The organism is Marinobacter maroccanus (assembly GCF_002933275.1).
In the GTDB taxonomy this organism is placed as follows: Bacteria; Pseudomonadota; Gammaproteobacteria; order Pseudomonadales; family Oleiphilaceae; genus Marinobacter; species Marinobacter maroccanus.
Genome location: NZ_PSSX01000011.1, coordinates 1 through 55,057, shown reverse-complemented (window position 1 = coordinate 55,057; position 55,057 = coordinate 1). Strand labels below are relative to the sequence as shown.

Sequence of the window (55,057 nt, the reverse complement as noted above, 5' to 3'; positions counted from 1 at the left end):
TTTCGCGCATCTCGGCGTTTTTCGGTGTGGGGAGGATGGAAAGCAGCAGGGGAACACCGATCAGAACCGTGAACACCACAGTGATTGCCCAAAGGGAGGCGTAAATGCCGAGATGGGTGTTCAGAGGAATCGAGCCGATAGCGATCAATGACAAACCAATGGCATCAGAAACCACGCCCAGTGAGCCGGGGCGGAACAGGCTGTCGAAGGTGGCCTTGGCTGCCTTTGACCCTTCGCCAAGTTCGCGGATTTCGGCGTAGTACCGCTCCACCAGTTGAACACCGTGGCTCATGGCCCTCGCTGCAATCAAAAAGGGGATCACCAGGCCGAGCGGATCCAGGTTGTACCCGAGCAGGCTGATGATCCCAAGGCCCCAGATCGTGGAGATCAGGACACCGCCAAGGGGAATGAGCACGCCGTACGCCTTTCGGAAGTGGAATACCAGCAGCGCGAGCATGGCGAGTACGGTGAAGATGAAAATCTGCAGGATCTGGTCCATGTAGGTGTAGGCCCAGCCAACAAGTACTGGCTGGCCTGTGGCGTAGATGGTGACGCCGTCAACGGCCTCCTGCTCGCGGAGCTGCTGCAGTTGCGCGAAGGTCTTCTCGTAGTCGAGTTTGCCTTCGATCAACTGAGCCTTGACCAGGGCCATCCTGAAATCCGGGGAGACCAGAGGGCCATATACCCGGGGGTTTGCAGCCACCGCCGCTTTCATTTCAGCCAGTGCCTGTTCTGAGTACTCGCCCCGAGTGGAGTCGTAATAGGGCTCGGAATTGATGCTGCCCACCTCGGTCAGCCAGATCTCCCGGGAATTGCGATGGGTAACGCTGGCAACCAGGTTGTGGTTGACGCCGGGAAGGTTATCTACTGCCTGGGTTACCCGGTCGATGGTTGCCAGGTTCTCGTTAGAGAAGATATCGCCCTCGGCAAATTCAACACCGACTACCAGAACATTGGCGCCGCCAAAGTCATCCTTGATGCTGTTATGTAGTTCAATGTAAGGGTGTTGCTGGGGCAGCAGGTCGGCAAAGTCGGTATAGATTTTCAGGCCCGGAATCCGCAGTGCAAAGAACAGTGTCAGCATTGCGATCAGTGCCAGTACTTTCCGCGGGTTCCTGAAAATCCAGAGTTCCAGCAAGTGCAGGAAGTGCGTGAATTTGTGCAGTCCGGCCATGATCAATTACCTCGGTTTTTGCTGGCCACCTTGGCCACGGGAATGTCAACTTGAAGGAGCAGGCCGCGGCCACCGGCCACGAGCAACTGGCTGTTGTTGAGGGCAACGCCATCGCGGAGGTAAAGCGGCTGGTTGGGCGTTTCCAGGCTTGTCCACTGGTTCTCTTGAAGCGCCATAACAGTGGCGTTGTCGCCCAGGGCAAACAGGGAGTCGCCGGCGGTGATGAATCCGAAAACCGGCATGCTGGTGTCTGTTTCCTGACGATTCCAGGTCTCGCCACCGTCCGTGGTGTGGTAGATGAAACCGTTCAGTCCACCCACCCAGCCTTCGGTTGCCGAACTGAAGTGAGCGGAATGGGGATAGAATTCTTCCGGCAGGTAACCGGCGTAGTCCCAGCTCTGGCCACCATCGAGGGTTTTGAGCAAGAGGCCGTACTCACCGGTTGCCATTGCCGTTTCCGAATCAAGGAACTGAAGGTTTGTGAGAATGGCGTCTTCGTTAAGTGTGGTTTCCTGCCAGGAGGCGCCCTGGTCTGTTGAACTTTGAATCGTTGTGAAGCTTCCGCCTGCCCACCAGCTGCCATCAGGTGAACAAGCGGCGGTCATCATCTGTTCCTGGCTTGGAAGCTCATGGGCAGTCCATTGGGTACCAGCCGAGTTGCCATGCCAGAACTGGTTGTCAAAGGTCAGTGCAATGAAGCTGCCATCCGGGCAGGCATCGAGGGAGAGAAAGCTCTCGTTGGTGGATACGGGCACCCGTTGCCAGCTCTGGCCGCCGTCATCGCTTACCAGCATAGTTCCGGTATTGCCAGCAATGGCGATAACGCGATCGTTCTGCGCAACGGCCTGGAAAAAATCGGTTCGTTGAACGGCCTGCTGTGATTGTTGTCGCACCGCCTCCAGATTCAGCGGGGCCTCACAACCGCTCAGTAACAATGTGGACAGGCCGACAAAGGCGAGCGTAGGTGGAAATGTGCCTCGTGGGCATTCCAAAGCGTATGGCATGTTAGGTCACCGTCTTTGTTTTTGTGAAAAAGCGACTGACGGTGGTTCAGCAACGGTTGTGCCAGAACGGGTTTAAAAAATCTAAGGCTTTGAAATAACTTTGAAAATTACTTTCTTTCTTGGCAGGTTTGCGTTTTCGATAACGTGGATCACAGCGTTGATTTTTATCAAATGATCAAGCGTTGGGCGGGGTTGTCCATTTCGTCACAGCCGGTGTGAAGCAGGCGCAACTTCCATGTCGCAGATACCTTTTTCAGAATCAGTTTTCAGCGAGAATGCCAGTTTTCTTGAGTCGATAGGCGAGAGCGGGACGGGTCAGCCCCAGAATTCGAGCAGCCCCTGAGACATTCTGATTTGCCTGTTCCATGGCCTGCCGCATCAGTGTTTCTTCCACTTCTTCCAGGCTGATTCCGCTGTTGATGATATGATCAGACCAGCTCTCCTCCTTGCCGGCAGCCTGGCCGATGCAGACATTACCGTCTGCATCGATTCGTTCTATGGGCATTGGCTCAGATGGAGGAGGCGAGACGAACAGGGCATCCTGACTGATGGATTCGTTGTTGTCGGTTAGGATGACACCGCGCTCAATGACATTCTCAAGCTCCCGTATATTGCCCGGCCACTGATAGTTCATGCACAGGGCCAGGGCTTTGTCCGATAACCCCAGAGTGCGTTTTTCATACTGGGCGTGGAACTTTTCCAGGAAGTGGCCGGCCAGCAAAGGCAGATCTTCAAGTCGTTCCCGCAACGGTGGGATTCTCACCGGGAAAACGTTTAGGCGATAAAACAGGTCGGCTCTGAAGCGGCCGTCCTCGACTGCCTGTTCAAGGCTCTCGTTGGTGGCGGCTATCACTCGAACATTGACCTTTCGGGTGCGATTGTCGCCCACTCTTTCAAGTTCACTTTCCTGTAATACTCTGAGCAGGGTGGCCTGGGCTCTGGGAGTGAGCTCCACAACCTCGTCCAGAAAGATGGTTCCACCGTTGGCGCGCTCGAAACGCCCTTCTCTCGACTGGTTCGCACCCGTATAGGCGCCTTTTTCGACGCCGAAAAGTTCCGCCTCAATCAGATCCGGCGGAATGGCCGCGCAATTCACGGCGATGAAGGGCCCATCAGCCCTTGCGCTTCGCAAATGGACACTGCGGGCTATTACTTCCTTGCCGACGCCGGTCTCGCCCAGAAGAAGTACCGATACTTTGCCCTGTGCGGCCTTGTCGATCATCCGGCAAACCTTGTTATAGGATGCCGACTGGCCAATACCGTAATATTGGCCTTCTTGCCGCTGAAAGGAGCTTCGCAAGGAGTTTAGTTGCTCCTGGAGATCGTAAAGCTCTTCGATGATCGGATCGGCTTTGAAATAGCGGGAAAACTCTTTTCCATCCTTCCATTGCTCGGCGGGTTTCCCCTCAATCACGCATTTTTCATCCCCACAGCCCCGGCAGCTGACTTCCCTGAAGATGATCTCCCGGCCCATGAAGGATGAGGTATAAGCGCACGCATACCCCAGCAGTACCCAGCAGGCAGGCTCTTTCATAAGACCCAGCTCGGTCTTGCAGATCTCGACCTCCCAGGAGTCGATCCATTCGAACCGTCCGTAGAAATCTCCAGTTTCCTGGTCCAGATCTATCTCCAGGGGAACGACTTTCACCATGCCCTTTAGCGAGTGCAGTTGTGGGCCGGCCAGAAAAATGTCCAGCTCACCGCAATGAGGCCTTAGCTTGCGGGCCAGCTCGGCATCCTTCAGGCCAGAGAGATAGCCAAGCCTCAGGAAGAACCCCTTGGCTCTCTCAATGCCCATGCTATTAACGATCTCGCGACGGAATGCTGCCAATGAACTGAGATTCATCAACAGCATACGCTGTTCGCCAAACCAGATTTTGCCCTCCGTGGATTGAAACTGGATCTGGTCCTTGAGATCCCTGAAGTCTGAATAACTCAGCTGTGGCTTGTAGCTTACAGCCATGGTGGTTACCCCTTTTGTTGTTGTCGGCGGGGACTGCTCTTTTCGGAGAGCGTGTTGGCATTTCGCTTAAATAGTTAATACCTGATGGATGCCACAAATCAACCAAATGATAAAAAAAACTGATTGCAGCAGGGCTGGATCATACCGTCTCAGCATTTGGTTATCCGGACTGTGAAAATTGATCATTTAGTAAAAAATAGCCCCGGAAGTAGCGGTCACCCTCCCGGTTTTATTCACGCTGATTCATTTCGAATAGCTGATAACTGTATGAAAAACAGTTGGATGTAAGTTTGCGCTCGCCTTTTTGAAGGGTTTGGCACACCCGTTGCTCCTCACCTTCTCAGACAAAAAGCAAACAAAGCGGTGCAAATCATGAACAGCGACCTTCACACCAAAACCTTTGACGAGATGACCCGTTATATCCGGGTTCGCAGCGAGCCGGGCGACAAGTTCGTGGAATTCGATTTTGCCATCGGTCACCCGGAGCTGTTCGTCGAACTGGTTTTACCCAGAGAGGCTTTCGAAATTTTCTGCAAGCACAACAACGTTGTCCACATGGACTCCGACATGATCCGTCAGATCGATGAGGACATGATCAAGTGGCGCTTCGGTGAACGCGGAGAGCGTTACTGAACGGCAGCGCAAAACCCACATCACTCTGATCCACAAAAACAAAACGGAAAGGTTGATATGAGTATTGAAATCAAAACCACTTCGGTGGAGCCCATTCGTCACACCTACAGCCACATTGCTCGCCGTTTCGGTGACAAGCCGGCGACGCGCTATCAGGAAGCAAGCTACGACTTGGAGGCGAAAACCAACTTTCATTACCGCCCCCAGTGGGATTCCCGATACGAGCTCAATGATGATCGCCGCACCGCCATCCGCATGGAAGACTGGTACGCGGTGTCTGATCCCCGCCAGTTCTACTACGGCGCCTACGTGGGTAACCGGGCAAAAATGCAGGAAGCAGCCGAGACCAGCTTCGGTTTTTGCGACAAGCGCAACCTGCTGACCCGGCTTCCGGAAGAAACCCAGAAGCAACTGCTGCGCCTGCTGGTGCCCCTGCGCCATGTTGAATTGGGCGCCAACATGAACAACAGCAAGATTGCGGGTGAGGCGGTAGCCACCACCGTTTCACAGATGCACATCTACACCGCGATGGATCGTCTGGGTATTGGCCAGTATCTGTCTCGCATTGCTCTGATGATCGACGGCAGTACCGGTAAGGCACTGGACGAGTCCAAAGGCTATTGGATGGAGGACGAGCTGTGGCAGCCCATGCGCAAACTGGTGGAAGACACCCTGGTGGTTGACGACTGGTTTGAGCTGACTCTGGTACAGAACATTTTGCTCGACGGGCTCATGTATACCCTGATTTACGACAAGATGGACGCCTGGTTCGAGAGCCAGGGCGCGGAAGACGTGTCCATGCTCACCGAGTTCATGCGGGACTGGTACAAAGAGTCACTGCGCTGGACCAACGCCATGATCAAGGCCGTGTCGGGTGAGAGTGAAGCCAACCGCGAACTGCTCCAGACGTGGATCGATCAGTGGGAGCCGCAGGCCTACAACGCCCTCAAGCCACTGGCCGAAGCCTCCGTCGGTATTGACGCCCTCGATGAATCCCGGGCAGAGCTTTCTACCCGCCTGAAGAAATTCGGTCTGCAGAGCCAGGGAGTCTCAGCATGAGCCAGCTGGTATTCATTGTATTTCAAGACAACGACGACTCTCGCTATCTCGCCGAAGCGGTTATGGACGATAACCCTCATGCGGAAATGCAGCACCAGCCGGCGATGATTCGGATCCAGGCCGAGAAGCGCCTGGTGATGAACCGGGAAACCATGGAAGAAAAGCTCGGACGCGATTGGGACGTTCAGGAAATGCTCATAAATGTCATCAGCATCGGCGGCAATGTCGATGAAGACGATGACCACTTCATTCTTGAGTGGAAATAATCGGGAGAACCATCATGGCTGTTCAAAACAAGAAATTGAATCTCAAAGATAAATACCAGTATCTGACCCGCGACATGGGTTGGGAACCGACCTACCAGAAAAAGAAAGACATTTTTCCGGACGAGGACTTTGAAGGAATCAAGATCACCGACTGGTCCCAGTGGGAAGACCCGTTCCGTCTGACCATGGATTCTTACTGGAAGTACCAGGCGGAAAAAGAGAAGAAGCTGTACGCCATTTTTGATGCGTTTGCCCAGAATAATGGCCACCAGAACATTTCAGACGCTCGCTACGTCAACGCTCTGAAACTGTTCCTCAGTGGTGTCTCTCCGCTGGAACACGCGGCCTTCCAGGGTTATGCCAAAACAGGTCGTCAGTTCAGTGGTACCGGTGCGCGGGTGGCCTGCCAGATGCAGGCGATTGACGAGCTGCGTCATTCTCAGACCCAGCAACACGCGATGAGCCACTACAACAAGCACTTTAACGGCCTGCATGATGCCGCGCACATGCACGACCGGGTATGGTTCCTGTCGGTGCCCAAGTCATTCTTTGACGATGCCCGCACCGCCGGTCCGTTCGAATTCCTGACTGCGATTTCTTTCTCATTCGAATATGTGCTGACTAACCTCTTGTTCGTACCGTTCATGTCGGGTGCGGCCTACAACGGCGACATGGCCACCGTCACCTTCGGCTTCTCTGCACAGTCAGACGAAGCACGCCACATGACCCTGGGCCTTGAGGTGATCAAGTTCATCCTAGAGCAGCACGAAGACAACGTGCCCATCGTTCAGCGCTGGATCGACAAGTGGTTCTGGCGTGGTTTCCGCCTGCTCAGCCTGGTCAGCATGATGATGGACTACATGCTGCCGAACAAAGTCATGTCCTGGTCTGAGGCCTGGGAAGTGTACTACGAGCAGAACGGTGGCGCCCTGTTCAAGGATCTTGAGCGTTACGGCATTCGTCCGCCCAAATACCAGGAAGTCGCCAACGATGCCAAGCATCATCTGAGCCACCAACTGTGGACAACCTTCTACCAGTACAGCCAGGCCACCAACTTCCATACCTGGATTCCAGAGAAGGAAGAGATGGACTGGATGTCCGAGAAGTACCCGGACACTTTCGACAAGTACTACCGCCCACGTTACGAGCATTTGGCGAAGGAAGCTGCTGCTGGCCGTCGGTTCTACAACAACACCTTGCCGCAACTCTGCCAGGTGTGTCAGGTGCCGACGCTGTTCACCGAGATGGGTGCGCCCACCAAGCTCAGTCACCGTCAGTTGAAGTACGAAGGCGAGCGCTATCACTTCTGCTCTGAAGCCTGCTGTGAAATTTTCGAGCATGAACCGGAGAAGTACATTCAGGCTTGGCTGCCGGTGCACCAGATCTATCAGGGCAACTGTGAAGGCGCAGACGTCGAGACCGTGGTGCAGAAGTATTACCACATCAACATCGGCGAGGACAATTTCGAGTACCTGGGCTCTCCAGACCACAAGCGCTGGCTGTCCATCAAGGGCCTCAAGCCGGCGGACGAGAAAAAGGATGCAGCCTGAAATTGATTCGGGAGTCGTCTGGCCGACAACCGCGCCAGGCGATTCACCCACAAAAACAACAAGGTGACCACTATGAGTGTTAACGCTTTATACGACTACAAGTTTGAAGCCAAAGATAAGGTTGAGAACTTCAACGGCATGCAGCTGCTGTACGTCTACTGGCCCAACCACCTGATGTTCTGTGCACCCTTTGCACTTTTGGTGCAGCCGGACATGTCCTTCCGTGCACTGGTGGACGAGATCATCAAACCGGCCACCGCGTCGCACCCGGATTCTGCCAAGGCGGACTTTTTGAAGGCGCAATGGCTGCTGAACGACGAGCCTTTTACACCGAATGCCGATGCCAGCCTGATAGACAACGGTATTGATCACAAAAGCATGCTGACAGTGACCACTCCCGGCCTGGACGGTATGGCAAACGTCGGATACTGAGGGTAGCGCTATGAGCCATACAGTAACTATAGAACCCATTGGCGAGCAGATCGAAGTGGAGGATGGCCAGACCATCCTCGCGGCGGCGCTCCGTCAGGGCGTCTGGTTGCCGTTTGCCTGCGGTCACGGCACCTGCGCTACCTGCAAGGTGCAGGTGCTTGAGGGCGACGTTGAGATCGGTGACGCCTCACCGTTTGCCTTGATGGATGTGGAGAGGGATGAAGGCAAGGTGCTGGCCTGCTGCGCGACCGTCGAGAGCGATGTCACTATCGAAGCCGACATTGATGTTGATCCTGACTTTGAAGGCCATCCTGTTGAGGATTACGCCGCAACTGTCACCGACATCGTGGACTTGTCGCCGACCATCAAGGGGCTGCACCTGAAGCTGGACCGGCCCATGACCTTCCAGGCTGGCCAGTACATCAACATTGAACTACCTGGCGTTGATGGCGCCCGGGCCTTCTCCCTGGCCAACCAGCCCAGCAAGGCTGATGAAGTGGAGCTGCATGTTCGCCTGGTCGAAGGCGGTGCTGCCACATCATATATCCACGAGCAACTGAAAGCGGGCGATCAACTCCAGTTGTCGGGCCCTTACGGCCAGTTCTTCGTGCGCAGCTCTCAGCCCGGCGACCTGATTTTCATCGCCGGTGGCTCCGGCCTGTCGAGCCCGCAATCGATGATTCTGGACCTACTGGAGCAGAACGATGAACGCAAAATCGTGTTGTTCCAGGGTGCCCGCAACCAGGCCGAGCTTTACAACCGCGAGTTGTTTGAAGCCCTCGATCGTGACCACGACAACTTCACCTACGTGCCTGCGTTGAGTCAGGCCGAGGATGATGCCGACTGGAGCGGATACCAGGGCTACGTGCACGAAGCCGCCAAGGCACATTTTGATGGCCGATTCGCCGGCAACAAAGCCTACCTGTGTGGACCGCCACCGATGATTGATGCGGCGATCACCGCCTTGATGCAGGGCCGGTTGTTCGAGCGGGACATTTTCATGGAGAAATTCCTGACAGCGGCTGACGGTGCGGAAGAAACCCAGCGTTCAGCTCTGTTCAAGAAGATCTGACCGGGAGGTGGCCATGGCCGGATTCCAGGTAAACAACCGGACAACCGGCGATCACTTCCTTTGCCAGGAGGGCCAGAGCGTCCTTAAGGCAATGGAGCAGGCAGGCAAGAAATGTGTGCCGGTCGGGTGCCGTGGCGGTGGCTGCGGTTTCTGCAAGATTCGGATTGTAGAAGGTGATTTCGAGTGCGGAAAGATGAGCAAGGCTCACGTGCCGCCGGAAGCCATCGATAAGGGTGAGGTGCTGGCTTGCAGAATCTACCCGTTGACGGATTTGACCATAGAGTGTGTGCCTCTGCCGGAGGCAGCATTCGAAAAACAGAAAACAACAAAAGTATAGAGGTAATTGTCATGAAAAAAGGTGTGATGCGTCCCGGCCACGTTCAGATTCGCGTTCTTGATCTGGAAGAAGCCGTCAAACACTACACAGACCTGATGGGTCTGATCGAAACCGACCGAGACGACCAGGGCCGTGTGTACCTGAAGGCCTGGACCGAAGTGGACAAATTTTCTGTGGTTCTGCGCGAAACCGACGAGCCGGGCTGCGACTTCATGGGCTTCAAGGTGGTGGATGAAGCCGCCCTGAACCAGCTTGAAAAAGACCTTGTGGACTACGGTGTTGAGGTTGAGCAGGTACCAGCGGAAGAGTTGAAAGACTGCGGTCGCCGCGTTCGCTTTACCGTGCCCTCCGGTCATGCCTTTGAGCTTTATGCTGACAAGAAATACACCGGGAAATGGGGCGTATCCGCTGTTAACCCCGAAGCCTGGCCCCGTGGACTGCAAGGCATGAAGGCCGTGCGCTTTGACCACGCCTTGTTCTACGGCCCGGAATTGGCCGCCGTGTACGACATTTTCGTGAACGTGCTGGGATTTCATTTGGCGGAACAGGTGCTGGACCCCGAAGGCACCCGCGTAGCGCAGTTCCTGACTGTCTCCATGAAGGAGCACGACGTGGCCTTCATTCACCACGAAGAGAAAGGCAAGTTCCATCACGCCTCTTTCTTTCTGGATACTTGGGAAGCAGTGCTGCGGGCGGCGGATCTGATCTCCATGACCGATACCTCCATCGATATCGGCCCGACCCGCCATGGCCTAACCCACGGCCAGACCATCTATTTCTTTGACCCATCCGGCAACCGAAACGAAGTGTTCTGCGGTGGCGATTATCACTACCCGGACCATAAACCCGTTACCTGGAAGGCAGAAGACCTCGGTAAGGCGATTTTTTACCATGATCGCGTACTGAACGAACGCTTCCTGACCGTGTTGACCTGATTACAAACAGGCCGAACGGGATTCAATTTAACAGGACTAGGCAGTCATGAACGAATTCAAGCATTTTATCAACGGCGAATACGTGGCTTCGGCCAGCGGCAAAAAATTCGAAAATCGCTCCCCGGTGGACAATAGCCTAATTGGCCAAGTTCACGAGGCCGGCGAGGCGGAGGTCGATGCTGCCGTTCGTGCCGCTAAAGCTGCGCTTAAGGGTCCTTGGAGCAAGCTGACCCAAAAGCAGCGTGCCGCCATGTTGAATAAGATCGCGGACCGCATCAATGAGCGTTTCGACGAATTTCTCGCCGCAGAGTGTCTCGATACCGGCAAGCCACGCTCGATGGCCAGCCACATCGACATTCCCCGCGGTGCAGCTAACTTCAAGGAATTTGCGGATTCCATGAACCATCCCACTGAGGGCTTCCGAATGGATACCCCGGATGGTACGGGCGCCGTAAACATAGGCCATCGGACGCCAAAGGGCGTTATTGCCGTGGTGTCTCCCTGGAACCTTCCATTGTTGTTGATGACCTTCAAGGTTGGCCCTGCGCTGGCCTGTGGGAATACGGTTGTTGTTAAACCGTCGGAAGAAACACCTGCTACGGCGACTTTGCTAGGTGAGGTCATGAACGAGTGTGGTGTGCCACCAGGTGTGTTTAACGTGGTGCACGGTTTTGGCCCTAACTCTGCGGGTGCGTTCCTGACTTCTCATCCATTAGTGGATGCGATCACCTTCACCGGTGAAACCCGCACCGGTGAGGTCATCATGAAAGCCGCCGCAGTAGGCCTGCGTAATGTTTCCATGGAGTGCGGCGGCAAAAACCCTGGCCTTGTGTTCGCTGACTGCGATCTCGAAAAAGCCGTGGAGGGAACCATGCGCTCCGCGTTTGTAAACTGTGGTCAGGTCTGCCTAGGGACCGAGCGGGTCTATGTAGAGCGCTCGATTTTTGATCAGTTTCTCGCGCGTATGAAAGAAGAGGTGGCCAAGCTGAAACTCGGCCGACCAGAAGACCCCGATGCGAATTTCGGACCTCTGGTCAGCTTGGAGCATCGTGACAAAGTTAAAAGCTATTACGATCTGGCTCGCGAAGAGGGTGCAACCGTTGAGATTGGTGGAGGCATTCCCGATATGGGCGCAGAGCTGAACGCTGGAGCCTGGATTGAACCGACCATCTGGACTGGCCTTCCTGAAGACGCCCGTGTTATCCGCGAAGAAATTTTTGGTCCTTGCTGTCACATCCGTCCGTTCGACACCGAAGAAGAAGCCATCGAGCTGGCGAATGACACCAGTTACGGCCTTGCCTGTGCCATCTGGACAGAAAATTCCGCCCGTGCTCTTCGCGTGGCAGAACAGATGGAGGTTGGTCTGGCGTGGGTGAACTCCTGGTTCCTGCGTGATCTGCGCACATCCTTTGGCGGCGCCAAACAATCCGGGCTTGGTCGCGAAGGCGGAGTACACGGTCTGGAGTTCTACTCTGAAACCAAAAACATCTGTATCAAATTGTGAGGTAGCCATGAACGCACCTGTAGACAGCCCTGAAATTGGGCGTGAGATCACCGCGGCCGGCTACCGGACCAATGTGCACGATCACGGCGAAGGTGGCTTCCCGTTGATGATGATTCACGGTTCCGGCCCCGGGGTAACCGCCTGGGCCAACTGGCGGCTGGTGATTCCCGAGCTGGCTAAACACCGCCGGGTGGTTGCACCGGACATGCTCGGCTTTGGCTACAGCGAGCGCCCGGAAGACAAGATCTATAACCGTGAGCGTTGGGTGAAACATGCCATCGGGGTCATGGACGAGCTGGGGCTTGAGCAGGTCGATCTGGTGGGCAACTCCTTCGGGGGTGGTCTGGCATTGTCGCTGGCCATCGAACATCCAGAGCGCGTTCGCCGTCTGGTGCTGATGGGCTCTGTCGGGGTCAGCTTTCCGATCACCAAGGGCCTGGACGAAGTCTGGGGTTACCAGCCGTCTCTCGAAACCATGCGTCGATTGATGGATGTGTTTGCCTTTAACAAGGGCCTGTTGACCGACGAACTGGCAGAAATGCGTTATCAGGCCAGCGTGCGTCCTGGCTTTCAGGAGTCGTTTGCGGCCATGTTCCCGGCCCCGCGTCAGCGTTGGGTGGACAACCTCGCCAGCCCTGAAGAGTCGATTCGCGCGTTGCCCCACGAGACGCTGATCATTCACGGCCGTGAAGACGAAGTGATTCCACTGGAGGCATCACTCAAGTTGGCCGAATTGATTGATCGTGCCCAGCTGCACGTGTTTGGCCGTTGTGGCCACTGGACCCAGATTGAACACGCCAGTCGGTTTGCCCGTCTGGTTGATGATTTCCTGAACGAAGCGGATCAAGCCGCTGCCGGAGGTAAGTAATGGAACAGGCAAAGATCCAGGCGTTCGGTGACGAACTCTACGAGGCCATGATCAAGCGGGAGGCCGTGTCCCCGCTCACCAGCCGTGGTGTAGACATCAGCATTAACGATGCCTACCACATTTCTCTGCGCATGCTGGAACGTCGTTTAGCGGATGGCGCCTCGATCATCGGCAAGAAGATTGGCGTTACCAGCAAAGCCGTACAGAACATGCTCAATGTTCATCAGCCAGATTTTGGCTATCTCACCGACGACATGGTGTTCAACAGTGGCGAGGTGATGCCCATCAGTGATCGGCTGATTGCCCCCCGAGCTGAGGGCGAAATCGCCTTCATCCTTAAGAAAGATCTGACGGGGCCCGGTATCACCAATGCGGATGTTCTGGCCGCGACTGAGTGCGTCATGCCGTGCTTCGAAATCGTCGATTCCCGCATCCAGGACTGGAAGATATCCATTCAGGACACCGTTGCCGACAACGCCTCCTGCGGACTGTTCGTCCTAGGGGACCAAGCGGTGTCTCCTCGCAAGGTGGATCTGGTTACCTGCGGGATGGTGGTCGAGAAGAACGGCAGTGTGATCAGCGCCGGTGCTGGTGCAGCGGCACTGGGTTCGCCGGTGAATTGTGTTACCTGGCTTGCGAATACGCTGGGTGAGTTCGGTATTTCCCTTAAGGCCGGAGAAGTCATTCTGTCCGGCTCGTTGGTACCCCTTGAGCCGGTCAAGGCCGGTGACTATATGCGCGTAGACATAGGTGGCATCGGAAGCGCATCTGTTCGCTTCGCATGACCGACAAGAACAATGAGGAACAGGCTATGAGCAAGAAAATCAAAGCAGCGATCATTGGCTCGGGCAACATCGGCACCGACCTGATGATCAAGATTCTGCGCAACGGCAAACACATCGAGATGGGTGTGATGGTCGGTATCGATCCGGAATCGGACGGCCTGGCCCGCGCCCAGCGAATGGGCGTGGCGACCACCCACGAAGGCGTAGATGGCTTGGTGAAAATGCCGGAATTCGCCGACATCGACATCGTTTTTGATGCCACCTCCGCCAAGGCTCACATGCACAACGAGGTGTTCCTGCGGGGCCATAAGGAAAACATCAAGATTGTCGACCTGACCCCCGCTGCGATAGGCCCCTACTGTGTGCCAGTGGTGAACCTGGAGCAGAACCTTCAGGAAGGCAACGTGAACATGGTCACTTGCGGTGGCCAGGCTACCATTCCGATGGTCGCAGCGGTCTCCCGCGTCGCCAAGGCTCATTACGCGGAAATCGTGGCATCCATTTCCAGTAAATCCGCCGGCCCCGGTACCCGCGCCAACATCGATGAATTCACCGAGACCACCTCCAAGGCCATTGAAGTGGTCGGCGGCGCCCAGAAGGGCAAGGCCATCATCATCCTCAACCCGGCCGAGCCGCCGCTGCTGATGCGGGACACGGTGTACGTGCTCTCCGATGCCGCCGATCAGGCGGAAGTGGAAGCCTCCGTCGAGGAAATGGTAAAGGCGGTGAACAGCTACGTGCCCGGCTATCGCCTCAAGCAGAAAGTGCAGTTTGATGTGATTCCCGAAGACCAGCCCATGAACGTCCCGGGCCTGGGCCGCTTCAGTGGCCTGAAGACCTCCATCTTCTTGGAAGTGGAAGGTGCCGCCCATTACCTGCCGGCCTACGCCGGAAACCTGGACATCATGACCTCCGCGGCGCTGGGCACCGCCGAGCGCATCGCCGAATCGCTGGTCAACTGAGGAGGATATTCCCATGACATTCAATCTCGGCAAGAAACTCTACATCTCCGACGTGACCCTGCGGGACGGCAGCCATGCCATCCGCCACCAGTACTCCATCAAGAACGTGCAGGACATTGCACGGGCACTGGATAAAGCAAAAGTCGACAGTATTGAAGTCGCTCACGGCGACGGCCTTCAGGGCTCCAGCTTCAACTACGGCTTCGGCGCCCACACTGACCTGGAGTGGATCGAGGCGGTCTCGGAGGTGGTCACCCACTCGAAAATCGCCACCCTGCTGCTGCCCGGCATCGGTACCGTCCATGACTTGGACAACGCCTACAACGCCGGAGCCCGCATCGTCCGTGTGGCCACACACTGCACCGAAGCCGATGTGTCTAAACAGCACATCGAACACGCCCGCAAACTGGGCATGGACACCGTCGGCTTCCTGATGATGAGCCACATGCAGACCCCGCAGGGCCTGGCTGAGCAGGCCAAGCTGATGGAAGACTACGGCGCTACCTGCCTGTACGTGGTCGACTCTGGCGGCGCCATGAACATGAACGACATCCGCGACCGCTTCCGGGCACTCAAGGACGTACTCAAGCCGGAAACCCAGACCGGCATCCATGCCCACCACAACCTCGCCCTGGGCGTCGCCAACTCCATCGTGGCGGTGGAAGAGGGCTGTGACCGGGTTGATGCCTCCCTGTCCGGCATGGGCGCGGGCGCTGGTAACGCGCCTCTGGAAGTGTGTATTGCAGCCTTCGACAAGATGGGCTGGGAGCACGGCACCGACGTCTACGCGCTGATGGATGCCGCTGATGACATTGTACGGCCGCTGCAGGACCGCCCGGTTCGAGTAGACCGCGAAACCTTGGCGCTTGGTTATGCCGGTGTCTACTCCAGCTTCCTGCGCCATTCCGAAGTGGCGGCGCAGAAGTACGGCCTGAAGACTGTGGATATTCTCGTTGAACTGGGCAAACGCCGCATGGTGGGTGGCCAAGAGGACATGATTGTGGATGTGGCGCTGGATCTGCTGGCGGCACAGAAGGAGCGGAACGCATGAGCAAGACATTGAGCCGTGAACAGGTCCTGGCCCTGGCGGAACACGTGGAAAACGCCGAACTTCAGGCCCATGACATCACTAAGGTGACCAACGACTTTCCGGATATGACCTTCGAGGATGCCTACGATGTGCAGTGGGAGATCCGCCGTAGGAAGGAAGCCCGTGGCAACAAGGTAGTTGGTATGAAAATGGGACTCACCTCTTGGGCCAAAATGGCGCAGATGGGAGTGGAAACGCCGATCTATGGCTTCCTGGCCGATTACTTCAGCGTCCCTGACGGTGGTGTGGTCAACACCAAGGAACTGATCCACCCGAAAATCGAGGCAGAGATTGCCTTTGTCACCAAGGAGCCGCTAAAAGGACCGGGTTGTCACATTGGTCAGGTACTGGCAGCAACAGATTTTGTGATTCCCGCGGTGGAGGTAATCGACTCTCGTTACGAGAACTTCAAGTTTGACCTGGTGAGTGTGGTGGCAGACAACGCTTCGTCCACGCGCTTTATCACCGGTGGTCAGATGGCCGATGTTGCGGACGTCGATCTCAAAACCCTGGGCGTGGTGGTCGAGAAGAACGGTGAAGTGGTGGACGTAGGTGCGGGTGCTGCGGTGCTGGGCCATCCGGCCTCCAGCGTTGCCATGCTAGCCAATCTGCTGGCCGAGCGTGGCGAACACATTCCGGCTGGTACCTTCATCATGACCGGTGGCATTACCGCCGCGATTACTGTTGAGCCCGGTGACAACATCACGGTTCGTTACCAGGGGCTGGGTACGGTATCCGCTCGATTCGAATAAGGAGTTTTTATGCCTGTTGCCCAGATTAATATTCTGGAGGGCCGATCTGATGAGCAAAAGGAAGCGCTCATCAGGGAGGTTACCGACGCCATTTGCCGCTCCCTCGGAGCGCCGGTGGAAAGTGTACGGATTATTATCACGGAAATGCCGAAACAGCATTTCGGTATCGGTGGCCAATCTGCAAAGAAGCTGGGGCGATGAGCCGCAGCTTCTGAGCTGGCCGGTTTAGGAGGAAATCGTGGACAAGCTGCCGGTATTATTTGTCTCTTGTAATGCCCGAAGCCTGGAGTCCCGGCAACAGGCTGGTTCCGGCCCTGCGCGGATGATCTGGGGAGAGAGGGTCAGAAGTGTTTTACTCATAAGCACGGACACAAGCCTTCAGGCGCCTCTGATTACCCACCTTAAGGGCAAAACCGATCGTTCGGAGCGCATCTTTTCCCTGCTCAGTTCCAGAGGTTTTACGCCGGGTATTCAAACGAAAAATTCAGAAGCCCGAGAGAATCTGCTTCGAGCGTTGCTTTCCGAGGACCCGGAGGATCTCTTTGAGCTGCGCCTGAACACAGGAATGAGTGAGTCAGATTATCGTCGTGTCGGGCAATGTCTGGAAACCATGCGTGAACAAGGGGTCCTTGTTATCTGTCTAGATGACAAGGCTGGTAGTGAAATCTCGCCGAACGATCGGCATCTGCGCGAAATGATCAGTGGCTGGGTGCAGGACCAGCAGTGGGGTGCCGCAATATCATTCAAGGGCGAGTCGCTTGAGAACCAGCGTAACCCCAAGCTGGAAGATCCAACCGTGTGCCTACTTACCGCAGCGTTTACACTTGGAGGATGCAAGTTTCCACAACGGATGTTCAGCAGTGGTATGAATAGTGTTGGCCACATGTTATCCGGATTCGGTTGGATGCGGTGACAACAATCACCGAGGCAACGTTGGCTGTCGGCCAGGCTGTTGAACGTTGCCTGGGCACAGGTCCTGAAACAGTGGGTCTATCTCCTGCTGACTAGAGGCGTATCTGTTGCACCTGGTAGTTAAATTTTGGATGGCGCTTTCTGAGTGATGAGGTTCCCTTGGCGGCTCTAAAGCTTCTAATGATTGGTGCCGGTGGTATCGGTGGGTATTACGCGGCAAGATTGGCCCGTGCGGGACACGAACTAGTCCTGACCGCGCGTGGTGATCACCTGCAGGCCCTGAGAGCCAATGGCCTGACGGTTGACTATGAAGGCGAGATTCTGCGCGAGAGCCTACCGGCCTTTTCCCATAGCGAGCTGATTCAGCGCTATGAAGCCGACACATTTGATTTGATTGTTATCGCTTTGAAGTCAACGGCGACTAGAGCGGTAATGAACGAACTCTCCAATTGGCTGAAAGATGCCAGTGTTCCGATACTGTCGATCCAGAATGGTGTCGATAACGAGCCCACTATTGCAGAGATAGTTGGCGAGAACAGGGTGTTGGGCGGCCTTGCTGTCCGGATTGGGGGCCATATTACGGATCCCGGGAAAGTATTCGCCGAAGGCGTGGCCCAGATTGTCATGGGCGCATGGCCCAGGCAACGGCCCGATGATCCCCGGATTTTCCTGCTTGGGCAGCTGGAAAGGGCTTATACCGCAGCCGGTATTCCAACAACCGTCTCCGACAACATCCGTTACGAGCTCTGGCGCAAGCTGGTGATCAACAATGGCGTGAACCCGCTCTCGGCCCTGACCGGCCTTGATACCCGGAGCCTCACTCACCACCCCGAATTCCAGAAGATTGTCTACGGAATGATGGCGGAAACCGTAGCAGCATCGAAGGCCGACAACGTTAACCTTGGGCCGGAAGACCTGGCCGAGATGTTCGATCTGATCAGCAACTTCAACGCCATCAAGACGTCCATGCTGGTCGATAAGGAAAAAGGCCGGCCCCTTGAACTCGACAGCATCGCTGGTGCGGTGTTGAGACGCTGCGAGCGCCTGGGCGTTGAAGCTCCTTACACCATGACGGTGAACGCCCTGCTGACCCACTCGCAGAGTTAGCGATCCGTAAGTTTCAGCTCAATCCGCCGGTTTCTCTGCAACGCGTCCGGCGAGGTACCTTCCGCTACCGGGAAAAACTCACCGAAGCCGGCAGCTGCCATGCGCCGTTCCGGAACCCCCTGGTCAGCCAGGTAGCGAACCACAGCAACCGCGCGAGCCGTTGAGAGCTCCCAGTTGGAGGGGAATCTCTCGGTATTGATGGGCAGGACGTCGGTATGGCCATCAATCCTCAGGATCCAGTCCACGTCGTCCGGGATCCTGGCAGAAACATCCAGCAGCAAATCAGCAAGCTTGTCCAGCTCTTGTCGGCCTTCCTCGCCCAGTTGCGCCGAGGCGGAGGCAAACAGCAGTTCCGAGGGCAGCAGGAAGCGGTCGCCGACAATCCGGACGTTCTCGTTACCGGCAAGAATATCCCGCAGCCGGGCGAAGAACTCAGACTGGTACTGTTCCAGCTGGCTGACCCGCTCGGCCAGCAGCGTGTTCAACCTTCGGCTGACCTGCTCCAGTTCCTGCTCTTTCTCAGCTGTCATCTCCTCCTGAAGCTCCAGCGCCGAGGCAATCTGCCTGAGCTGCTCCCGCAATGAAGCAATCTGGTTGGACAGCCTCAGGATCATGGCCTGCTGGCTGGCGGATACCTCGTCTTTCTCGTCAATGGATTCTTCCATGCTGGCCAGCCGCTCCGACTGGGCATCGGCCATGGCGGTTTGCCGCATCAGCTGCTCTCGGGTGGATTCAAGCTGGCCGACCAGGCTGTCGTTCCGGTCCTGGACGCTGGTCAACTGGTCTTCCAGCGCCTCGTTTCGGCTCTCTTCCAGGCCCAGCAGCTCCGAAAGTTCGTTCAGTTGGGCATTCAGACGGGCGAGCTGGGTATCCCGGTCAGACAGTGTCTGGGATAGATAAAGCTGGCTGACCACGTACACCAGCAGCATGAAGATCACCAGCATCAGCAAGGCGGAGAGGGCATCCACGTACCCCGGCCAGACGTTGGTGGTGCTTCGGCTTCGACGCCTGGAACCGATCATGACAGGTCTTTCTCGCTATCGACCCGGTCGACAAGGTTGGTTACACCGGTTAGCCACTCTTCAAGGCCGTCGTAGAAACGGTTCTGGGCATGACCGGCCTGGATGTCGAGGAAACCGAGGATCAGCGAACCGCCAAGGCCCAGCAGAGAGGAGCTGAAGGCCGTGCCCATGCCCTCCAGGGGGGTAAGCAAACCTTCCTGCAGCTCCGCAAACACCTTGCCGAAGTCTTCCTGGCTCATGTCCAGGCCGGTAATCACCTGGCCGACGGAGTTTATGGTGCCCAATAGGCCCCAGAATGTGCCGAGCAGCCCCAGGAATACCAGCAGGCTGATGAAATACCGGGTGATTTCCCGCTGTTCATCCATGCGTGAGTGAATGCCGTCGAGTACGGTTCTCAGGGACAGGGTAGAGAGCGTGAAGCGGTCCTTTGTGGCATCCTCGCCGAGCTGTCTTGCCAGCGGCTTCAGCAACTTGGGTTCCTGAACCACGGAAAGCCCGGCGTGGCCGGTTCTGAACTGGGCGATCCACTTCAGTTCCGGAAACAGCACGAATACCTGCCGGTAAGTGAGTCCAATGCCGATGATCAGAACCCCGAGAATCAGCAGATTGAAAACCCAGTTGGCCATAAAGGCCGAAATCAGGGGCTTGTGGATCAGGGCGCCGACGATGACGACCACGCCGAGGAACAGCGTCATCCAGAAAAGGGTGTGCTTGGGGTTGCTCATAGCGATGGCCAGCTTTTTTGAGATATTCCTCAAAACGTTAGCACAGATATGAGAAGCTGTTGGCGACAGTAACTGAACTTTAATCGGAGCGCTTCATGGCTGGTGATACGCCTTTCCGCTTTCGCTTCCGGGTTCGCTATGGCGAGTGCGACGCCCAGGGGGTGGTATTCAACGCCCGTTATGCGGATTTCGTTGATATTTCAGTAAACGAGTACATCCGCACGCTGTTTGGTGATTACCAGCATCTGCTGGATCAGGACCTGGATATTCAGGTAGTGAGTCTCACCGTGAACTGGAAAGCCCCGGCAAAATTCGATGATGTGCTGGAGGCGCGCATTCGGGCGGGAAGAATCGGCAATACCTCGTTCACACTGCATCTGGAGTTCTTTCGGTACGGCGATGAGGCGTTTATCGCTGATGCTGATGTTACCTACGTAGTGATTCAGCCTTCAGTGATGGGGAAGGTGACAATACCGGACCATATCCGGGAGTTGCTGGAGAAGGGCGCGCCCGGCGAACTGATCAGTCATGCGGGGGAAGTCGCGTGACAGTGGGGTCGGACGAAAAGGGGGCAGATGAAAAATTCATCTGACCCCGGGTTTATTAAACCATTTTTCTCGAATCAGGCGTCTTGCAGTGCCTGCACGACGGCCTTGGCCGCACCTTCGGAAGAGGCCGGGTTCTGCCCGGTAATCAGCTTGCCGTCCACCACAATATGGGGTGCCCAGTCGTCGCCGCGTGTGTAGGTGGCAGTGTTTTCCTTCAGCATATCTTCCAGCAGGAAGGGCACCACACCGCTCAGGCCTACCGCTTCTTCCTCGCTGTTGGTGAAGCCCGTAACTTCCCGGCCGCCAACGATGTTCTGGCCCGGCTTCACTTCCACATTCTTGAACACAGCAGGCGCATGGCAGACTGCACCGATTACCTTGTCCTGCTCGTAGGCGGTCTTGATCAGTGCAATGGACTTGTCGTCGTTGACGAGGTCCCACAGCGGACCGTGACCACCCGGATAGAAAATCGCGTCGTATTCGTTCATATCCACATCGCCCAGCTTCTTGGTGCTGGCAAGGGATTCCTTGGCGTGGGCATCCTCTTGGAAACGACGGGTGGTTTCAGTGAGTGCCTCTTCCGCCTCGCTGTTGGGGTCTACCGGCGGTTGGCCACCTTTTGGTGAGGCTATCGTGATGTCTGCACCGGCATCCCGGAAAACATAGTAGGGTGCGGTGAACTCTTCGAGCCAGAAACCGGTCTTATGGCCGGTGTCGCCCATCTGGTCATGGGAGGTAAGAACCATCAAAATCTTCATGGTGTCCGTCCTTTCTGTTGACGAATGAATGGCACTGTTTAAATCGTTTGTTGATGACTTTTTAAACGGTTCGGTCAGTGACTGCTGGATTGGCCTGTTACCTGACCTTGTGCCATGGGTGGTTGAATTCAACCGTGAGTACGTAAATCCGACGTTCCCGGATCTTGAACCGTCTATACTGAAGACAGGTGACCAGACTGTATAAAAAACTGAAAAGCTCACAGGCAAGGACGACAGGAATGCGAGTGCTTACAGCCGCCCTTCTGATGGCGTTGGTGTTTCCGGTTGGTGCCCAGCAGGGCACAGAGACCGTGGAAGCGCTGACCGTTACCGTGGGAGCCAACCACGCGCCCCCGTACAGGATTATCCAGGGTGGGGAACGAACCGGCCTCTACGTGGATATCTTCGAGGAAATTGCCGAGCGGCTGGGCTGGAACGTGCATTACCGGGAGGCGCCTTTCCGCCGGGTGTTGAGAATGGTTCAGCAGGGTGAGGTGGATGTCATGCTGGGGCCTCTCGAGACAGAGGAGCGGGCCGAGCTGATGGAGTTCGTGGCGCCGGCGTTTCCTCCGGAACGACGATTATTCTTTTACCTGAACAAAGAGCACCGCATTGAGCGCTACGCGGATCTTTATGGCAGGGCCATTGGTGTGTTGGAAGGTGCTACGTATTTCTCGAGGTTCGATGATGATGAGAAACTGCTCAAAGAGCCGGCGCCTCGATATGAAAACCTGATGCTGATGATGCAGAAGGGCCGGGTGGATGTGGTGATTGCGCCAGAACTGGTCGGTTTGTACACGATTGAGAAACTGGGGCTGGATGTTGAGGTTTCACCGTTCTTTGTGCCCGGCGAGCGGTCTTACATTGCCGTAGCGAAAAACTCGCCTGTGCTGCAGTACGCTGATGATATCCGGGCGGCATTGAAACTGATTGAAATGGAAGGAATACACGAGGACCTGGTGTTGAAGTATCTGGACCGAGTCGCTGAATGATCCCCGAACAGCCCGATCTCTGGTTTTTACCGCTGGGTGGTACTGGCGAAATTGGTATGAACCTCAACCTTTACGGCCACGATGGTGCCTGGTTGATGGTGGATTGCGGCGTTACCTTTCCGAAGCCTGGCCGCATTGCTGCCGATGGCACCGAGCACCACCGGGGTGAGCCGCCGGTACAAATGGCGGATCCTGCGTTCATCGCCGACCGCCGTGACCGCCTGGCGGGTCTGGTTATTACTCATGCCCATGAAGATCACGTTGGCGCTGTACCCTATCTCTGGCCGCTGCTGCAGTGTCCGATATACACCAGCCGGTTCACCGCCGAAATTCTGCGTCGAAAGCTGGCGGAGTTCGATCTGCTGCACCGGGTTCCGATCATTGAGGTGGAGACAGGCCAGAGCAAACAGATCGGGCCGTTCAGTGTGCAATGGCTGGCGCTGACCCACTCCATTCCTGATCCCAACGCCCTGATGATTCGCACCGCCGCGGGCAACATCTTCCACAGCGGCGACTGGAAGCTGGATGAGCAGCCGCTGGTAGGCCATGGCTATTCGCCAAAAACCTTTACCGACCTGGCGGAAGAGGGTGTGAACGCCATGGTGTGTGACTCCACCAACGCCACGGTCTCGGGTCACTCGGTGTCTGAGGCGGCCTTGCGTGAAGGATTAATGCAGGCTATCCGTTCCGCCGAGGGCCGTGTGGTGGTTAGCTGCTTCGGCAGCAATATAGCCCGCCTGCACACGCTCGCCTCGATTGCGCGGGAAACCGGGCGATACATGGGGCTGCTGGGCCGATCGCTGATCAATATGAGTGGCGCAGCCAGGGCCGCCGGCCTGTGGGATTCATCTGACCAGCTGATTAATCCCGCTCATCTTGGCTACTTGCCCCGGAATGAAGTCCTGGCCGTGGCAACCGGCAGCCAGGGCGAGCCGAGAACCGCCCTGCGCAGACTGTCGGCCGGTACCCATCCGGATCTTGAGCTTGAGGCAGGCGATACGGTGATCTTCAGCGCCCGTGCAATTCCGGGGAACGAAGAAGCCATCGAGGCACTGATGGACAGGCTGAAAGCGTTGGGGGTCCGGGTTATCGCCGCCGAGGACGCTGATTTGCCGATACATGCTTCAGGTCATCCCGCGCAGGAAGAACTGGAGTTAATGTACAGATGGGTCAGGCCTGCCATTGCCATTCCGGTACATGGTGAGGCTGAACACATGGAAACGCATGCTGACATAGCGAAAGCAACTGGTGTGCCCCGAGCCATGGTGGGCCGGAACGGCGATCTTTTCATGATTCGGCCGGTGCCGGGAATCCGTCGCCAGATTGTTGAGGTCGGCCGTCTTGGCTGGCAAAAAGAGGGTCTTGTCAGAGTTGAATAAGTTATTTTCTTCTGTCGTTGGTAAGTCACTTGTCTTTTTGGTTGCCGTGCTGTTTCTGGTGCCGGCCAACGCTGAGCCTGAAACCCCATGCAATACGCTTACCGTCAGTGGTAATCCGGAATATCCGCCCCTGCTCTGGCGGGATGAACAACACCCGGGCTCTCTGGTTGGTGCAGTGCCCGCTTTGCTCAGGGAAATCACCGAGCCCCTCGGTGTGAACGTGGAAGTGAGGGACATCGGTTCATGGGCCAGGGTTCAACACCTGGCTCGCCAGGGTGAAATCGACATGGTTGCGGGTGCATTCATCACCTCCGAGCGTATTGGGTACATGGATTATCTGCTGCCTCCGATTACCCACCTGCCGACCGCTGTCTGGGTACCCAAAGGCCGGGAGTTTGTCTATCGCCATTGGCCGGATCTGGCGGGCAAGCGCGGCAGTACCCTGATCAATAACAGCTTTGGTCAGAACTTTGACCGGTATGCAGAACAGAACCTTCGTATCGAAGGTGTCAGGTCGATTGAGCAATCCTTCCAGATGGCCAGGGTAGGCCGGGTTGATTATGTCCTCTACGAAGTCTTGCAGGGCGAGGTGAAACTTGAATACATGGGCATTGCTGACGAATTCGTTCCCCTGCAAACCCCGGTGAGCCGCGAGGGTCTGTTTTTTACCTTTGCCAAGGCCTCGCCCTGCAATTCCTTTGAGTTGAGAGAGCGCATTGCCGAGCGCCTTTATGAGCTCGTTGATTCGGGCCGCGTGGATGAGTTGGTCCGGCAGTTCAAGGCGATCTATACGGGAGCGGGTTAAGAGATTGGCTGAGGCCCCCGTGATCGGCTCCAAAGAAGGGCTTGGTAGTTCGCATCCTATCTGTATAAACTGGGGTCCTGTTTTTTCCTGTTTCAAACAACAACGAGAGCAGTTTCTCTATGGCAATCTGGACCAGCACCCCGAACCTTGAACACCTTGCCAAAGCCAGTGAAAACACGGCGGTTAGCTACATGGGTATCGAGTACCTTGAGATTGGTGACGACTATGTGAAAGGTCGCATGCCCGTTGATGAACGCACGGTTCAGCCTTTTGGCATCCTTCACGGAGGCGCATCCGTCCTGCTGGCGGAAACGCTGGGTAGTATGGCGGCCAATTGCTGTCTGAAAGATCCGGAAACGGTAGCGGTTGGGCTGGATATCAACGCCAACCACATCCGTCCGGTTACCAAAGGCTGGGTGTATGGCACGGCCAGGCCCATTCACATTGGTAGTGCTACTCAGGTGTGGGAAATTCTGCTTGAGAACGAAGAAGGGAAAACCACCTGTATTTCACGGTTGACTATGGCAGTTACCAAACGGCCCGGCTAACTGGCCTCGGAGTTGCTCAAGCATCGATGCTCACCCGGCCTCTGCCGAGAGCCTTTGCGCCGTACATCGCTCTATCTGCCCGGGCAAGTGGTGTATCGAGGTGATGGTCCTCGCGGCGCAGCATCGATATGCCGAAGCTGGCTGATGGCCTGATCTGGATATCACCGTAGCGAACAGGTGTTTCGCCCATCAGTTTCAGCAGGCGCTCTGCAAGGTCTGCGGCCTGTTTAACGCCGGCTTCGGAAAGAACTATCGCAAACTCTTCCCCGCCTATGCGGGCTGCAATATCGGCTTCCCGAACGTTGTTCTTTAGCAACTGTCCGACGTACCGCAACACTTCATCGCCGGCGTCGTGACCGTGGTTGTCATTGATCTGCTTGAAATAGTCCAGATCGAACATGATGATCGCGAGGGCAGAACGATTTCTCAGGCACTGCTTTAAAAGCTGGTTGCCCAGTTCAAAGAAAGCCCGACGGTTATGCAGGCCAGTCAGATCGTCTTCAAGCGCGGCGGCCTGGGACTTCTTATGGGCCTCTTTGAGAGCCAGCTCCATTTCCTTTCGCTGAGTGATATCCGTGGCAATTTCGAGGCGGACCAGTCGGCCATCGGTCCAGGGAATTGCCTGGTCCCGGCACTGATACCAGTGTCCGTCAAGCCTGTTCTGGAACTCCCAGACATGAGGTGGCGAGGGGTTGCCCTTATGATCTGTCAGCAGGTGATTGGTGCAAAAGTCGCACGGGCTATTGTTGTTTTGAAGCACTTCCCAGCACTTTCTGCCATCGATCGAACCCCAGATTCTCCGGCCGTAGGCATTCATATAAAGGAGCTCATACGTCTCGAAGTCAGAGACGTAAACCAGGGCATCCAGATTGTCGAGAATGGCCCTGAGTCCCTCGGCGGGAATGACCTCTTCGGGGTCAGCTTCTGCCGGCGAGTCGGGAATAGTGATAAAGGGGATGCCGGAGTCCATGTCTTGTTGTGCCGGAGTTTGTTTGGCAAGCAGTATAGCAGGGCATCCCGGGTTAGAAAGTAACAGGCTGTCCCTTTCAGGTTGCGTCAGGGCTACTTATGTGGCGTCAGGGCTGCGGCTCGGCGTTGTGACAATCAGCCCCTGATCGACAAACTCCTGAAGCACGATGTCGTAGGTTCCGTCAGGGACTTCCCGGGCGATGCGATAGATGTCACCGGAAGCATCCTCAGGGCTGACCTTCAGGTCGACCGTCCGATAGGGGGTCATCAGGCTTTTATCGGCCTCTCTGACCAGCAGAACGGAGGGCTTCAGTTTATGCTCTGGCCGGCTCTCCACAACGATACCGACCTCGCCATTGACCATCTCAACAATCGAGCCCGGCGGGTATACGCCAATCATCTGAATGAAGGCATCCGCCAGTTCCTCATCGAACTGGGTACCCCGGTGCTTGTGGATGATCTCCAGGGCCTGCATGGAGGCCCGGCCCTTGTCGTAGACCCGGTTACTGGTAATGGCGTCGTAGGTATCTACCAGGCCGATGATCTTGGCAAAGTATGGAATCTGCTGGGCGTTCAGGCCCCGGGGATAGCCGGAGCCATCCATCCTCTCGTGATGGCTGAACGCCACATCCACGGCGGTGTTCAGGGAATGGCTCGTTCCCATCAGAATGGTGCGCCCGTGGGTGGTGTGGTGGCGCATGACATCGAATTCTTTTGGTGTCAGCGCTCCCGGCTTGTTGAGGATCTCATCGGGAATCCGGGTCTTGCCAACATCGTGGAGCAGGCCACACAGGGCCAGATTGCGGATCTCTCCCTCAAGCAAGCCCAGGTGCTTGCCAAAGGCGGCGGCCAGGATGGACACGTTGATACAGTGCTCGGCGGTGTACTCATCCTGGTGTTTGATCTTGGTAAGCAACAACAGGGCGTTCTCGTTCCGGAGTACACTCTCCACGCAGTGGTTAACCACTGTGCGGGCGTTGTTCAGGTCCAGCGTGCGCCCGACCCTCAAGCCAGACATAATGGATTTGGCGGTTTTTTGAGCCTCTTCGAAGCGTATGACCGCGGTTTCCATCTCCCGGCCGGCATCGACCTTGTTGATGTACCTGACTCGCTTTCGGGGCGGTACCGGTTTATGAGTATCCTGGACAGGTTCGGGAGCCTGTTTTCTGCGGAACAGTCCCATCAGGCCGGAAAACTTCCGACCGTTGCCGTTCTCATGCTTTGGCAGCGGTGCCCCATCGATACGGCCTTCAATGAAGACGAAATCGCACTGTGCCCGCAGTGCGTCGATCTCTGCCTGATCACGAATAACAAACCCCTGAATCAGAAAGTCCGTATCTTCCCAGGGGCGATCCAGACGGATGACGTGCATGCCGATGGCAAGTTCCGAGACGTCGATCTGGCTTTCAACAATTTCCTGATGCGGTGCGCTCATATTCTGATTCCTGATCCCTGGAGCACTATCTTGAGGCAAAAACCTGCCGACAGGATGGACCGGATTGCAAAATCTGGTCAAATAATGTTCATTCAATGCGTTGCTGACCGGTTTTGCCGGTGTTGTGTTTCCGGGCCTGGAGTCTCTCAGGGGGATTCTTCCAATGACTGATCATCGTTCCTTTCATCTCTGGTGGCTCGCACTGGCTGCGGCTCTTGTCCCGCTGTTAACGATCCATCTGACCTTTACAGTCTCGGTACTGGAAGGGCATGTCGAGCTGTGCAATCCATACTGGGACAGCTGCTCCAGCATCAGTCGGACCGGCCGCCACGGTACTTCCTATTTCATTTTCAAGGGCACTATGCTGCCGGCGGCCTTGCTGGGAATCCTGTTCTGGTGGCTAAACGGGCGGTGGCTGCGCCAGCTCGGCGTTCATTCCACCGGCGTTGCCTGGGTCCCGTGGCTGGGCCTGGTGGCCAGTGTCTCGCTCGGTGCCTATACCCTGGCGCTGGGCCATGCCGGTGACGGGTTCAATCTGATCCGCCGTATTGGCGTGGTTCTGTATTTCTCGCTCACCTTCATCTGTGAGCTGCTGGTCAGTTCCGGATTGCGCAGTCATCCATTGTGGAAGCACACGGGCATGAGGCTGCTGAATCTTTGCCAGTTGATCCTTGCCATCGGAATTCTCTCAGTGATCCTGAATGGCGTGGCCCCGGAATTCTACAGCCGCAAGGACGATGCGTTCGAGTGGATCCTCGCGTTCCTGATCAATGCCCACGCGCTCTGGCTGGCATTCCTGTGGCGCAAGAACCGCTTCCGGGTAAGGCTCTGGGCAGATTCCTAAAGCGAGAGCAGGCCGCGAATGAGGGCGGCGGTTCCGGCGATGGCTGCAATAGCCAGAATCACCGGGCGAAGCCCTTCAAAGGGCATGCGATGGACGAGTTTGCCGGAGAGCCAGAAGCCCAGGAAGACGCCGGGAAAGGTAACTGCGAACAGGAACAGCTCTCGGGTGCCCAGGTAGCCCGAGGCAAACAGACCTGACAGGCTCAGGACACTGGCTGCCAAAAAGAACGCGGACATGTTTGCCCTGACCAGCGGCCCCTTTTCATTCTGGTAGATCAACGCGATCGGCGGTCCACCCACCGCGGTAATTGCGCCCATATAGGTCGAGGCGGCTCCGGCCATTACACTGTTCCGGGCGTTCAGCGCAGGTTTTAGTCCACCAATACTGAGCGCTACCCCAGCGAGAATGAGCACACCGAAGATCAGCTCGAAGCCTTTGGTGGAGATGACCAGCAGTGTCAGAGCTGCCAGAATTGCGCCGGCAACGCCGCCAACGATGGCAAAGCGCACTTCCCGGACCTGCAACGCGCCACGATTTCGTATCAGCATGAAGACAGTGAGCAGAGTGGCGTTCAGGATCAACGGTCCGGGGACTAATACCGGGCTGATCAGAAACAGCAACGGCGCGGCCAGCGTGCCAATGCCGTAGCCGGCCACGCCTTGCAGACAGGCTCCGGCAAGAATGGCAAGGTTGGCCAGAAGAATCTGTAACAGCGATACATCCGTCAAAGGGAATCACCAAAAGTGGGTAAAGAAGGCCGGAGCAACACCGGTTGGATATTGATACACTGCCGGTCAACGAGCATAGTCGAAAAGATTGTCCCCGATGACACAACAGTCTGAAAATGGAAGCTGTCCTTGTGGCAGCGGTAAATCTTACGCTGATTGCTGCCAGCCCTTCCATCAGGGCGAACCTGCGCCATCGCCGGAGGCGCTGATGCGATCCCGTTACGCGGCGTTCGTTCTCGATCTTCCGGAGTACCTGCGAACCACCTGGCACCCGAGCGCGCGGCCGGAGACGCTCAGTCTGGCAGACTCCCCTGACTGGACCTCTTTGCAGATCCTGAGCTCTCATGAGTCAGGTGAGAGTGGGACAGTTCATTTCCGTGCGCTCTACCACCTGGGCAAGGGCTGGGGATTTCTCGAGGAAAACTCCGATTTCGTTCGGGAGCAGGGTCGCTGGTATTACCTTCGGGGCGATACCAGCGAGGGCCAGCTCAAGCCCGGTCGTAACGACCCCTGTCCCTGTGGCAGCGGCAGGAAGTACAAGGCCTGCTGCCTCTAGATGCCCATTACTCGAAGGATGGCAGTTCTGGCTTGGCCACAGGTTTGTTCGCTTCCTGCCAGGCATCAAACCCGCCGGCAATGGACTGCACATGCATATAGCCCATTTCCTTCAGGGCTTTGGCGCTCAGTGCCGCCCGTCCGGACGTCTTGCAGTAACACACGATCTTCATGTCGCGGCTCTCGAACGCCGGATCGTTGGTAAACTTGAACTCCAGCAGACCACGGGAGATATTCACGGCACCCGGTATATGACCGGCCCGGTACTCATCCGCATCACGCACATCCAGCAGAAGATCGGCGTTCTTGATGGCATCGTCCGCCTGATCAAGGGGCACTTCCTGAATGTCTTTCCTGGCGGCTTCTACAAGATCGTGGGCAGTTTTCATGGCTGAACTCCTCAAACTGGTGGAATAAGGTTATATCTCAGGATAAGGGTTTGGGCCGCCTGGCGTCACCCCGCATATGTACGAAGGAGGTCAAATGAAACAGCCCATCACCGGTTATCACAAGGACGAAGAAAGCCACTGGGTGGCCCAGCTAGCGTGTGGGCACAATCAGCATGTGCGGCACACGCCACCCTGGGTGAACCGGCCATGGGTTACGACGGAAGAGGGACGGGAATCCATGCTCGGGTTTGAGCTTGATTGCCGGAAATGTGAGGAGGGCGCGCCGCCGGATGACCGGCCCTGAGCTATACTGTGGTTAAAATCTGACCACATGCTTGGCAAAGGAGTCTGCCATGGTGAAGCGCCTCGTCGTGTGTGCTGACGGCACATGGAATCGTCCCGAAGAAGATCTGCAGAAAGATGTCCCCACCAATGTACTGAGAGTCGCCAGGGCCATACGTCCCATCGGCTCTGATGGCCGGCCCCAGCATGTGTTCTATGACTGGGGAATTGGCTCCTACCATAATGCGGTGGTTGGCGGCGTGACCGGTCAGGGCATCCATAAGAACATCATGGATGCCTACCGCTATATTGTTCAGAACTTTACACCCGGCACCGACATTTACCTGTTTGGATTCAGTCGCGGCGCCTACACCGTTCGCTCCCTGTGCGGGCTGATCAACAACTGCGGGATCCTCAAGCGGCCCGATGCCCGGCTGATTCAGCAGGCTTTCGATCACTATAAAAAAACCGGTGCCGCCTGGGCGCCTTCGGGCGCCCGGTCGGTGGAATTCCGCAAAGCGCATAGTCATGAGTCCCGGGAAATACGGTTCGTGGGAGCCTGGGATACGGTGGGCGCCCTGGGTGTGCCCTTTTCATTGATGGGCCTGTTTGATCGCAAGGATGAGTTCTACGACACCAAGCTGGGAAGCAACGTACGCATTGCCCGCCACGCCCTCGCCATTGACGAGCGTCGGGAGGACTTTGAACCCACCCTCTGGGAGCCCCGGAGCGGGCTGGATCTTGAACAGGTGTGGTTTGCGGGCTCCCACAGTGATATTGGCGGAGGCTACGCGGCGGACGATCAGGGGTTGTTTGCCTCGGATATCGCCCTTGACTGGATGGTGAGTCAGGCCAGGAACGCCGGGCTTGATCTGGAAGAGCACCTGCCAGGGGGGATCAGTCCGAGTGCGCGGGCCAGGCTGCACAACTCACGCCGACATATTTTCCGGTTCTCGAAACCGCTGGTCCGAAACCTGAAACCGAAAAACATTGAAACGACGATTCACGCTTCGGTGGCAGAACGCTGGCGGCTGGATGCCGACTACCGTCCACCCAATCTGGAAACTATCGGTTTTCCCGGCTAGGCCGCTTTGTTGTTACCAATGGCACAGGCGTACTTGCGCTCATACCGCTTGTCTGCCCATTTGCCGTAGATACGCGAGGCGATCTGGTGGATGCCGGGCCACAGCAGGGGCTTGAACAGAAAGCCAAAGGGCGTGTGGGACCAGGCGCGAACGTTGGCAGGCAGGCCGATGACCCACTCTCCAGTCCAGGTCATCAGATGCAGCCGTTTGAGCAGGGCTTCGTGGCCCGGCAGATTGCTGCTGCCGTCATGCTGTTCGTGAATGTCCGCAAAAATCAGATTGCCACGCTGCAGTTTGCGAAGGGTGCGGATCTCTTTGGCACACAGGGGGCATTGTCCGTCGTAGAACAGCGTGTCATAGCGGGGCTCCATCGAGTCCTCCAAGGGTCAGAATCTGTTTCCGGGCGTCCGCCTTGCGCTCTTCCAGGGTTTCCAGAATGCCGCCCAGAGCGGCGGGCAAAACCTCCGGGGCTGCCTTGCGGAACTGGTCAAGCAACTCGATCTGGACATGCAGATCCTGAAAATGGCCGTAAAGTTGCTGCCGTGCCTTGAGCGTTTTCAGCTGGGGCTTCCAGGTTCTGGCGTCCAGCTCCATCAGGTAACGGATTCGTTTGAGTTGCTTGCGCAGCCGATGAATATCCTCGTCTGGTGAGGTATGCATCAGCTCGGCAGTCAGTTTGTTGAACTCCTTGATACGACGTTCCACTGCCTTTCGGATGTCTTTTGCCCTCAGCGTTCCAGCCAACTTCTGGAACTTCCGGGAGTCGATGAGATTCAGCCAGTGTTCCATGCTGTCGTGATAGCGCTTGCTCTGCAGGCGCTTTACCAGTTTTTTGTGGCGGTTGGCAGCTTCCCGTTCGAACCAGATCTGCAGGGCTGCCCGGATTTCCGAGTTGTCGCCACACAACTCGGGCAGGTCCTGGAGGAACACGTGCAGATCGCGTAACGGTCCTGTGGCTCGGGCATGCCGTTTCAGGGTTTTGACCGCCTTTGCCAGTGCCTTGTCACCGGTGACTTCCTGGACCGATTCGGCAATGGCCCGGCTGCGGCGAATGGCAATCCGGTACTGATGCAGGAATTCGTCATCGAGGCCAAGTACAACGCCCCGTTCAAGTTGTCTCAGCCGGTTATGTTGGTGGTGAAGGGCCTTGGGGATGTCCTTTGCCGGGTCGTCCCCCGTGGTTCTGGCTTTCTTTTTCAGTTTCCGTTCGAAGTGGGCGTAGCTGTAATCCTGTGGCGTCATCAGCGCCACCAGTTTGCCCTTGCCGCGACCAATCTGGTGCCAGTTTTTGATCGAAAGCCGGATGTGGATGAAGCTGGCGGTCGGTAGCTGTTCCGGAGGTTGTTTCAACAGCCACTGGGCCAGTTCCAGCAAGGCGGGATTGTGACCTACAAGGGTAACCCGGGAGTCGTCTCCCCGCGCTTCCAGCCAGGCTGTCAGCCGTCGGTAGTCGAATGTGTAAAGCTCACTTCGGGTGTGCCATTGCCCGGGCATGATATTTTCCGGTCGTGCGCCTTCAAGGGTCGCCAGGGCTCGGGTGGCGTCACTGCAGTAAACTTCGCCCTCGAAGGCGCCGACGGCCTTCAGGGCTTTGCCCAGCGGTGCCAGTTGGCTTTCACCCCGGGCGTTGAGGGGTCGCTCACGGTCGCAGAGAGACTCGTCAGCCCAACTGGATTTGGCATGGCGTACCAGAAACAGGTGCTTCATTGGCCTACCTTCGTAGTGGTCCTTTAGTCTAACGCTTGCTCAAGACATTTAGGTTACTGCCGTTACTCTACTTATCTGAAAACATTGGCGGAAGATCCGTTTATCCATAGAGCGGCACAGGCGATGAGCCGTTTGCTGAAATCTCTCTTAACAAACTGGAACAGATCACCTGAGTGGGTCTGTGGATAATCCGCATCAACAGCTATTCTCTTGGAGTCCGGTACGATGAATGTTCTGAGTCGCTTAAAAATACGAAGTCGCCTGCTTGTGGCCGTAATGGTCCCGGTTCTGATTACGGCGGCAACTCTTGCCTGGATCACCGCCAATCAGATTCAGGCAAACGGCGAAGCTGAACTTGAACGCCTTGAGAGTAGTCTCCTGGAAGCGCGCAAGGCTGGTCTGCAGAACCTGGTTGATGCCGCCAAAGCGGTGGTGCTGGAGGCCAAGAATGATCCGTCCTTGAGCGAAGAGGAAGCGAAGGAGGCAGCAGCAGCGCGTTTGCGCACGATCCGTTTTGATGAAACCAACTATGTGTTTGCCTACACCCGTGATGTCTACAACCTGGCCTATGCTCCCGATCCTTCCAAAGAAGGGCCAACCAATAATCCGACTCTGAAACGTCTGGTGGGGGATCTATTTGCGGCGGCCGAGGAGGATGGTTTTTACGGCTATGACTGGATGAACCCGGCTTCCGGCAATGAAGAACCCAAGATGTCCTACTCTACCCTCATCCCCGACTGGGACTGGATGATAGGTGCTGGTGTCTACATTACTGATATTGATCGGCAGGTGGCCGCCGCCCGTGAGAAAATCGAGGCCGGTATGGCCGAAACTCTGGGTTTTATCCTGCTGGTCACAGTCCTGGTTGTCGCGATTGCCCTGGTGATTGGCATCTTCGTTGGTCGTAGCGTGACCCGGCCGTTAAAGAGCGTCAGCAACATGATGCAGGAAATTGCCGACGGCGAAGGTGACCTGCGCCAGCGTCTGCCGGACGAGGGTAATGACGAGCTGGCTGAGCTGGGCCGGCGCTTTAACGCCTTCGTGGTCAAGATCCAGGACACCATGCGTGAGGTTGGCGCGACTACGGATCAAGTGGCGTCCGCCGCCGAAGAACTGAGCCGGGTAGCCAATGAAACCCGGGCTTCGGTCCAGGAGCAGGGCTCCGAGACTGACCAGATTGCCTCTGCGATCAATGAAATGGCCGCGACCATCCAGCAGATTTCCGGCAATGCCAACGAGGTTGAAAGTTCAGCCTCAGACGCCGACCGCATGGCCCGCGAGGGTGGCGAAACCATTAGCAGTGCCCAGGGCGCGGTAAACAAACTGTCCGAGGAAATCGAGGATACGGCCAGGAGCATCAACGCTCTGGCGGAGAAATCCGACGAGATCCAGCAAGTACTGGATGTCATTCATGCCGTGACCGAACAGACCAATCTGCTGGCCCTCAATGCGGCGATCGAAGCCGCCCGGGCCGGCGAGCATGGTCGTGGTTTCTCGGTGGTTGCCGATGAAGTGCGTCAGCTCGCGAAGCGCAGCGCCGAGTCCGCCGATCAGATTCGCACCATGATTGACGGCTTTGTGACTGAATCCAAGGCATCGGTTGAGCGGATGAACAAATCACGCAACCGCTCAACGGAAACCGTCGAAAGGATTAACCATGCAACCAGCGCACTGCGAACCATCGAGACCTCCGTTGGCAAGATTCACGATCAGGTGACGCAGATCGCAACAGCCTCAGAGCAACAAAGCCAGGTGGCCGAAGAGATCAACCAGAACGTCGTGCGGATCGTTGATGCGGCCCAACGTAGTGATACCGGCGTAACCCAGACCAACGAAGCCAGCCATGAACTGGCGCGCCTGGGTGAGAACCTTCGGGATCTGGTCGGGCAGTTCAAGGTCTGATCCCGCTTCATGGTGTTCTGCCGATTGGCGGAACACCATGAGGAAGCTATGATGGTTGCGCGACAGAAATACCTGTTTTCATACCAACAATAATGGAAGCCAACACAATGACAATCCGGAAAACACTGCTTGCGGCCGCGGCCGCTGCGGCTACTGTGTTCAGCACCTCTTCGGTAGCCGAGGAGAACTATACCTTGCGCCTTGCGCAAACCTGGGGACCCAACTCTCCGGTACTGGGAGAGACGGTTCAGCATATGGCGGACATGGCGGAAACCATGTCGGATGGCCGGCTGCAGATCCGCATTGATCCGTCCAACAAGCACAAGGCGCCGTTCGGGATCTTTGATCTGGTGCGCAACGGCCAGTACGACATGGGGCATACCGCGTCCTACTACTACAAGGGCACCATCCCCAACGCCATGTACTTCACCACCATCCCGTTCGGGCTGATTGCACCTGAAATGTACGCCTGGTTCTACCACGGTGAAGGCATGGAGCTGATGCAGAAGGTGTATGAGCCCTACGGCATGCTGTCCTTCCCGGGTGGTAATACCGGCAACCAGATGGGCGGCTGGTTCCGCGAGGAAATCAACTCGCTGGAAGACCTGAAGGGCCTGAAGATGCGTACTCCGGGCTTTGCCGGCGAGGTGATGTCCGAGCTGGGGGTTGCGGTTACCAATCTGCCACCGGGTGAGCTGTATACCGCTCTTGAACGCAACACGATTGATGCGGTTGAGTGGGTCGGCCCTGCACTGGACTTCCAGATGGGCTTCCATCAGATCGCCAAATACTACTATTCGGGCTGGCAGGAGCCAGGTGCCGAGGTTCAGTTCCTGATCAACAAGAAAACCTGGGAGAGCCTCCCCAAAGACCTCCAGGAAATTCTCCGTGTCGCCATGCGAACTGCCGCCTATGACATGTACATCCAGAGCACCCATCAAAGCGGCGTGGCCTGGGATCGCATGAAGGAAGACTACCCGGATGTCACCCACAAGGTGTTCCCGCCGGAAGTCATTGATGCCCTGCGCAGCACCACCAACCGGCTGCTGGCCGAAGCCGCTGAGAAGGACCCGCTGGCAAAAGAAATCATCGAGTCCCAGCGTGACTACCTCAAGCAGGTTCGTCAGTGGACCAACATTTCAGACAAGGCCTACCTGAACAGTGTGGCCGAAGACTGAATTCTGACGATGCGTTCCAGCCTGTCGGAGGCTTGAACGCGCTGCCAGACACAGGGGCATCGGGGCTGAATTACCCCGGCGCCCCTTTTTGTTTGCGTCGGTTTCTGGAAAAATAGGCCGCTCATTCTTTGGGCAGCGCCGATGAAACAGACACTGCTATCCCTGAGCAATCTCTCCAAGCAATTCAGTGGCAAAACGGTGCTCGACGGTCTGGATCTTGAGATCTACGACGGCGAGTTCATTACCCTGCTGGGGCCCTCCGGTTGCGGTAAAACCACACTGCTGCGCCTGATGGCAGGTTTCGAGCATCCGGATGAGGGCACCATCACCCTGGCGGGAGAAGATCTCACCCACACCGCTCCGGAAAATCGTCCCCTGAATACCGTATTCCAGCATTACGCGCTGTTCCCCCACATGTCGGTGTTCGACAACGTGGCCTATGGCCTGAAAATGGAAAAGCGCCCGAAGGACGAGATTCGCCAGCGTGTTGATGAGGCACTGGCCATGGTTCAGTTGCAGGATTTCGCCCGTCGTAAGCCACATCAGCTGTCCGGCGGCCAGCAGCAGCGGGTTGCTATCGCCCGGGCGGTGGTCAAACGGCCGCGGCTGCTACTGCTGGATGAACCGCTCTCGGCCCTGGATTACAAGCTACGCCGCACCATGCAGGTTGAGCTGAAGCGCCTGCAACGGGAGCTTGGCATCACCTTTGTGTTCGTGACCCACGATCAGGAAGAGGCGCTGTCGATGTCGGATCGGGTGGTGGTACTCAAGGATGGCCTGGTTCAGCAACTGGGAACGCCCCGGGAGGTCTACGAGCGACCGGCCAACCTGTTTACCGCCCGGTTTGTTGGCGAGACCAATTTTTTCCCGGGCACGGTGGAAACGGTCGACGACGATTCCATCACCGTGGATGTTTTCGGCCTCAAGCGAACACTGCGTCGTCCGGACTTCGCGGTAAGCGGGGGCCAGCCCCTCAACGTGCTGCTTCGCCCTGAAGATATCAGAGTTTTGGACCCCGCTGACGAACAGGGTGTAGCGGGCAAGATTGTCGAGCGTAACTACAAAGGAAGTACCCTGGATTCGGTGATTCATCTTGCCGACGGTACCGAAGTGCTGGCCAGCGAGTTTTTTGACGAGGACGATCCGGCATTCGATTACCGTCTGGGCGAGCCGGTCAAGGTCAGCTGGGTGGACGGCTGGGAATGGTTGTTGCCAGGGGAAACCGGCGAAGCCTTACCCGAAGAGGACGTGTCGGCCGATGCATAGCGTTATGCAGCAGCCGTTCAAGACTGCCGTTCTGATTCTGGTCTGGGGCTGGCTTCTGTTTCTGGTATTGGCACCGAACCTGTTGGTGGTAGGTGCCAGTGTCATGACCCGGGACCCGGTCTCGTTCCTGTCCCTGCCCCTGAATCTGGATGCCTATCGCCAGCTGTTTGACCCGCTGTATCTGGAGGTTTTCCTGCACTCCCTGTACATGGCGGCGATGACCACGCTGGTGTGCCTGCTGATTGGCTATCCGTTTGCCTGGGCGCTCTCCAAGGTTGGCAAACAGCGCCAGCTGATACTGATTTTCCTGCTGATTGTGCCTTTCTGGACCAACTCTCTGGTGCGCACCTACGCCCTGAAGCTGATCCTGGCCACCAACGGATTGCTTAACAGCGCCCTGATGTCGATCGGGCTGATCGATGAGCCCCTGCAGCTGCTCTACACCGAGGGCGCCGTGATCATTGGTCTGGTGTATCTGCTGCTACCGTTCATGATCCTGCCATTGTATTCGGTGTTCGAGGATCTGAAGCAGGAACTGCTGCTGGCTTCCCACGATCTGGGCGCGGGTCGGCTGTCCACCTTTATCCACGTGATTGTCCCGCTCACCCTGCCGGGAGTTCTGGCCGGCGTTATGCTGGTCTTGCTGCCAGCCATGGGACTTTTCTTTGTGCCGGATATTCTTGGCGGTTCCCGCAATCTGCTGGTGGGTAACGTGATCAAGAACCAGTTCCTTGATGCCCGCAACTGGCCTTTCGGCGCTGCGGCCAGCATCGTGCTGACTGTGACCATGGCGTTCCTCATGTTCGCGCACCGCCTGAGTAAACGGCGAATTGGCGAGGAGGGTGCGTGATGACACGATGGCTGCCCCGCACCTATCTGACCCTGGTGTACATCCTGCTCTATGTGCCGATCGTGGTGCTGGTGGTGTTCTCGTTCAATGAATCCCGAACCGGGTATGCCTGGGGCGGGCTCAGCCTGCGCTGGTACGAGGCGCTTTTTAATAACCGGGCCATGGTCAATGCCATGTGGAATTCTCTCTGGCTGGCGTTGTCTGCCGCCACCATATCCACGGTGATCGGCGCCCTGACCGCCCTGGCTCTTCACCGATACCGGTTCCGGGGCAAAAAGCTGCTCAACGGCATGCTGTTTGTGGTGATGATGTCGCCGGAAATTGTCCTGGCCATTTCGTTGCTGGCCCTGTTCCTGCTGGTAGGGCTGCAGCTTGGTTATGTATCGCTGCTACTGGCTCACGTTACCTTCTGTCTGCCCTTCGTGGTGATCACGGTGATGGCCCGGTTGAGCGGCTTTGATGAGAGTTTGCCCGAGGCCGCCCGGGATCTCGGTGCCTCTGACTTCACGATGACCCGCACCGTGCTGATCCCGGTGATCATGCCGGCGTTACTGGCAGGCTGGCTGCTAGGGTTTACACTGTCTCTCGATGATGTGGTGGTCAGCACTTTTGTGGGTGGTCCGAGCTATGAAATTCTGCCTCTGCGCATCTACTCCATGGTGCGTGTGGGCCTGAAACCCGAGGTGAATGCCCTGGGCACACTGTTGCTGGTGTTTTCACTGGTTATGCTGATGTTGTCTCAATGGATTCTGATAAGGAGCAAACGATGAAGAAACTGGCACTGGCCGGCTTGCTGGCAGTGGGATTGACGGGGTGTAGTTCCGAGGAGCCCCAGGTTCTCAACCTCTATAACTGGTCCGAATACATGCCTCAGGAAGTGCTTGACCGCTTCACCGAGGAAACCGGCATTCAGGTGGTCTATACCACCTACGACAGTAACGAAGCCATGTATGCCCGTCTGAAGCTGCTGGATGACAGCGCAGCCTATGACCTGGCGGTGCCGTCTACTTATTACGTCAGCAAGATGCGCCAGGAAGACCTGCTGCTGCCAATCGATCGCAGCAAGATCGAGGGCTTTGACAACCTGGACACGGAGCTGGTGAACCTGGATATCGATCCGGAGAACAAATTCTCCGTGCCCTATCTTTGGGGTACCACTGGCCTTGCGGTGGACACCGCAGATATCGAAGGTGAGCCTGTCACCGCCTGGGAAGACCTGTGGGAAGACCGCTTCGATGGCCGGGTGATGCTCACCAACGACATGCGGGAAGTCTTCCACGTTGGCCTGCGGGTACTGGGTTACTCTGGCAACAGCACCAATCCGGATGAAATCGAGGCGGCCTATGAAAAGCTCTCCGAGCTGATGCCTTCGGTTCGCACCTTCAACTCCGATGCGCCCCGCATGCCCTATCTGGAAGGCGAGACCGATGTCGGCATGATCTGGAACGGCGAAGCGGTTATGGGCAAAGACACCATGGAGTCGCTCGAGTACGTCTATCCGGAGGAAGGCATCATTGCCTGGCTGGACAGCTTCGTGATTCCGAAGAACGCCAAGAATCCGGAAGCGGCCCACCAGTTCATCAGTTTCGTACTGCAGCCTGAAATCTCCGCCCTGATCAGCGAGGAGATCGGTTACGCCACTCCAAATCTGGCGGCCCGGGACCTGCTGCCGGACGAAGTCGCGAATAACCGGGCAAGCTATCCGAACGCCACCGACATGATCAATGCCGAGTTCCAGACCGACATTGGCGACGACGCCCTTCAGATTTATGCCAAGTACTGGGAAATGCTGAAGTCCGGGCGTTAAGCGCGTCGATACGTCATTGCACGACAGAAAACGGAGGCTGCGGCCTCCGTTTTTTTGCGCCGGGTTTCACAAAACTGCAATACATGGTCTATAACTTCCTGATAACAAATGGTTAGCAAACTTCTGGAATCGCCATCAGTAAGGACACGTTATGATCATTTCCTCTCGTTCGACACGGAACCGTGCTTTTTTGCTGTCTGCAGCCCTTGCCACCGCCGGTTTTTCCGGCAGCACCCTGGCTGAAGAGCTGCGCCTGATTACCTGGGGGGGCTACGCGCCGGATGATGTGGTCGCCCAGTTCGAGGAGGAGACCGGCATCGATGTGAAGGTGACCCTCTCCAACAATGAAGACATGATTTCCAAGCTCCGCGCCACGGGCGGGGCGGGGTTTGATCTGGCCCAGCCCAGCCAGGACCGCATTGTCGGCGTTCAGCGCCAGTTCAATATCTATAAACCCATCGATTTCAGCCGCGTAACCACGGACCAGTTACAGTCGTCCATGGTCAAGGCGACCCAGGATTCCACCGAACTGGATGGCAAGTACTATGGTGTGCCCTCGGTGTGGGGAACCAGTGGTCTGATCGTGCACAGCTCGGTGGCGGATATGGTGACCGATTACACCGACCTGTGTGATTCCGGTGTTAAGGGCCAGGTCAGCTACCGGCTCAAGCGACCGACCCTGATCGGTTTCGCCTTTGCCATGGGGATGGACCCGTTCGCCGCCTACGATGACCGGGACCAGTACGAGTCGATCATGGCGAAGGTCCAGGACAAGCTGATTGACTGCAAGAGCAACGTGAAAACCTACTGGACCGGTGGCGATCAGTTGCTGGCCCTGCTGCGTACCGGTGAAGTGAAAGCGGCCATGGCCTGGGATGCCGGCGGCTGGAAACTGAATGCCGAGAACCCGGACATCCGGTTTGTTGCCCCCGAATCCGGCGCCCTGGGCTGGATCGATACCTTTGCGATTCCCCGTCGCAGCGAAAACGAAGAAGCCGCCTACAAGTGGATCAATTTCGTGATGCAGCCGGAAATCGCCGCCCGTATTACCAATGCCTCGGGCAACTTTACCGCATCGAAAGGTGCCGATGAGTTTGTGAAGGCCGATCTTCGGGACGCCTACCGCGCAAGCTTCGACGAAGCCGCTATCAACAATATCAAATGGTATCCGCCGGTTCCCCCAGGGCTGGAAACCATGGAAGGTCAGGTGCTGGATCGCGTCCAGGCCGCGAACTGATCCCCATGGGAATGGATTCGGACCTGTTCTGTGAGAAACTGGTCCGCCGTTTTGGCAGCAATGCCGCGGTGGACCACGTGTCCCTGGACGTGCCTGCGGGCACGTTTTTCTCCATTCTTGGCCCCTCCGGTTGCGGCAAAACCACCCTGTTGCGACTCCTGGCCGGCTTCGACAAGCCCGATGAAGGTGATATCCACATCCGTGGCCAGCGCATGAACGATGTGCCACCGAACCGCCGACCGGTGAACATGGTGTTCCAGCATCTGGCCCTGTTCCCCACCATGACGGTCGGTGACAACATCGGCTATGGGCTGAAGCGCCGGAAAATGCCACTGGCAGAGCGGCGAAAGCGCATTGCCCGGGTCCTGGAGCAGGTCGGCCTGCCTGATCTTGAGTACCGCGACCCGCAGGAGCTTTCCGGTGGACAGCGACAGCGGGTCGCCCTGGCACGCTGCCTGGTACTGGAGCCCACGCTCCTGCTGCTGGACGAACCCCTAGGCGCCCTCGACCTGAAGCTCCGTGAGCAAATGAAGGTGGAGCTCAAACACCTCCAGAAACAGTTCGGAACCACCTTCGTATACATCACCCACGACCAGTCGGAAGCCATGGTGATGTCGGATCAGGTGGCCGTCATGCGGGACGGCCGATTTGATCAGGTGGCGCCACCGGAGGAGCTTTACCGGGAGCCGGTTACACCGTTTGTTGCCGGGTTTGTCGGCGATAACAATCGCCTGTCTGGAGAGTTGGTGTCCGTGCGGGATAATCTGGCAGAAATCCGCCTGGATGATGGTGTGCTGGTTCAGGGCAGGGTGGCATCGGACAACCTTCGTGCCGGCCATCGGGCCGAGCTGTATATCCGGCCTGAATCTCTGGTTCTCTCCGGAGATGCGCTCAGTTCCGGCTTTTCATCGATGCAGGCGAAAGTACGCACCACCCTGTTCGACGGAGCCAACAGCCGGGTCGAGGCAGAGAACTGTGGGCAACCGGTGTACGCCCGCTTGCCCCAGGATGGCTCGGCACCGAGGCTGTCTGCTGACAGTTCAATCCGGCTGGCCTGGAATCCGGCCCTGGCGAGGGTTTTTGGAGCCGACAGTCCGTGAAGTCGTCGGTCAGTCGATTATCCCTCTGGTTGCTGCTCACGCCGTTCCTGCTCTGGATCGTATTGCTGGTGTTGTTGCCTCATCTCCAGATGCTCCGGGTATCGTTCCAGGTCCGGGAGAGCTGGGACACCATTGCCTGGGGCATTGAGCAATACCAGAACTTCTTCACTGAGTCCTACTATTGGCGGACGTTTGTACGCACCGGGGTAATGTCGCTGTTCACCACCTTTCTGACGCTGATCATCGCCTTCCCCATTGCCTGGTACATTGCCCGTCTTGCCCGGGGGCGCTCCAAAGGCATTCTGTTTCTGGCCTGCCTGATTCCGTTCTGGGCCAGTGAGTTGGTACGTACTTACGGCTGGATGATTCTGCTGCGTGAAAGCGGCCTTTTCAGTTCCTGGCTACAGGCACTGGGCTGGGTGGATGGGCCGGTGGAAATGCTCTACAACGACGTCGCGGTCATCATCGGTCTGGTCTACAACGGCCTTCTGTTCATGGTGGTGCCACTGGTGACGACCCTCGATGGCATGGATGAGAATCTGGTGGAAGCCGGCTACGACCTGGGTGGCGGTCACGGCACCGTGTTGCGGGAAATCGTTGTGCCCTGGGCCATGCCCGGTATTGTGTCCGGTTGCATCGTCGTGTTCATGCTCACCCTTGGCAGCTATCTGACCCCGGTGCTCATGGGCGGAAAGGACAGTGCCTGGTTTACCGAACAGATCTTCACCCAGTTCATCACCCGCTTTAACTGGGAGCAGGGCGCAGCGCTCGGTGTTCTGCTGCTGGTACTGTCGTCGCTCATCGTCTGGCTCGGACTGAAAATCTCCGGCCAATCGTTGCGCAAGGTGATGGGGTGAAGGTGAGGGTGAAGCCATGATCCGTTCCGTACCCCGGTCCCGTCTGTTCGATAGTCTCTATCTGGCGTACCTGGTGGCATTTTTCGTTTACCTGGCCCTGCCCCTGCTGGTCACCGCCGTGTTTGCTTTCAACGACGCGCCTTTCCCGTCGCTGCCCTGGAAAGGCTTCACCCTGGACTGGTATTTTGCCGATGGCAGTGACGGCCGTACCGGACTCTTCCACGACGATGGGCTGCTTACGGCGCTCTGGGTCAGTGCCAAAATTGCTTTCTGGGTGACCCTGGTGAGCGTTGGCCTGGGGTGTGTCAACGCCGTGTTGTTTGAACGGATACAGTTCCGGGGCAAGGAGTTCCTGTACCTGCTCATGCTGCTGCCGTTGGTGATTCCCGGTGTCATTCTGGGGGTGTCCATACTGGTGTTTTACAGCGGCATGGCCAATGATATGTCGGCAGCCTGGGGCATCGAGCTGGATCTGTTCCGGCCCGGTATGACTCTGGTGGTGATGGGGCAGGTGACCTTCATCGCGACTCTGAGTACCCTGGTGATTGCGGCCCGCCTGCGCAAGTTTGATCCCCAGCTGGAAGAAGCCGCCCTGAATCTGGGCGCCACGCCCCTGGTGGCCTGGTTCACCGTGACCCTGCCCTGGCTTTTGCCGTCTATTTTCGGAGCGGCCGCCATGGCCTTCCTGATGTCATTTGAAAACTTCAATACCACCGTTATGCTGACAGGTAGCGATACACCGTTGACAGTGGCCCTGTTCAATCGCCTTCGGGAAGGGTCGACGCCCGTGCTCAATGCGGTGGCACTGTTGCTGATGGTGGGCTCTGCGCTATTGGCGCTGCTGGTGATGGGCCGCTCCTCACGTTAACGGTGTTCTCTGCAATCACGGGATAACGCGACCGGATTGGACCGGCAGCCGTCGGGAGGTTTCATGAAGTTTATTTTCGAAGTGCATATCCGGGAAGGTCACACCGCGGAGGAATACGCCGATGCCTGGGTAAGAGCGAGCGAAATTATCCAGCAGGCGCCCGGGGCCCGGGGCACTGAACTGCACCGCAAGATTGGCGACCCCAGCACCCTGATTGCGATTGCCTCCTGGGAGAGCAAGGAACAGCGGGATGCCATGGAGGGGCAGCACAACCCCGAGGTAGCAGCGATCATCCGCAGCGCAGCGCCTTTTGTGGATATCAAGCCCATTGGTGAGTTTGAAGACCCGGAATGGGTGGTGCCGCCGCAATAACATCAGCCCTCTGGATTTCGCCGGCAGTGGGCTATAATCAACCCTGATCGCCACAAAATGCAGGTTTGCCTTCCTGATGCCATCGATTAGCCTGCTACGCCTGATTATCGCGCTGCTCCTGGCCCTCCTGATGCCTGCCTTGGCTCATGGCGCATCGCAGCCGGTGACAGAGGGTTGGGAATACCGCTGGGGAGACTCTCCTTTCACCGAAGATGGTATTCCGGAGTGGGTGTTGCAGGATGCACCCGAAAAATGGAACAGCATTGGTTTCCCCTCCAATCCACCCGGTCGTGAAGGACGTGAAAACGTCTGGTTCCGGGTAACCCTGCCAACCGGCGAGTGGCAGGAGCCTGTCCTCTACATCTTCAGTGTCGATCTGATTGTTCAGGTCTGGCTCGAGGGTGAAAAAATCTACCAATATGGAGAGTTCAGCGCTCAGGGGCGGGGTCGGTTCGAAGGCTGGCCCTGGCATGAAATCGTGCTGCCCGAAAATTACGAAGGCAAGCCGGTGTACTTCCGGATCTTCTCCAACTACACGGATATCGGCCTGTGGGGTGAAGTCTCCATCATGGACCATCCGGATCTGGTGTTGTACATCCTCAAGAATTCCCTGGAAGCCCTGGTGATTGCAGGTTTCGCCACCCTGATTGCGCTCCTGGCGATCATTTTTTCGTTGCTGCAGACCGAAAAGAAAACCTTTGCCAGTATTTCACTGTTTACCCTCTCGTCGGCGCTGATGCTGGTTTCGGAAAGCCAGGCCAGTCTGCTGATTGCCTACCAGCCTTTGATGTGGGATTACCTGGCCGCCGGCTCTTATTACATGCTTCCGGTGGCCCTGGCACTGCTGCTCGAACAATGGCTGACCAATTATCGCCCCTGGGTAATCAACCTGATCTGGAAAGTCCATCTTGTATATCTGGTGGGTGCACTGCTCGGCGCTCTGGCGGGTGTGTTTGATCTCTCGTCGACTTTCCCGCCATTTGATGCCCTGTTTCTTGGTTCTCTGGTTATCATTTTTGCCGTGGTGCTGCGTCGTATTCGTCGTATGTTGCGGGAGCAACAGGTTCTGCTGCTGGCCTTCGGCTTTTTCTGCGCGCTGCTGATTGTGGATATGGCGGTGGCGCATGGCGTGCTTCCCTGGGGCCGGGTTCCGGTTAGCTGGGGAATGCTCCTTTTTTCTCTGGCCGTGGTGGTTATATCACTATGGCACTACGCGGGAACCCAGGAGGCTCTCAAGCGGCTGAACGTGTCACTGGAAGAAAAGGTGGCCGAACGTACCGCCAAGGCGGAAGCCCTGGCCCGGCGTGAGCAGGCGCGGGTCCGGATGCTGACCTTTGAAAACGAGAAGAACCGGATTCTGGGCGACGTGATTACCGAACTCCAGGATTGCCTGGGCCTGAAGCAGGCGTTCGGGCTGCTGGTCCGGGCGCTTCCGGATATCTGTAGCCCACTCAGAGGTGCCTTTTATCAGAGTGGCTCAGGCGAACGGTATGATCGGGTCGCTGTTTGGGGGTTCAGCCGCCCGGTGCCGTTGCCGGTGCTTCTTGACGCCCGCAAAGGACTCCCCGAACCCTCCAGGCTGCCGCAACTGAAACAGTGGCAGGGAGCTGAAGGGGGGGATAGAGAAGCTGAGAGTGCCACCCTTTGCTTCTGGGTGAATGTGGAGTCGGCCAGTGCGGGCAACGTAACCGAAGGCATTCTTCTGCTGGAGGGGGACGGCGTTTTCGGTAAGGCAGAGAGCGAGTATGGTTCGGCCCGCCTGCTTGCGGCGCTGGATCAGGCGATTCAGAGAATCAGTATTACCCTCTCCAGTATTGCCCTGAGGGAAGAGTTGCAGAAGTTTTCTTACGAGGATGCGCTCACCGGACTGAAAAACCGCCGCTACTTTGATCAGCTTTTCGAGCATGAAAGCGCTGTCGCACAGCGCAACGACCTGCCCCTATCCCTGTTGATTGTCGATATCGATCACTTCAAGCGGTTCAACGATACCCACGGCCACGAAGCCGGTGACAATGCCCTGAAGATAGTCGCTGGCATTCTCCAGAAGCAGTTCCGGGAGAGTGATATTGTTTGCCGGTATGGCGGTGAGGAGTTTGTGGTGGTCATGCCGGGGGCAACATCGGAAGCCGCCAGGGACAAAGCGAGCCAGCTATGTGAAGCTGTTCGGGAGGTGCCCATTATCCATCGGGAACGGGACCTTGGGGTGTTGACGGTTTCGGTGGGTGTTGCCAACTGGCCCGACAACGGCGAGAAACCGTTACAAATTCTCACCCTGGCCGACAAGGCGCTCTATCGCGCCAAGGAAGCCGGCCGGGATCGGGTCGAAATCTCTGGTTAGCGGTCACACCACCAGAACCGGGCATTTGGCGTGCGATGCCACTCGGTGTGAAACACTGCCCAGAAACAGGCCATCCTTGTCACTGTGCGTGCCCTTTGTGCCCACGACAATCAGGTCTGCGCCCTTGTCTTTGGCAAAATCGATGATAACTTTTGAGGGCCTGCCAGCCTTTACGAAGCCCCTGACGTGGGTCGCGCCGCGTTCCTTAGCCAGTTCCTTGGCATGATTGACCACCTCTTTGGCGTACTCCGACAGCACTTTGTCGGGAATGTCCATGTTTTCCGGGCGCCCTATCGACAGCGATGCCTCAAACAGGCTGTGATGCTTGTAGACACATAGCAGGTAGATCTCCGCATCAGTCAGTTCCTGTAGCTCAATAGCCTTGCTCAAGGCCTCAAAAGAGGTCATAGAGCCGTCTACTGCCACCAGAATCCGTTTGAACATGTTGCTCTCCTTTGTATTCACCCTCCAGGGTGGTCAGATCACCTGAAGGCCAGGTCGCGCAGGAACAACGCAATTTGCGGGAACGCAATCAGTAGCCCGGCAGCGCTTATCAGCATGATTACGAACGGCGGCGTGCCACGAATAACCTCCAGATAGGGGCGCTTGAATATCGCTATGGCGGTGAAAATATCACAGCCGAACGGTGGCGTTGCCGAGCCGATGGCTACCTGCAGGGTAATCAGCACACCGACCAGTACCGGGTCGATGCCAGAAGAAGCGATAGCCGGTGCAAAGATCGGCGTCAGCACCAGAATCACCACGATCGGGTCAACGAACATACAGGCAATAAAGAAGGCGACACAGATCGTAATCATCACGCCAACCGGCCCCATGTCACTGATTCCGACTGCGTCCAGGATGGCCTGGGGAATCTGGGCAAAGGAAATGATCCAGGAGAAGCCGGTACCCACGGCTACCAGAATGAACACGACTGCGGTGATCAGGCCGGTAGACTTGGCGATGCGGTAGATGTCTGCAAGCTTGAGGGATCGGAATACCACAAATTCCAGCAGGAAGGCGTAGAGCACGCAGACAGCCGCCGCCTCTGTCGGGCTGAAAATACCGCCGTAGATACCACCGACGATAATCACCGGGAAAAATAACGGCCACAAAGCCTCGCGCATGGCCACACCGCGTTGACGCCAGGTGGACTTCTCCTCGGTGGGGAGGTTATTGACGCGAGCGTAGATCAGGCAGTAGATCGAAAACATGACCAGAATCATCAGGCCCGGCCCGATACCGGCAATGAACAGCTCGGCAATGGACGTCTCGGAGATAACCCCGTAAATGATGAAACCGATACTCGGGGGTATCAGAAAGGCAATGTCACTGGAGTTGATAATCAGCGCAAGCGAGAATGGATCTGAATAGCCGGCTTTGAGCAATTTGGGTCGCAGGGGAGAGCCAACAGCTACTACAGTTGCCTGAGTAGAGCCGGACACGGCACCGAACAGGGTGCAGGAGGTGGCAGTACTGATCGCCAGGCCGCCTTTAACGTGGCCGATGAATGCCATGACCATGTTGATCAGTCGGTCAGCGGATTGACCACGGGTCATGATGTCCGCCGCCAGGATAAACATTGGAACCGCTATCAGTGAGGCGGGCCGGATACCACCCATCATCTGCTGGACGAATGTCCCCATCTGACTGAAGCCGTCAAACGTCATTACGAAGCCGATCACTGCACCGGTGATCAGCGGAACCATCATCGGGAAGCCCAGCAGCAGCAACCCGATCATGACCAACATCATTATAGTCGCCATGATTTCCTATCCTTCCTTAAACGTCAGCTGCGAGGTTCATACTTCCGATTCGGTATCCGCATAACCATCTACCACGCCGGTCGAGAGATACACATCCTTGCTGGTGAAGTTCTTGATCGCCGTAAGGAAATACTGGATGCCGGTAATAGCAAAACCTACCGGAGCCCAGATATAGATCCACCAGATCTCAAAGCCCAGCGCTGGCAGAATACGCCCCCGGCTATAGAGGGTTTCGATGTATCCATAGGAGTGATAGCAAAGGAAGAACATCACCACCGAAGTGAACAGGGCGATGCAAATCATCAGAACCTTGCGGCCTTTGACTGGCAACGCATCATAAATTGCGGACATTCGGATGTGCCGACCATGGCGGGCTGCATATCCGATACCGGCAAAGGTAATGAGGATAATCAGTATCCGATTAATTTCACCTGAAAAGAACAGGCCTTCGCCGAACACGAAGCGGGCAATGACGTTTACGCAGGTGTTAACAGCCATGAGAATGACGCCCATCGCCAGCATCACGGCTTCAACCTTGCTGATGAAAACGTCGATGGTTCCCAGAAATCCGGGCAGTCCTGACTCGTAGGTGCCGGTGTCGTCTTCAAGATCCGGGGAATTCTCGGACATGGGGTCTGCTCCAGAGCATGTCGCTCCCGGCCGGTAGGGAATCCCCGGCGGGGCGGGGTTAGCACAGCTTCCCGCCGGCCTGAGCCGGCGGGAGTGGTTCCTTCAGTGTCAGTCGTTCTGAACTTCTTTCAGGTCTTCCTTGAAGGTGTTCAGCAGCTCTTTGCCGCGCTCACCGGTCATTTCGATGAACTTCTTCTCAACCTGGGGCGCGCGCGCCTTGAAGGCTTCGATCTGTTCGTCGGTCAGACGGGTAACGGTAACCTCATCGCTGGCTTTCTTGATCTTGGCCAGTGCTTCATCGGCGAGACCGTCGATGTGAACGATGATTTCCTCAAAGGCGTAATCTGCTGCATCCTGAACAAGTTTTTTGTCAGCATCGGACAGGCCGTTGTAGAAATCCTGGTTGGCCATCATGGCGGTGGTGAACCAGCCATGGCTGGTGAAGACCAGGTTGGGAGACACTTCATACAGACCGCCGGACTCGATCCAGAAGATCGGGTTTTCCTGGCCCTGGATCATGTTGGTCTGCAGGGCACCGTAGACTTCACCCCAGGGCAGCGGGGTCGGAGTGGCGCCAAAGGCGGAATAGGTCTCGGAAAGAAGCGGGTTGGTCATAACCCGGATCTTCTTGTTTTTAAGGTCTTCCGGCTTGGTGACCGGCTCGTCCACCGTAACGACCATTTCCCCTTCCGGGTACATCTTCAGCAGCTCAAGACCTTTCTCGGAGTACAGCTTCGGGAACTCCTCGTTGATGGCGTCACTTTCCCGGAAGAATTCGATAACCGTGTCCATGTCGGTCGGCATCAGGTAAGGAATAAAGAAGATCTGGGCTTCGGGAATCAGGGAGCCGGTAAAGCCGGGAGACTGGTTTACGAAGTTCAGGATGCCCGCCTGGGTCTGTTCCATGATGTCATCGGACTCACCCAGCTCACCGAAGCGATAAACCTGCAGGGTGTGGTCGGAATTTTCCTCGATGTATTCCTTGAACTTGTATGCGAATACATCCTGGACGTCGCCTTCGTATTCCTCGTGCGCATAGCGCCAGTTAGCGGCGTTTACAGAGTTCGCCATGGTCATCGCAGCGAACGCGAACGCTGAAATTCCGGCCAGTTTTTTGAACTTGCTCATGCTGCTCATCGGGTTTTCTCCGTTCGTTTTTTTACCGAAATGTATTGTTACATTAATAAAGACTGGCAAAACAAAGTGGTTTTCGCAAGAAAATGGCCAAAACAATCGTTTCAGCGAAGGAGGTTTTGCCCGTTTCGCAAGTTCATGAAATCACGGTTGATTCATATCTGAAAGGCAGGTTTGGAGGAATTCGCGGAACTCACTGACAACCCGGTCGAGACTGTTTTCCAGTCGGTGGCCATCGGGAAGAACCAGAATCGGAAGGCCCTGATCCCGTGCCAGATCAAGCACCGGGGCGACCGGTACCACGTCGTCATCCCAGCCGTGAATGATCTGGCAGCGGCGGGCCTGGATAACGGGGCTGGACTGGGGATACCGGGCCATGGCCAGGGCTGGCGCCAGAATGAAACAGCCCAGAACCGGGGTTTCAGAACTGGTCTGGGCGCACACCCAGCCACCCATGCTGGAGCCGGCCAGAATGCTGTGTGCAGGATCGGCACCGCATTGGGCCATGGCCTCGCGCATTTGCGCCAAACGGGTAGCCGGATCCTTGCTGCTGCGGTGGTCGATCGCATGGGCTTTAATGTTGGCGAAGGTTTCGGCTTCGGTTTTCATGGCCCGGATTTTGGTGCTGCCAGGGCCGCTTTCCAGACCGTGGGAGAGAAAGACGTGGATCGGAGTATCCGTCATGATGAATCTGGCTCCTGTTCTGAACGCTGTTTCCCCTGGATGATGAGCAGCCGAAGCTTTTCTGTCCACTCCGCTGGCTGAGCCAAGAGTCTGGCCGGGGCGTATAAAATCCAGTAAACCGAACAAGGAAACCGGATCCATGAAAGACCTGAAACAGATTCTGATGATTCCGGCATTGGTTGCCGGCCTGATGGGTGCGCCTGTGGCGCTTGCAGACAGTTGCCCGGCGTTTCTTGATCATGAACTGCGCAAACTGCACTCCACGGATACCGTAAATCTCTGCGACCTGGCTGCCGGCAAGCCGATGCTGGTGGTCAACACAGCAAGCCGCTGCGGATACACTGGCCAGTTTGAAGGCCTTGAAGCCCTGCACAAGCAATACGCAAAAGATGGGTTGGTTGTGGTCGGTTTTGCCAGCGACGATTTCCGGCAGGAGGCAGATTCGGAAGCCGAAGCGGCGACCGTCTGTTTCAAGAATTTCGGGGTGACCTTCACCATGATTGCCCCGGGTGCGGTCACCGGACCCGAGGCAAACCCGGTGTTCCGGGCCATCAATGAACAGAGCCAGCCGCCGCGCTGGAATTTCACCAAGTACGTGATTGATCGATCTGGCACGGTGGTGGAATCATTCCCGAGCCGGGTCCGCCCTCAGGATCCCGAACTGATCGATGCGGTGGAATCTGTGCTTTAAGAGACTGCCTGCCCGGCCTTTCTGGTTTGTGCAAGGATGTCCAGTGCATGCCTGCGTTTCCCGGGATCGTAGATGTCCACGGTGAACATCAATTCATCAACCTCAATGCCGGACAGAATCTGCTCAAGCTGTCGCTGGATAGTCTCAGCATCCCCAAGCAGTTGGAGCCCGAGAAAGTCCTTCACGCTGGCTTTTTCGCCAGCGTTCCAGAGCCCGTCCATGGTGTCTACGGGCGGCTTCATCCAGAGCGGCTGGCCTCGGAACAGCGCGAGAATCCGCTGATAACTGGTTGTGGCCAGATGTTCGGCTTCCTGTACCGAGTCGGCGGGAACGGCTGGCAGGGCTAGCATGGCATAGGGTTTTTCGAGCCGTTCCGAAGGCTGAAAATTGTCGCGGTAGACTCTCAGGGCTTCCCGATAAAGCCGGGGTGCAAAATGCCCGGCAAAGGCATAGGGCAGACCTCGCATGGCCGCAAGCTGGGCGCTGTAAAGGCTTGAACCCAGCAGCCAGAGTGGCACGTTGGTGCCGGCACCGGGTATGGCTTTCACGGGCTGACCTGGCTGCAGGGGGCCGAGCAGTGACTGCAGCCGGGCGACATCCTCCGGAAACTGTTCCGCGCCCAGACCGTCGCGCCGCAAGGCCCGCGCGGTTACCGGGTCCGCACCGGGAGCCCGGCCCAGCCCCAGATCAATCCGTCCGGGATACAGGCTCTCCAGGGTTCCGAACTGCTCGGCGATGACCAGTGGCGGATGGTTCGGGAGCATGACACCGCCGGAACCGACACGGATGGCTTCTGTTTTTCCCGCAATATGCCCGATCAGGACTGACGTGGCCGAGCTGCTGATACCTTCCATGTTATGGTGCTCGGCCAGCCAGAATCGCTTGAAACCAAGCTTTTCAGCCCGTTGGGCATAGGCCACGCTGTTGGCAAGCGTAGTTCCTACCGAGTCGCCTTCGCGGACGGAGGCCAGTTCGAGTAAAGAGTAATCAGGACAGTCAGGCATGGAGCTCCCGTTGGAGAATTGATTTCACGAGAGTGCAACGATGGCGCCGGATGGCGGGTGTTTCAAGATTAGCGGGTAAATGAGGAAAAGAAAATCCGGCACTGACGGCCGGATTTTCTTTGTGATCGGGTAACGATCAGTTTGCAGGAGCAATGTAGGACTGGGTTGAGTATTCCCCCATCGCTGGCTTGCTCAGGGTGCCCTGCTCGAGAACGTAATCCACGAACGACTGGGCGTAGTCGAGGAAGGTGTCAACTGCGCGACCGTCGTCAGAAACCGTTCCGAAGGTGATGTAGCCATCGCGGCCCCCAGCGGTAAAGCTGTTGGTCACAACGTTCAGGGTTTCAGTGTCATCCAGCGGGCGCCACTGGGTTTCGTCCCGGGATTTTACCTCAATATTGAACAGACGCTCACCACTTGCACGGGTCATATCTACGTCCCACCGCAGGCCGGCCGCATAGGGATATGCGCCTGTCGAACCGTCCTGGTCATGGGCGAAATCGACCGCCTCGTTGAGTACCTGTCGGATTTCCTCACCCGTCATGGTCAGGTCGACCAGGGTATTGGCGAAGGGAAGGAGCGTGTAGGCGTCGCCAATCGTGATGTTTCCGGCGGCAATATCGGTGCGCACTCCACCTGCGTTCTGGATTGAAACGTCCGCATTCTTGCTGAGGAAAAGGAATGCCTGCGCCACCAGGTTGGCAATGTCGCCACCGCGATCATCTGTGGTGCCTTCACAGCTGGGCAGGTTGCTTCGGCCCTGGCCCGGGATGCGTTCGAGACACAAGTCTTCGGTAGCCGTGCCGACCACCTGGTTGCGGAAGGTGTCCAGTTGGTTTGTGTAATAGGCCAGTATCTGTGAAGCCGTGGCATCCGGCTCGACGATACTCAGCTGAGGGTCCGCCGCAACGGCGTCAAGGATGGCCTGGGCCTCGGTTCCCTCCGGCGTGTATTCGTCGCCGTTGGCATCTTCGCGAACGATGGTGTCACCCAGCAGCAGGTGGGGCGTACCGGAGCAGGACGCAACGGTGCCATCTGCGTTCCAGGTCACGCTCAACTCGCCCACCACTCGCGAATATTGCCAGGCCTGGGCGACACAGACTCTGTCGCCATCGGCGTTGGTGCGCTCGGTCGGGTAGGGGCCACCGGCAGTCAGGCCATAATCGGCGAAATCACCCAGCAGGGTATGCGAATCGCCGCCAATGATGACATCGACGCCGGTCAGGTTCTCTGCCAGAGCCAGATCATTGCTGTACTGGTAATGAGTCAGGAGAATGATCTTGTTGACGCCAGCAGCCTCCAGTTCATCAATCATGGCCTGGGCGGTTTCGGTTTCGTCCAGAAATTCAGTGGTGTCGGCAGGGCTGGAGCTGTTGCGGGTTTTGTTGGCAATGTCGATGCCAATGATACCAACCTGTTCACCGCCCATCTCTTTGATCGTGTAGGGCTGGATGTAATCTCCCTCAGCAAACGGAGCCAGCGGTGTACCGACCTGGGGCTTTACGTTGGCCGCCAGAACAGGTGTGTTACAGCTGCCACTGTCCAGCAGGTCCAGGAACTTTTTGAGTCCTTCGTCGCCACGGTCGAATTCGTGATTGCCCAGGGCGAAGGCATCGAAACATACCTGGTTCATCAGTTCAGCATCGGCCTCGCCCTCGAACGAAGTAAAGTACAGGGTGCCGGTGATGGCGTCCCCGGCATGCAGCTTGAGAACGTTGTCCAGTTCGGCTTCGCGTTCCGCAATTTTGGCAGAAACCCTCGGGAAGCCGCCGGCGGTAAACTCTGTCTCCTGGCCGGCAATGGTCAGGGCCTGTGATCCTTCTTCCACGTTGGAGTGATGGTCATTGATATGAAGGATGTTCATGGTGAAGGCGGCGCTTTCCGAACCGCTGGAATTGTCGTTATCACTGTTGCACCCGACGAGTGCGAAAACCGGGATGGCCAGCCAGGCCGTTTTACGGAACATGTCCTTACTCCTTTTTGAATTATCCCATCAAGCATCCCTGACGTTGGTTGCAGCCCCGTGATGATTTTGTTTCGAAAAAAAGAAACGCCCGCCAGCTGGCGGGCGTTCCAGATTGCTGACAAACCCTCGCCATTAAGGCGGGGGTTTGTTGTAATTGGGGCATCGACTTTTCAGAGGCTGCCCCATGCTCAAAGAGCCGTCCCCGCAACAACACGAACTCGAGATGGTCAG

General features: G+C 56.8%; 59 protein-coding genes (1 of these 59 cut by a window edge). 39 read left to right on the top strand and 20 right to left on the bottom strand.

Features of this window, described 5'->3' with window-relative positions; translation table 11 throughout:
- From KEHDKFFH_RS12955 to KEHDKFFH_RS12945, 3 genes are all read right to left on the bottom strand, one after another.
- Nucleotides 1-1,174: the 5' portion of an efflux RND transporter permease subunit gene (locus KEHDKFFH_RS12955; RefSeq protein WP_104322309.1), read on the bottom strand. Its footprint begins 1,292 nt before the window's first position; only the first 1,174 of its 2,466 coding nucleotides appear in the window; it begins with the start codon at nt 1,172-1,174; its stop codon lies beyond the left edge, outside the window.
- Nucleotides 1,175-1,176: 2 nt separating this feature from the next.
- Nucleotides 1,177-2,178: a YCF48-related protein gene (locus tag KEHDKFFH_RS12950; RefSeq protein ID WP_104322308.1), complete on the bottom strand. Its 1,002-nt coding sequence runs from the start codon at nt 2,176-2,178 to the stop codon at nt 1,177-1,179.
- A 259-nt stretch (nt 2,179-2,437) separates the two neighbouring features.
- Nucleotides 2,438-4,141: a sigma-54-dependent Fis family transcriptional regulator gene (locus KEHDKFFH_RS12945; protein WP_104322307.1), complete on the bottom strand. Its 1,704-nt coding sequence runs from the start codon at nt 4,139-4,141 to the stop codon at nt 2,438-2,440.
- 372 nt (nt 4,142-4,513) lie between these two features.
- Between KEHDKFFH_RS12945 and KEHDKFFH_RS12940 the strand changes: the two genes are divergently transcribed.
- The 17 genes from KEHDKFFH_RS12940 (at nt 4,514) to KEHDKFFH_RS12860 (ending at nt 18,405) form a co-directional block, all read left to right on the top strand.
- Nucleotides 4,514-4,774, top strand: coding sequence for a phenol hydroxylase subunit (locus tag KEHDKFFH_RS12940; protein ID WP_104322306.1), 261 nt, complete (start codon nt 4,514-4,516; stop codon nt 4,772-4,774).
- 57 nt (nt 4,775-4,831) lie between these two features.
- Nucleotides 4,832-5,833: an aromatic/alkene monooxygenase hydroxylase subunit beta gene (locus KEHDKFFH_RS12935; protein ID WP_104322305.1), complete on the top strand. Its 1,002-nt coding sequence runs from the start codon at nt 4,832-4,834 to the stop codon at nt 5,831-5,833.
- Complete coding sequence (locus tag KEHDKFFH_RS12930) at nt 5,830-6,099, top strand: MmoB/DmpM family protein (RefSeq protein ID WP_044388107.1); 270 nt, start codon at nt 5,830-5,832, stop codon at nt 6,097-6,099. Before KEHDKFFH_RS12935 ends, KEHDKFFH_RS12930 begins: the two co-directional genes overlap by 4 nt.
- A gap of 14 nt (nt 6,100-6,113) precedes the next feature.
- Complete coding sequence (locus tag KEHDKFFH_RS12925; protein WP_104322304.1) at nt 6,114-7,649, top strand: aromatic/alkene/methane monooxygenase hydroxylase/oxygenase subunit alpha; 1,536 nt, start codon at nt 6,114-6,116, stop codon at nt 7,647-7,649.
- A gap of 72 nt (nt 7,650-7,721) precedes the next feature.
- A complete protein-coding gene (locus KEHDKFFH_RS12920; protein WP_104322303.1) occupies nt 7,722-8,081 on the top strand; it encodes a phenol hydroxylase subunit P4 in 360 nt (119 codons plus the stop codon).
- 10 nt (nt 8,082-8,091) lie between these two features.
- The gene (locus KEHDKFFH_RS12915; protein WP_104322302.1) at nt 8,092-9,153 is read left to right on the top strand and encodes an NADH:ubiquinone reductase (Na(+)-transporting) subunit F; all 1,062 of its coding nucleotides are present in this window, start codon (nt 8,092-8,094) and stop codon (nt 9,151-9,153) included.
- 13 nt (nt 9,154-9,166) lie between these two features.
- On the top strand, nt 9,167-9,490 hold the full coding sequence (locus KEHDKFFH_RS12910; RefSeq protein WP_104322301.1) for a 2Fe-2S iron-sulfur cluster binding domain-containing protein: 324 nt from the start codon (nt 9,167-9,169) through the stop codon (nt 9,488-9,490).
- 11 nt (nt 9,491-9,501) lie between these two features.
- Complete coding sequence (locus KEHDKFFH_RS12905) at nt 9,502-10,425, top strand: catechol 2,3-dioxygenase (RefSeq protein ID WP_104322300.1); 924 nt, start codon at nt 9,502-9,504, stop codon at nt 10,423-10,425.
- 46 nt (nt 10,426-10,471) lie between these two features.
- Nucleotides 10,472-11,929: a 2-hydroxymuconic semialdehyde dehydrogenase gene (locus tag KEHDKFFH_RS12900; protein ID WP_104322299.1), complete on the top strand. Its 1,458-nt coding sequence runs from the start codon at nt 10,472-10,474 to the stop codon at nt 11,927-11,929.
- 7 nt (nt 11,930-11,936) lie between these two features.
- Entirely contained in the window at nt 11,937-12,797 is an 861-nt protein-coding gene (locus KEHDKFFH_RS12895) for an alpha/beta fold hydrolase (protein WP_104322298.1), read from the top strand.
- Complete coding sequence (gene dmpE, locus KEHDKFFH_RS12890; RefSeq protein WP_104322297.1) at nt 12,797-13,582, top strand: 2-oxopent-4-enoate hydratase; 786 nt, start codon at nt 12,797-12,799, stop codon at nt 13,580-13,582. Before KEHDKFFH_RS12895 ends, dmpE begins: the two co-directional genes overlap by 1 nt.
- Before the next feature lie 26 nt (nt 13,583-13,608).
- Nucleotides 13,609-14,544 (top strand): acetaldehyde dehydrogenase (acetylating), encoded by a 936-nt coding sequence (locus tag KEHDKFFH_RS12885; protein WP_104322365.1) that lies wholly within the window; start codon nt 13,609-13,611, stop codon nt 14,542-14,544.
- A gap of 13 nt (nt 14,545-14,557) precedes the next feature.
- Nucleotides 14,558-15,595: a 4-hydroxy-2-oxovalerate aldolase gene (gene dmpG, locus KEHDKFFH_RS12880; protein ID WP_104322296.1), complete on the top strand. Its 1,038-nt coding sequence runs from the start codon at nt 14,558-14,560 to the stop codon at nt 15,593-15,595.
- Complete coding sequence (dmpH, locus tag KEHDKFFH_RS12875) at nt 15,592-16,386, top strand: 2-oxo-3-hexenedioate decarboxylase (protein ID WP_069182675.1); 795 nt, start codon at nt 15,592-15,594, stop codon at nt 16,384-16,386. The genes dmpG and dmpH overlap by 4 nt, the downstream gene beginning before the upstream one ends.
- A gap of 9 nt (nt 16,387-16,395) precedes the next feature.
- Nucleotides 16,396-16,587 (top strand): 2-hydroxymuconate tautomerase, encoded by a 192-nt coding sequence (locus tag KEHDKFFH_RS12870; protein WP_104322295.1) that lies wholly within the window; start codon nt 16,396-16,398, stop codon nt 16,585-16,587.
- 37 nt (nt 16,588-16,624) lie between these two features.
- Nucleotides 16,625-17,299 (top strand): hypothetical protein, encoded by a 675-nt coding sequence (locus KEHDKFFH_RS12865; RefSeq protein WP_146084208.1) that lies wholly within the window; start codon nt 16,625-16,627, stop codon nt 17,297-17,299.
- A 158-nt stretch (nt 17,300-17,457) separates the two neighbouring features.
- Complete coding sequence (locus tag KEHDKFFH_RS12860) at nt 17,458-18,405, top strand: ketopantoate reductase family protein (protein ID WP_241956498.1); 948 nt, start codon at nt 17,458-17,460, stop codon at nt 18,403-18,405.
- Here KEHDKFFH_RS12860 and KEHDKFFH_RS12855 read toward each other — a convergent pair.
- Both KEHDKFFH_RS12855 and KEHDKFFH_RS12850 read right to left on the bottom strand, forming a co-directional pair.
- A complete protein-coding gene (locus KEHDKFFH_RS12855; protein WP_104322292.1) occupies nt 18,402-19,427 on the bottom strand; it encodes a peptidoglycan -binding protein in 1,026 nt (341 codons plus the stop codon). The two genes, KEHDKFFH_RS12860 and KEHDKFFH_RS12855, sit on opposite strands and share 4 nt — an antisense overlap.
- Nucleotides 19,424-20,152 (bottom strand): MotA/TolQ/ExbB proton channel family protein, encoded by a 729-nt coding sequence (locus KEHDKFFH_RS12850; RefSeq protein ID WP_104322291.1) that lies wholly within the window; start codon nt 20,150-20,152, stop codon nt 19,424-19,426. The genes KEHDKFFH_RS12855 and KEHDKFFH_RS12850 overlap by 4 nt, the downstream gene beginning before the upstream one ends.
- 95 nt (nt 20,153-20,247) lie before the next feature.
- Between KEHDKFFH_RS12850 and KEHDKFFH_RS12845 the strand changes: the two genes are divergently transcribed.
- Entirely contained in the window at nt 20,248-20,700 is a 453-nt protein-coding gene (locus KEHDKFFH_RS12845) for an acyl-CoA thioesterase (RefSeq protein ID WP_104322290.1), read from the top strand.
- Between the two features lie 74 nt (nt 20,701-20,774).
- On the opposite strand, the gene KEHDKFFH_RS12840 is transcribed toward KEHDKFFH_RS12845, so the two are convergent.
- The gene (locus tag KEHDKFFH_RS12840) at nt 20,775-21,458 is read right to left on the bottom strand and encodes a type 1 glutamine amidotransferase domain-containing protein (protein WP_104322289.1); all 684 of its coding nucleotides are present in this window, start codon (nt 21,456-21,458) and stop codon (nt 20,775-20,777) included.
- Between the two features lie 239 nt (nt 21,459-21,697).
- Here KEHDKFFH_RS12840 and KEHDKFFH_RS12835 point away from each other — a divergent pair, with 239 nt between their 5' ends.
- From KEHDKFFH_RS12835 to KEHDKFFH_RS12820, 4 genes are all read left to right on the top strand, one after another.
- Complete coding sequence (locus tag KEHDKFFH_RS12835; protein ID WP_104322288.1) at nt 21,698-22,450, top strand: substrate-binding periplasmic protein; 753 nt, start codon at nt 21,698-21,700, stop codon at nt 22,448-22,450.
- Nucleotides 22,447-23,829, top strand: coding sequence for a ribonuclease J (locus KEHDKFFH_RS12830; protein WP_104322287.1), 1,383 nt, complete (start codon nt 22,447-22,449; stop codon nt 23,827-23,829). The genes KEHDKFFH_RS12835 and KEHDKFFH_RS12830 overlap by 4 nt, the downstream gene beginning before the upstream one ends.
- A complete protein-coding gene (locus KEHDKFFH_RS12825; RefSeq protein WP_241956497.1) occupies nt 23,822-24,634 on the top strand; it encodes a substrate-binding periplasmic protein in 813 nt (270 codons plus the stop codon). Before KEHDKFFH_RS12830 ends, KEHDKFFH_RS12825 begins: the two co-directional genes overlap by 8 nt.
- A gap of 119 nt (nt 24,635-24,753) precedes the next feature.
- Complete coding sequence (locus KEHDKFFH_RS12820) at nt 24,754-25,182, top strand: hotdog fold thioesterase (RefSeq protein ID WP_104322286.1); 429 nt, start codon at nt 24,754-24,756, stop codon at nt 25,180-25,182.
- A gap of 16 nt (nt 25,183-25,198) precedes the next feature.
- Here the strand turns inward: KEHDKFFH_RS12820 and KEHDKFFH_RS12815 are convergent, their stop codons facing one another.
- Both KEHDKFFH_RS12815 and KEHDKFFH_RS12810 read right to left on the bottom strand, forming a co-directional pair.
- A complete protein-coding gene (locus KEHDKFFH_RS12815) occupies nt 25,199-26,152 on the bottom strand; it encodes a sensor domain-containing diguanylate cyclase (protein ID WP_104322285.1) in 954 nt (317 codons plus the stop codon).
- Nucleotides 26,153-26,248: 96 nt separating this feature from the next.
- Nucleotides 26,249-27,586, bottom strand: coding sequence for a cyclic di-GMP phosphodiesterase (locus KEHDKFFH_RS12810; protein WP_104322284.1), 1,338 nt, complete (start codon nt 27,584-27,586; stop codon nt 26,249-26,251).
- 163 nt (nt 27,587-27,749) lie between these two features.
- On the opposite strand from KEHDKFFH_RS12810, the gene KEHDKFFH_RS12805 reads away from it, so the two are divergent.
- A complete protein-coding gene (locus KEHDKFFH_RS12805) occupies nt 27,750-28,430 on the top strand; it encodes a hypothetical protein (RefSeq protein ID WP_104322283.1) in 681 nt (226 codons plus the stop codon).
- Here the strand turns inward: KEHDKFFH_RS12805 and KEHDKFFH_RS12800 are convergent.
- A complete protein-coding gene (locus KEHDKFFH_RS12800) occupies nt 28,427-29,158 on the bottom strand; it encodes a sulfite exporter TauE/SafE family protein (protein WP_104322282.1) in 732 nt (243 codons plus the stop codon). The genes KEHDKFFH_RS12805 and KEHDKFFH_RS12800 overlap by 4 nt on opposite strands.
- Nucleotides 29,159-29,255: 97 nt before the next feature.
- Here KEHDKFFH_RS12800 and KEHDKFFH_RS12795 point away from each other — a divergent pair, with 97 nt between their 5' ends.
- A complete protein-coding gene (locus KEHDKFFH_RS12795) occupies nt 29,256-29,714 on the top strand; it encodes a YchJ family protein (protein ID WP_104322281.1) in 459 nt (152 codons plus the stop codon).
- 7 nt (nt 29,715-29,721) lie between these two features.
- Here the strand turns inward: KEHDKFFH_RS12795 and KEHDKFFH_RS12790 are convergent, their stop codons facing one another.
- A complete protein-coding gene (locus KEHDKFFH_RS12790) occupies nt 29,722-30,102 on the bottom strand; it encodes a rhodanese-like domain-containing protein (protein WP_104322280.1) in 381 nt (126 codons plus the stop codon).
- 94 nt (nt 30,103-30,196) lie between these two features.
- Between KEHDKFFH_RS12790 and KEHDKFFH_RS12785 the strand changes: the two genes are divergently transcribed.
- Both KEHDKFFH_RS12785 and KEHDKFFH_RS12780 read left to right on the top strand, forming a co-directional pair.
- Nucleotides 30,197-30,406 (top strand): DUF3565 domain-containing protein, encoded by a 210-nt coding sequence (locus KEHDKFFH_RS12785; protein ID WP_104322279.1) that lies wholly within the window; start codon nt 30,197-30,199, stop codon nt 30,404-30,406.
- A 49-nt stretch (nt 30,407-30,455) separates the two neighbouring features.
- Nucleotides 30,456-31,469 carry a DUF2235 domain-containing protein gene (locus tag KEHDKFFH_RS12780; protein WP_104322278.1) on the top strand — a complete coding sequence of 338 codons (1,014 nt, stop codon included), beginning with the start codon at nt 30,456-30,458 and terminating at the stop codon, nt 31,467-31,469.
- Here KEHDKFFH_RS12780 and KEHDKFFH_RS12775 read toward each other — a convergent pair.
- Nucleotides 31,466-31,840, bottom strand: a complete 375-nt coding sequence (locus tag KEHDKFFH_RS12775) for a thiol-disulfide oxidoreductase DCC family protein (protein ID WP_104322277.1) — start codon at nt 31,838-31,840, stop codon at nt 31,466-31,468. The genes KEHDKFFH_RS12780 and KEHDKFFH_RS12775 overlap by 4 nt on opposite strands.
- Nucleotides 31,824-33,176 carry a CHAD domain-containing protein gene (locus tag KEHDKFFH_RS12770; RefSeq protein WP_104322276.1) on the bottom strand — a complete coding sequence of 451 codons (1,353 nt, stop codon included), beginning with the start codon at nt 33,174-33,176 and terminating at the stop codon, nt 31,824-31,826. The genes KEHDKFFH_RS12775 and KEHDKFFH_RS12770 overlap by 17 nt, the downstream gene beginning before the upstream one ends.
- A gap of 225 nt (nt 33,177-33,401) precedes the next feature.
- Between KEHDKFFH_RS12770 and KEHDKFFH_RS12765 the strand changes: the two genes are divergently transcribed.
- The 12 genes from KEHDKFFH_RS12765 to KEHDKFFH_RS12710 all read left to right on the top strand — a co-directional run bounded on the left by KEHDKFFH_RS12765 (nt 33,402) and on the right by KEHDKFFH_RS12710 (nt 46,951).
- On the top strand, nt 33,402-35,078 hold the full coding sequence (locus KEHDKFFH_RS12765) for a methyl-accepting chemotaxis protein (RefSeq protein WP_104322275.1): 1,677 nt from the start codon (nt 33,402-33,404) through the stop codon (nt 35,076-35,078).
- A gap of 107 nt (nt 35,079-35,185) precedes the next feature.
- Entirely contained in the window at nt 35,186-36,256 is a 1,071-nt protein-coding gene (locus KEHDKFFH_RS12760; protein ID WP_192875785.1) for a TRAP transporter substrate-binding protein, read from the top strand.
- A gap of 141 nt (nt 36,257-36,397) precedes the next feature.
- Entirely contained in the window at nt 36,398-37,522 is a 1,125-nt protein-coding gene (gene potA / locus KEHDKFFH_RS12755; RefSeq protein ID WP_104322274.1) for a spermidine/putrescine ABC transporter ATP-binding protein PotA, read from the top strand.
- Nucleotides 37,515-38,372 (top strand): spermidine/putrescine ABC transporter permease PotB, encoded by an 858-nt coding sequence (gene potB, locus KEHDKFFH_RS12750; RefSeq protein WP_092031182.1) that lies wholly within the window; start codon nt 37,515-37,517, stop codon nt 38,370-38,372. The genes potA and potB overlap by 8 nt, the downstream gene beginning before the upstream one ends.
- The gene (potC, locus tag KEHDKFFH_RS12745) at nt 38,372-39,142 is read left to right on the top strand and encodes a spermidine/putrescine ABC transporter permease PotC (protein ID WP_104322273.1); all 771 of its coding nucleotides are present in this window, start codon (nt 38,372-38,374) and stop codon (nt 39,140-39,142) included. The genes potB and potC overlap by 1 nt, the downstream gene beginning before the upstream one ends.
- Nucleotides 39,139-40,179, top strand: a complete 1,041-nt coding sequence (locus KEHDKFFH_RS12740; protein ID WP_104322272.1) for an extracellular solute-binding protein — start codon at nt 39,139-39,141, stop codon at nt 40,177-40,179. The genes potC and KEHDKFFH_RS12740 overlap by 4 nt, the downstream gene beginning before the upstream one ends.
- 151 nt (nt 40,180-40,330) lie before the next feature.
- Nucleotides 40,331-41,416, top strand: coding sequence for an extracellular solute-binding protein (locus KEHDKFFH_RS12735; protein WP_104322271.1), 1,086 nt, complete (start codon nt 40,331-40,333; stop codon nt 41,414-41,416).
- A gap of 5 nt (nt 41,417-41,421) precedes the next feature.
- Nucleotides 41,422-42,516, top strand: a complete 1,095-nt coding sequence (locus KEHDKFFH_RS12730; protein WP_104322270.1) for an ABC transporter ATP-binding protein — start codon at nt 41,422-41,424, stop codon at nt 42,514-42,516.
- Nucleotides 42,513-43,373 carry an ABC transporter permease gene (locus tag KEHDKFFH_RS12725; RefSeq protein WP_104322269.1) on the top strand — a complete coding sequence of 287 codons (861 nt, stop codon included), beginning with the start codon at nt 42,513-42,515 and terminating at the stop codon, nt 43,371-43,373. The genes KEHDKFFH_RS12730 and KEHDKFFH_RS12725 overlap by 4 nt, the downstream gene beginning before the upstream one ends.
- A 16-nt stretch (nt 43,374-43,389) precedes the next feature.
- Complete coding sequence (locus KEHDKFFH_RS12720) at nt 43,390-44,241, top strand: ABC transporter permease (protein ID WP_104322268.1); 852 nt, start codon at nt 43,390-43,392, stop codon at nt 44,239-44,241.
- A gap of 63 nt (nt 44,242-44,304) precedes the next feature.
- Nucleotides 44,305-44,613 carry an antibiotic biosynthesis monooxygenase family protein gene (locus tag KEHDKFFH_RS12715; RefSeq protein WP_104322267.1) on the top strand — a complete coding sequence of 103 codons (309 nt, stop codon included), beginning with the start codon at nt 44,305-44,307 and terminating at the stop codon, nt 44,611-44,613.
- A gap of 76 nt (nt 44,614-44,689) precedes the next feature.
- The gene (locus tag KEHDKFFH_RS12710; protein ID WP_104322266.1) at nt 44,690-46,951 is read left to right on the top strand and encodes a sensor domain-containing diguanylate cyclase; all 2,262 of its coding nucleotides are present in this window, start codon (nt 44,690-44,692) and stop codon (nt 46,949-46,951) included.
- Between the two features lie 3 nt (nt 46,952-46,954).
- Here KEHDKFFH_RS12710 and KEHDKFFH_RS12705 read toward each other — a convergent pair whose 3' ends face one another.
- The 5 genes from KEHDKFFH_RS12705 to KEHDKFFH_RS12685 form a co-directional block, all read right to left on the bottom strand.
- Nucleotides 46,955-47,395 carry a universal stress protein gene (locus tag KEHDKFFH_RS12705; RefSeq protein ID WP_104322265.1) on the bottom strand — a complete coding sequence of 147 codons (441 nt, stop codon included), beginning with the start codon at nt 47,393-47,395 and terminating at the stop codon, nt 46,955-46,957.
- 38 nt (nt 47,396-47,433) lie between these two features.
- Complete coding sequence (locus tag KEHDKFFH_RS12700) at nt 47,434-48,717, bottom strand: TRAP transporter large permease (protein WP_104322264.1); 1,284 nt, start codon at nt 48,715-48,717, stop codon at nt 47,434-47,436.
- Between the two features lie 36 nt (nt 48,718-48,753).
- Nucleotides 48,754-49,347, bottom strand: a complete 594-nt coding sequence (locus KEHDKFFH_RS12695) for a TRAP transporter small permease (RefSeq protein ID WP_104322263.1) — start codon at nt 49,345-49,347, stop codon at nt 48,754-48,756.
- Nucleotides 49,348-49,455: 108 nt separating this feature from the next.
- Nucleotides 49,456-50,484: a TRAP transporter substrate-binding protein gene (locus KEHDKFFH_RS12690; protein WP_104322262.1), complete on the bottom strand. Its 1,029-nt coding sequence runs from the start codon at nt 50,482-50,484 to the stop codon at nt 49,456-49,458.
- 141 nt (nt 50,485-50,625) lie between these two features.
- On the bottom strand, nt 50,626-51,165 hold the full coding sequence (locus tag KEHDKFFH_RS12685; RefSeq protein ID WP_104322362.1) for a YqiA/YcfP family alpha/beta fold hydrolase: 540 nt from the start codon (nt 51,163-51,165) through the stop codon (nt 50,626-50,628).
- A 163-nt stretch (nt 51,166-51,328) separates the two neighbouring features.
- Here KEHDKFFH_RS12685 and KEHDKFFH_RS12680 point away from each other — a divergent pair, with 163 nt between their 5' ends.
- The gene (locus KEHDKFFH_RS12680) at nt 51,329-51,856 is read left to right on the top strand and encodes a glutathione peroxidase (protein WP_241956503.1); all 528 of its coding nucleotides are present in this window, start codon (nt 51,329-51,331) and stop codon (nt 51,854-51,856) included.
- Here KEHDKFFH_RS12680 and KEHDKFFH_RS12675 read toward each other — a convergent pair.
- The 3 genes from KEHDKFFH_RS12675 to KEHDKFFH_RS20310 all read right to left on the bottom strand — a co-directional run.
- The gene (locus tag KEHDKFFH_RS12675) at nt 51,853-52,860 is read right to left on the bottom strand and encodes an LLM class flavin-dependent oxidoreductase (RefSeq protein ID WP_104322260.1); all 1,008 of its coding nucleotides are present in this window, start codon (nt 52,858-52,860) and stop codon (nt 51,853-51,855) included. The genes KEHDKFFH_RS12680 and KEHDKFFH_RS12675 overlap by 4 nt on opposite strands.
- A 136-nt stretch (nt 52,861-52,996) precedes the next feature.
- Nucleotides 52,997-54,826 carry an NAD nucleotidase gene (gene nadN / locus KEHDKFFH_RS12670; RefSeq protein ID WP_104322259.1) on the bottom strand — a complete coding sequence of 610 codons (1,830 nt, stop codon included), beginning with the start codon at nt 54,824-54,826 and terminating at the stop codon, nt 52,997-52,999.
- A 19-nt stretch (nt 54,827-54,845) separates the two neighbouring features.
- A partial coding sequence (locus KEHDKFFH_RS20310; protein WP_206748227.1) for a hypothetical protein occupies nt 54,846-55,057 on the bottom strand: 212 nt, incomplete at its 5' end.

Bases quoted from the DNA above. Each gene is read 5' to 3' on its own strand.
- KEHDKFFH_RS12950 (WP_104322308.1), bottom strand. From the start codon at position 2,178: ATGCCATACGCTTTGGAATGCCCACGAGGCACATTTCCACCTACGCTC.
- KEHDKFFH_RS12945 (WP_104322307.1), bottom strand. From the start codon at position 4,141: ATGGCTGTAAGCTACAAGCCACAGCTGAGTTATTCAGACTTCAGGGAT.
- KEHDKFFH_RS12940 (WP_104322306.1), top strand. From the start codon at position 4,514: ATGAACAGCGACCTTCACACCAAAACCTTTGACGAGATGACCCGTTAT.
- KEHDKFFH_RS12935 (WP_104322305.1), top strand. From the start codon at position 4,832: ATGAGTATTGAAATCAAAACCACTTCGGTGGAGCCCATTCGTCACACC.
- KEHDKFFH_RS12930 (WP_044388107.1), top strand. From the start codon at position 5,830: ATGAGCCAGCTGGTATTCATTGTATTTCAAGACAACGACGACTCTCGC.
- KEHDKFFH_RS12925 (WP_104322304.1), top strand. From the start codon at position 6,114: ATGGCTGTTCAAAACAAGAAATTGAATCTCAAAGATAAATACCAGTAT.
- KEHDKFFH_RS12920 (WP_104322303.1), top strand. From the start codon at position 7,722: ATGAGTGTTAACGCTTTATACGACTACAAGTTTGAAGCCAAAGATAAG.
- KEHDKFFH_RS12915 (WP_104322302.1), top strand. From the start codon at position 8,092: ATGAGCCATACAGTAACTATAGAACCCATTGGCGAGCAGATCGAAGTG.
- KEHDKFFH_RS12910 (WP_104322301.1), top strand. From the start codon at position 9,167: ATGGCCGGATTCCAGGTAAACAACCGGACAACCGGCGATCACTTCCTT.
- KEHDKFFH_RS12905 (WP_104322300.1), top strand. From the start codon at position 9,502: ATGAAAAAAGGTGTGATGCGTCCCGGCCACGTTCAGATTCGCGTTCTT.
- KEHDKFFH_RS12900 (WP_104322299.1), top strand. From the start codon at position 10,472: ATGAACGAATTCAAGCATTTTATCAACGGCGAATACGTGGCTTCGGCC.
- KEHDKFFH_RS12895 (WP_104322298.1), top strand. From the start codon at position 11,937: ATGAACGCACCTGTAGACAGCCCTGAAATTGGGCGTGAGATCACCGCG.
- dmpE (WP_104322297.1), top strand. From the start codon at position 12,797: ATGGAACAGGCAAAGATCCAGGCGTTCGGTGACGAACTCTACGAGGCC.
- KEHDKFFH_RS12885 (WP_104322365.1), top strand. From the start codon at position 13,609: ATGAGCAAGAAAATCAAAGCAGCGATCATTGGCTCGGGCAACATCGGC.
- dmpG (WP_104322296.1), top strand. From the start codon at position 14,558: ATGACATTCAATCTCGGCAAGAAACTCTACATCTCCGACGTGACCCTG.
- dmpH (WP_069182675.1), top strand. From the start codon at position 15,592: ATGAGCAAGACATTGAGCCGTGAACAGGTCCTGGCCCTGGCGGAACAC.
- KEHDKFFH_RS12870 (WP_104322295.1), top strand. From the start codon at position 16,396: ATGCCTGTTGCCCAGATTAATATTCTGGAGGGCCGATCTGATGAGCAA.
- KEHDKFFH_RS12855 (WP_104322292.1), bottom strand. From the start codon at position 19,427: ATGATCGGTTCCAGGCGTCGAAGCCGAAGCACCACCAACGTCTGGCCG.
- KEHDKFFH_RS12850 (WP_104322291.1), bottom strand. From the start codon at position 20,152: ATGAGCAACCCCAAGCACACCCTTTTCTGGATGACGCTGTTCCTCGGC.
- KEHDKFFH_RS12845 (WP_104322290.1), top strand. From the start codon at position 20,248: ATGGCTGGTGATACGCCTTTCCGCTTTCGCTTCCGGGTTCGCTATGGC.
- KEHDKFFH_RS12840 (WP_104322289.1), bottom strand. From the start codon at position 21,458: ATGAAGATTTTGATGGTTCTTACCTCCCATGACCAGATGGGCGACACC.
- KEHDKFFH_RS12835 (WP_104322288.1), top strand. From the start codon at position 21,698: ATGCGAGTGCTTACAGCCGCCCTTCTGATGGCGTTGGTGTTTCCGGTT.
- KEHDKFFH_RS12830 (WP_104322287.1), top strand. From the start codon at position 22,447: ATGATCCCCGAACAGCCCGATCTCTGGTTTTTACCGCTGGGTGGTACT.
- KEHDKFFH_RS12820 (WP_104322286.1), top strand. From the start codon at position 24,754: ATGGCAATCTGGACCAGCACCCCGAACCTTGAACACCTTGCCAAAGCC.
- KEHDKFFH_RS12815 (WP_104322285.1), bottom strand. From the start codon at position 26,152: ATGGACTCCGGCATCCCCTTTATCACTATTCCCGACTCGCCGGCAGAA.
- KEHDKFFH_RS12810 (WP_104322284.1), bottom strand. From the start codon at position 27,586: ATGAGCGCACCGCATCAGGAAATTGTTGAAAGCCAGATCGACGTCTCG.
- KEHDKFFH_RS12805 (WP_104322283.1), top strand. From the start codon at position 27,750: ATGACTGATCATCGTTCCTTTCATCTCTGGTGGCTCGCACTGGCTGCG.
- KEHDKFFH_RS12795 (WP_104322281.1), top strand. From the start codon at position 29,256: ATGACACAACAGTCTGAAAATGGAAGCTGTCCTTGTGGCAGCGGTAAA.
- KEHDKFFH_RS12790 (WP_104322280.1), bottom strand. From the start codon at position 30,102: ATGAAAACTGCCCACGATCTTGTAGAAGCCGCCAGGAAAGACATTCAG.
- KEHDKFFH_RS12785 (WP_104322279.1), top strand. From the start codon at position 30,197: ATGAAACAGCCCATCACCGGTTATCACAAGGACGAAGAAAGCCACTGG.
- KEHDKFFH_RS12780 (WP_104322278.1), top strand. From the start codon at position 30,456: ATGGTGAAGCGCCTCGTCGTGTGTGCTGACGGCACATGGAATCGTCCC.
- KEHDKFFH_RS12775 (WP_104322277.1), bottom strand. From the start codon at position 31,840: ATGGAGCCCCGCTATGACACGCTGTTCTACGACGGACAATGCCCCCTG.
- KEHDKFFH_RS12770 (WP_104322276.1), bottom strand. From the start codon at position 33,176: ATGAAGCACCTGTTTCTGGTACGCCATGCCAAATCCAGTTGGGCTGAC.
- KEHDKFFH_RS12765 (WP_104322275.1), top strand. From the start codon at position 33,402: ATGAATGTTCTGAGTCGCTTAAAAATACGAAGTCGCCTGCTTGTGGCC.
- KEHDKFFH_RS12760 (WP_192875785.1), top strand. From the start codon at position 35,186: ATGACAATCCGGAAAACACTGCTTGCGGCCGCGGCCGCTGCGGCTACT.
- potA (WP_104322274.1), top strand. From the start codon at position 36,398: ATGAAACAGACACTGCTATCCCTGAGCAATCTCTCCAAGCAATTCAGT.
- potB (WP_092031182.1), top strand. From the start codon at position 37,515: ATGCATAGCGTTATGCAGCAGCCGTTCAAGACTGCCGTTCTGATTCTG.
- potC (WP_104322273.1), top strand. From the start codon at position 38,372: ATGACACGATGGCTGCCCCGCACCTATCTGACCCTGGTGTACATCCTG.
- KEHDKFFH_RS12740 (WP_104322272.1), top strand. From the start codon at position 39,139: ATGAAGAAACTGGCACTGGCCGGCTTGCTGGCAGTGGGATTGACGGGG.
- KEHDKFFH_RS12735 (WP_104322271.1), top strand. From the start codon at position 40,331: ATGATCATTTCCTCTCGTTCGACACGGAACCGTGCTTTTTTGCTGTCT.
- KEHDKFFH_RS12730 (WP_104322270.1), top strand. From the start codon at position 41,422: ATGGGAATGGATTCGGACCTGTTCTGTGAGAAACTGGTCCGCCGTTTT.
- KEHDKFFH_RS12720 (WP_104322268.1), top strand. From the start codon at position 43,390: ATGATCCGTTCCGTACCCCGGTCCCGTCTGTTCGATAGTCTCTATCTG.
- KEHDKFFH_RS12715 (WP_104322267.1), top strand. From the start codon at position 44,305: ATGAAGTTTATTTTCGAAGTGCATATCCGGGAAGGTCACACCGCGGAG.
- KEHDKFFH_RS12710 (WP_104322266.1), top strand. From the start codon at position 44,690: ATGCCATCGATTAGCCTGCTACGCCTGATTATCGCGCTGCTCCTGGCC.
- KEHDKFFH_RS12705 (WP_104322265.1), bottom strand. From the start codon at position 47,395: ATGTTCAAACGGATTCTGGTGGCAGTAGACGGCTCTATGACCTCTTTT.
- KEHDKFFH_RS12700 (WP_104322264.1), bottom strand. From the start codon at position 48,717: ATGGCGACTATAATGATGTTGGTCATGATCGGGTTGCTGCTGCTGGGC.
- KEHDKFFH_RS12695 (WP_104322263.1), bottom strand. From the start codon at position 49,347: ATGTCCGAGAATTCCCCGGATCTTGAAGACGACACCGGCACCTACGAG.
- KEHDKFFH_RS12690 (WP_104322262.1), bottom strand. From the start codon at position 50,484: ATGAGCAGCATGAGCAAGTTCAAAAAACTGGCCGGAATTTCAGCGTTC.
- KEHDKFFH_RS12685 (WP_104322362.1), bottom strand. From the start codon at position 51,165: ATGACGGATACTCCGATCCACGTCTTTCTCTCCCACGGTCTGGAAAGC.
- KEHDKFFH_RS12680 (WP_241956503.1), top strand. From the start codon at position 51,329: ATGATTCCGGCATTGGTTGCCGGCCTGATGGGTGCGCCTGTGGCGCTT.
- KEHDKFFH_RS12675 (WP_104322260.1), bottom strand. From the start codon at position 52,860: ATGCCTGACTGTCCTGATTACTCTTTACTCGAACTGGCCTCCGTCCGC.
- nadN (WP_104322259.1), bottom strand. From the start codon at position 54,826: ATGTTCCGTAAAACGGCCTGGCTGGCCATCCCGGTTTTCGCACTCGTC.